The sequence below is a fragment of the Paenibacillus profundus genome, assembly GCF_021369635.1.
GTDB lineage: Bacteria > Bacillota > Bacilli > Paenibacillales > Paenibacillaceae > Paenibacillus_B > Paenibacillus_B profundus.
On the sequence record NZ_JAJNBZ010000041.1, the window covers coordinates 1 to 49,285 of the forward strand.

At 46.7% G+C, this 49,285-nt stretch carries 44 protein-coding genes and 2 pseudogenes; 19 read left to right on the forward strand and 27 right to left on the reverse strand.

Annotation, left to right across the window (positions count from 1 at the left end):
* Positions 1 to 135 precede the first annotated feature (135 nt).
* Together LQV63_RS27595 and LQV63_RS27600 are read left to right on the forward strand one after the other, a co-directional pair.
* Positions 136 to 1,200 carry an ABC transporter permease gene (locus LQV63_RS27595; protein WP_233699108.1) on the forward strand — a complete coding sequence of 355 codons (1,065 nt, stop codon included), beginning with the start codon at positions 136 to 138 and terminating at the stop codon, positions 1,198 to 1,200.
* A 2-nt stretch (positions 1,201 to 1,202) separates the two neighbouring features.
* On the forward strand, positions 1,203 to 1,541 hold the full coding sequence (locus LQV63_RS27600) for an ABC transporter permease (protein WP_233699109.1): 339 nt from the start codon (positions 1,203 to 1,205) through the stop codon (positions 1,539 to 1,541).
* Positions 1,542 to 1,846: 305 nt separating this feature from the next.
* Here LQV63_RS27600 and LQV63_RS27605 read toward each other — a convergent pair whose 3' ends face one another.
* The 4 genes from LQV63_RS27605 to LQV63_RS27620 form a co-directional block, all read right to left on the reverse strand.
* Positions 1,847 to 3,253, reverse strand: a complete 1,407-nt coding sequence (locus LQV63_RS27605) for an N-acyl-D-glucosamine 2-epimerase (protein ID WP_407672976.1) — start codon at positions 3,251 to 3,253, stop codon at positions 1,847 to 1,849.
* 417 nt (positions 3,254 to 3,670) lie between these two features.
* Positions 3,671 to 4,939: a stalk domain-containing protein gene (locus LQV63_RS27610; protein WP_233699111.1), complete on the reverse strand. Its 1,269-nt coding sequence runs from the start codon at positions 4,937 to 4,939 to the stop codon at positions 3,671 to 3,673.
* Positions 4,940 to 5,139: 200 nt separating this feature from the next.
* On the reverse strand, positions 5,140 to 5,976 hold the full coding sequence (locus LQV63_RS27615) for a Gfo/Idh/MocA family oxidoreductase (protein ID WP_233699112.1): 837 nt from the start codon (positions 5,974 to 5,976) through the stop codon (positions 5,140 to 5,142).
* Positions 5,973 to 7,052, reverse strand: a complete 1,080-nt coding sequence (locus LQV63_RS27620; RefSeq protein WP_233699113.1) for a Gfo/Idh/MocA family protein — start codon at positions 7,050 to 7,052, stop codon at positions 5,973 to 5,975. The genes LQV63_RS27615 and LQV63_RS27620 overlap by 4 nt, the downstream gene beginning before the upstream one ends.
* Positions 7,053 to 7,313: 261 nt before the next feature.
* On the opposite strand from LQV63_RS27620, the gene LQV63_RS27625 reads away from it, so the two are divergent.
* From LQV63_RS27625 to LQV63_RS27640, 4 genes are all read left to right on the forward strand, one after another.
* Positions 7,314 to 8,204 carry an NUDIX hydrolase gene (locus tag LQV63_RS27625; RefSeq protein WP_233699114.1) on the forward strand — a complete coding sequence of 297 codons (891 nt, stop codon included), beginning with the start codon at positions 7,314 to 7,316 and terminating at the stop codon, positions 8,202 to 8,204.
* Complete coding sequence (locus tag LQV63_RS27630) at positions 8,204 to 8,764, forward strand: NADAR family protein (protein ID WP_233699146.1); 561 nt, start codon at positions 8,204 to 8,206, stop codon at positions 8,762 to 8,764. The genes LQV63_RS27625 and LQV63_RS27630 overlap by 1 nt, the downstream gene beginning before the upstream one ends.
* A 1-nt stretch (position 8,765) precedes the next feature.
* On the forward strand, positions 8,766 to 9,620 hold the full coding sequence (locus LQV63_RS27635) for a TIGR02452 family protein (RefSeq protein WP_233699115.1): 855 nt from the start codon (positions 8,766 to 8,768) through the stop codon (positions 9,618 to 9,620).
* Between the two features lie 511 nt (positions 9,621 to 10,131).
* Entirely contained in the window at positions 10,132 to 10,473 is a 342-nt protein-coding gene (locus tag LQV63_RS27640; protein ID WP_233699116.1) for a zinc ribbon domain-containing protein YjdM, read from the forward strand.
* A 98-nt stretch (positions 10,474 to 10,571) separates the two neighbouring features.
* Here the strand turns inward: LQV63_RS27640 and LQV63_RS27645 are convergent, their stop codons facing one another.
* Together LQV63_RS27645 and LQV63_RS27650 are read right to left on the reverse strand one after the other, a co-directional pair.
* Positions 10,572 to 11,294 (reverse strand): Dph6-related ATP pyrophosphatase, encoded by a 723-nt coding sequence (locus tag LQV63_RS27645; protein WP_233699117.1) that lies wholly within the window; start codon positions 11,292 to 11,294, stop codon positions 10,572 to 10,574.
* Positions 11,295 to 11,420: 126 nt separating this feature from the next.
* The gene (locus tag LQV63_RS27650; RefSeq protein WP_233699118.1) at positions 11,421 to 11,927 is read right to left on the reverse strand and encodes a GNAT family N-acetyltransferase; all 507 of its coding nucleotides are present in this window, start codon (positions 11,925 to 11,927) and stop codon (positions 11,421 to 11,423) included.
* Positions 11,928 to 12,094: 167 nt separating this feature from the next.
* Between LQV63_RS27650 and LQV63_RS27655 the strand changes: the two genes are divergently transcribed.
* The 6 genes and pseudogenes from LQV63_RS27655 (at position 12,095) to LQV63_RS27680 (ending at position 19,049) form a co-directional block, all read left to right on the forward strand.
* A complete protein-coding gene (locus tag LQV63_RS27655) occupies positions 12,095 to 12,766 on the forward strand; it encodes a lysoplasmalogenase (RefSeq protein ID WP_233699119.1) in 672 nt (223 codons plus the stop codon).
* Positions 12,767 to 13,277: 511 nt separating this feature from the next.
* On the forward strand, positions 13,278 to 14,582 hold the full coding sequence (locus LQV63_RS27660; protein WP_233699120.1) for an NtaA/DmoA family FMN-dependent monooxygenase: 1,305 nt from the start codon (positions 13,278 to 13,280) through the stop codon (positions 14,580 to 14,582).
* Between the two features lie 59 nt (positions 14,583 to 14,641).
* A complete protein-coding gene (locus tag LQV63_RS27665; RefSeq protein ID WP_233699121.1) occupies positions 14,642 to 15,688 on the forward strand; it encodes an NAD(P)/FAD-dependent oxidoreductase in 1,047 nt (348 codons plus the stop codon).
* Positions 15,689 to 15,856: 168 nt separating this feature from the next.
* A complete protein-coding gene (locus LQV63_RS27670; protein WP_233699122.1) occupies positions 15,857 to 16,726 on the forward strand; it encodes an iron-siderophore ABC transporter substrate-binding protein in 870 nt (289 codons plus the stop codon).
* A gap of 552 nt (positions 16,727 to 17,278) precedes the next feature.
* A pseudogene (locus tag LQV63_RS27675) lies at positions 17,279 to 17,493 on the forward strand (iron-uptake system-binding protein); the annotation flags it as partial.
* A gap of 125 nt (positions 17,494 to 17,618) precedes the next feature.
* Positions 17,619 to 19,049 carry a DHA2 family efflux MFS transporter permease subunit gene (locus LQV63_RS27680; RefSeq protein ID WP_019423316.1) on the forward strand — a complete coding sequence of 477 codons (1,431 nt, stop codon included), beginning with the start codon at positions 17,619 to 17,621 and terminating at the stop codon, positions 19,047 to 19,049.
* Between the two features lie 341 nt (positions 19,050 to 19,390).
* On the opposite strand, the gene LQV63_RS27685 is transcribed toward LQV63_RS27680, so the two are convergent.
* Both LQV63_RS27685 and LQV63_RS27690 read right to left on the reverse strand, forming a co-directional pair.
* On the reverse strand, positions 19,391 to 20,233 hold the full coding sequence (locus LQV63_RS27685) for an aldo/keto reductase (protein WP_233699147.1): 843 nt from the start codon (positions 20,231 to 20,233) through the stop codon (positions 19,391 to 19,393).
* Between the two features lie 37 nt (positions 20,234 to 20,270).
* A complete protein-coding gene (locus LQV63_RS27690; RefSeq protein WP_233699123.1) occupies positions 20,271 to 21,506 on the reverse strand; it encodes an MFS transporter in 1,236 nt (411 codons plus the stop codon).
* A gap of 138 nt (positions 21,507 to 21,644) precedes the next feature.
* Between LQV63_RS27690 and LQV63_RS27695 the strand changes: the two are divergent.
* Positions 21,645 to 21,929 (forward strand): annotated as a pseudogene (locus tag LQV63_RS27695) (winged helix-turn-helix transcriptional regulator); the annotation flags it as partial.
* Positions 21,930 to 22,027: 98 nt separating this feature from the next.
* Complete coding sequence (locus LQV63_RS27700) at positions 22,028 to 22,768, forward strand: Bax inhibitor-1/YccA family protein (protein WP_233699124.1); 741 nt, start codon at positions 22,028 to 22,030, stop codon at positions 22,766 to 22,768.
* 107 nt (positions 22,769 to 22,875) lie between these two features.
* Here the strand turns inward: LQV63_RS27700 and LQV63_RS27705 are convergent, their stop codons facing one another.
* From LQV63_RS27705 to LQV63_RS27715, 3 genes are all read right to left on the reverse strand, one after another.
* Positions 22,876 to 23,883 (reverse strand): FecCD family ABC transporter permease, encoded by a 1,008-nt coding sequence (locus tag LQV63_RS27705; protein ID WP_233699125.1) that lies wholly within the window; start codon positions 23,881 to 23,883, stop codon positions 22,876 to 22,878.
* Positions 23,880 to 24,890 carry a FecCD family ABC transporter permease gene (locus tag LQV63_RS27710; RefSeq protein ID WP_233699126.1) on the reverse strand — a complete coding sequence of 337 codons (1,011 nt, stop codon included), beginning with the start codon at positions 24,888 to 24,890 and terminating at the stop codon, positions 23,880 to 23,882. Before LQV63_RS27710 ends, LQV63_RS27705 begins: the two co-directional genes overlap by 4 nt.
* Positions 24,891 to 24,964: 74 nt before the next feature.
* On the reverse strand, positions 24,965 to 25,888 hold the full coding sequence (locus LQV63_RS27715; RefSeq protein WP_233699127.1) for an iron-hydroxamate ABC transporter substrate-binding protein: 924 nt from the start codon (positions 25,886 to 25,888) through the stop codon (positions 24,965 to 24,967).
* 210 nt (positions 25,889 to 26,098) lie between these two features.
* Between LQV63_RS27715 and LQV63_RS27720 the strand changes: the two genes are divergently transcribed.
* Positions 26,099 to 27,154, forward strand: coding sequence for an NAD(P)/FAD-dependent oxidoreductase (locus tag LQV63_RS27720; RefSeq protein WP_233699128.1), 1,056 nt, complete (start codon positions 26,099 to 26,101; stop codon positions 27,152 to 27,154).
* A gap of 152 nt (positions 27,155 to 27,306) precedes the next feature.
* Here LQV63_RS27720 and LQV63_RS27725 read toward each other — a convergent pair whose 3' ends face one another.
* A complete protein-coding gene (locus tag LQV63_RS27725) occupies positions 27,307 to 27,891 on the reverse strand; it encodes an SUKH-3 domain-containing protein (RefSeq protein WP_233699129.1) in 585 nt (194 codons plus the stop codon).
* 210 nt (positions 27,892 to 28,101) lie between these two features.
* Positions 28,102 to 29,049: an alpha/beta hydrolase gene (locus tag LQV63_RS27730; protein WP_233699130.1), complete on the reverse strand. Its 948-nt coding sequence runs from the start codon at positions 29,047 to 29,049 to the stop codon at positions 28,102 to 28,104.
* A 330-nt stretch (positions 29,050 to 29,379) separates the two neighbouring features.
* Between LQV63_RS27730 and rlmN the strand changes: the two genes are divergently transcribed.
* Entirely contained in the window at positions 29,380 to 30,438 is a 1,059-nt protein-coding gene (gene rlmN / locus LQV63_RS27735; RefSeq protein WP_233699131.1) for a 23S rRNA (adenine(2503)-C(2))-methyltransferase RlmN, read from the forward strand.
* Between the two features lie 194 nt (positions 30,439 to 30,632).
* Here rlmN and LQV63_RS27740 read toward each other — a convergent pair whose 3' ends face one another.
* From LQV63_RS27740 to yedE, 9 genes are all read right to left on the reverse strand, one after another.
* Positions 30,633 to 31,289: an MFS transporter gene (locus tag LQV63_RS27740; RefSeq protein ID WP_407672975.1), complete on the reverse strand. Its 657-nt coding sequence runs from the start codon at positions 31,287 to 31,289 to the stop codon at positions 30,633 to 30,635.
* Positions 31,290 to 31,413: 124 nt separating this feature from the next.
* Positions 31,414 to 31,869 (reverse strand): MarR family winged helix-turn-helix transcriptional regulator, encoded by a 456-nt coding sequence (locus LQV63_RS27745; protein WP_233699132.1) that lies wholly within the window; start codon positions 31,867 to 31,869, stop codon positions 31,414 to 31,416.
* A gap of 65 nt (positions 31,870 to 31,934) precedes the next feature.
* The gene (locus LQV63_RS27750) at positions 31,935 to 33,026 is read right to left on the reverse strand and encodes a DNA alkylation repair protein (protein ID WP_233699133.1); all 1,092 of its coding nucleotides are present in this window, start codon (positions 33,024 to 33,026) and stop codon (positions 31,935 to 31,937) included.
* Between the two features lie 16 nt (positions 33,027 to 33,042).
* Positions 33,043 to 33,750 (reverse strand): 23S rRNA pseudouridine(2604) synthase RluF, encoded by a 708-nt coding sequence (rluF, locus tag LQV63_RS27755; RefSeq protein ID WP_233699134.1) that lies wholly within the window; start codon positions 33,748 to 33,750, stop codon positions 33,043 to 33,045.
* A gap of 87 nt (positions 33,751 to 33,837) precedes the next feature.
* A complete protein-coding gene (locus LQV63_RS27760; RefSeq protein WP_233699135.1) occupies positions 33,838 to 35,016 on the reverse strand; it encodes a HAMP domain-containing sensor histidine kinase in 1,179 nt (392 codons plus the stop codon).
* Positions 35,006 to 35,701, reverse strand: a complete 696-nt coding sequence (locus tag LQV63_RS27765) for a response regulator transcription factor (protein ID WP_233699136.1) — start codon at positions 35,699 to 35,701, stop codon at positions 35,006 to 35,008. The genes LQV63_RS27760 and LQV63_RS27765 overlap by 11 nt, the downstream gene beginning before the upstream one ends.
* A 122-nt stretch (positions 35,702 to 35,823) precedes the next feature.
* On the reverse strand, positions 35,824 to 36,360 hold the full coding sequence (locus tag LQV63_RS27770) for a hypothetical protein (protein WP_233699137.1): 537 nt from the start codon (positions 36,358 to 36,360) through the stop codon (positions 35,824 to 35,826).
* Positions 36,361 to 36,737: 377 nt separating this feature from the next.
* Positions 36,738 to 36,971, reverse strand: coding sequence for a sulfurtransferase-like selenium metabolism protein YedF (yedF, locus tag LQV63_RS27775; RefSeq protein ID WP_019423335.1), 234 nt, complete (start codon positions 36,969 to 36,971; stop codon positions 36,738 to 36,740).
* A complete protein-coding gene (gene yedE, locus LQV63_RS27780; RefSeq protein WP_233699138.1) occupies positions 36,961 to 38,169 on the reverse strand; it encodes a selenium metabolism membrane protein YedE/FdhT in 1,209 nt (402 codons plus the stop codon). The genes yedF and yedE overlap by 11 nt, the downstream gene beginning before the upstream one ends.
* 435 nt (positions 38,170 to 38,604) lie before the next feature.
* On the opposite strand from yedE, the gene LQV63_RS27785 reads away from it, so the two are divergent.
* On the forward strand, positions 38,605 to 39,312 hold the full coding sequence (locus LQV63_RS27785) for a DNA alkylation repair protein (RefSeq protein ID WP_233699139.1): 708 nt from the start codon (positions 38,605 to 38,607) through the stop codon (positions 39,310 to 39,312).
* Positions 39,313 to 39,432: 120 nt separating this feature from the next.
* Here the strand turns inward: LQV63_RS27785 and LQV63_RS27790 are convergent, their stop codons facing one another.
* Positions 39,433 to 40,572 (reverse strand): Fic family protein, encoded by a 1,140-nt coding sequence (locus LQV63_RS27790; RefSeq protein ID WP_233699140.1) that lies wholly within the window; start codon positions 40,570 to 40,572, stop codon positions 39,433 to 39,435.
* Positions 40,573 to 40,814: 242 nt separating this feature from the next.
* Between LQV63_RS27790 and LQV63_RS27795 the strand changes: the two genes are divergently transcribed.
* Complete coding sequence (locus tag LQV63_RS27795; protein ID WP_019423340.1) at positions 40,815 to 41,009, forward strand: helix-turn-helix transcriptional regulator; 195 nt, start codon at positions 40,815 to 40,817, stop codon at positions 41,007 to 41,009.
* A 98-nt stretch (positions 41,010 to 41,107) separates the two neighbouring features.
* On the opposite strand, the gene cydC is transcribed toward LQV63_RS27795, so the two are convergent.
* Genes cydC through LQV63_RS27815 form a run of 4 tightly spaced genes read right to left on the reverse strand, consistent with a single transcriptional unit; the run spans position 41,108 to position 46,998 of the window.
* The gene (gene cydC / locus LQV63_RS27800) at positions 41,108 to 42,871 is read right to left on the reverse strand and encodes a thiol reductant ABC exporter subunit CydC (RefSeq protein ID WP_233699141.1); all 1,764 of its coding nucleotides are present in this window, start codon (positions 42,869 to 42,871) and stop codon (positions 41,108 to 41,110) included.
* On the reverse strand, positions 42,868 to 44,595 hold the full coding sequence (gene cydD / locus LQV63_RS27805) for a thiol reductant ABC exporter subunit CydD (RefSeq protein ID WP_233699142.1): 1,728 nt from the start codon (positions 44,593 to 44,595) through the stop codon (positions 42,868 to 42,870). Before cydD ends, cydC begins: the two co-directional genes overlap by 4 nt.
* Positions 44,595 to 45,611, reverse strand: a complete 1,017-nt coding sequence (gene cydB, locus LQV63_RS27810) for a cytochrome d ubiquinol oxidase subunit II (RefSeq protein WP_233699143.1) — start codon at positions 45,609 to 45,611, stop codon at positions 44,595 to 44,597. Before cydB ends, cydD begins: the two co-directional genes overlap by 1 nt.
* Positions 45,595 to 46,998 (reverse strand): cytochrome ubiquinol oxidase subunit I, encoded by a 1,404-nt coding sequence (locus tag LQV63_RS27815; protein ID WP_233699144.1) that lies wholly within the window; start codon positions 46,996 to 46,998, stop codon positions 45,595 to 45,597. The genes cydB and LQV63_RS27815 overlap by 17 nt, the downstream gene beginning before the upstream one ends.
* A gap of 417 nt (positions 46,999 to 47,415) precedes the next feature.
* Here LQV63_RS27815 and pdxR point away from each other — a divergent pair, with 417 nt between their 5' ends.
* The gene (gene pdxR, locus LQV63_RS27820; protein ID WP_233699145.1) at positions 47,416 to 48,852 is read left to right on the forward strand and encodes a MocR-like pyridoxine biosynthesis transcription factor PdxR; all 1,437 of its coding nucleotides are present in this window, start codon (positions 47,416 to 47,418) and stop codon (positions 48,850 to 48,852) included.
* The last annotated feature ends 433 nt before the right edge of the window (positions 48,853 to 49,285 follow it).

Here is a 49,285-nt window from a genome sequence, read left to right on the forward strand (position 1 = left end):
TGTTCGACACTCTCACTTTACCAAACGAAGCGGTGTTTTTCTATTTTCGTCAAGTAGATAATCCAATCGTTCTCAAATCTATGCAGTACATGCTGTTAAGCTAATTTTGGCTCTGCGAAAGTTGAGTTAGATCTCTTGGACCAAATTGCTAAGAAGGGGAAACTCATTATTACGGTAATCCATTCCCAGAAGGTTGCCGATTCGGGCAGCAGAATCGTTAAAATTGAAGATGGCAGAGTGGTAGAAGATGTTAGACTAAAGGATGCTTACCGGTCCATTGAAAAAACAGAACAGACGAACCCCAAAAGTCTCAGCTTGTTCTCTTCCTTCAAACTTGCATTAAAGAATATGAAATTGAATGCAAAAAGAAATATATTAGTGTCTGTTGGAGGTTCCATAGGAATCATCAGTGTCATTCTGATGCTGTCTTTAGGCAGTGGAGTAACCAACTATATCAATGATGAAATAAACTCCAGCATGAACCCATTGATGATTGAGATTACCAAGCAGGCCGAAGATAACGAGAATGGTTCGGATCAATCCATGCCAATAATGTTAACACAGGAACCTTTTACACAAGAAAATATGGAGCAGATCAAAAATATTCTCAACGTAAGCAGCATTGAAAAAGCAACAGCTTATAATATGAAAAGCAACGCGGTATTAGGTGACAAACGGTCTGCTATTATACAGTTCTCTACAATAACAAATTCCATTAAAGAGGATAATATAGAGGCTGGAAAGCTACCGGCGGACAATGAAATTCTTATCACATCGACTCTTGCGAAAGCATTAAGCAGCAACGAACAATACCAATCGGTAATCGGTAAAGAAATTAGTGTGTATGTGAATGATATTGGTCATGATAACAAGCCTGTAATTGTGGAAGCAAAATTGAAAGTATCAGGCGTGTATAATGCCGGTAACATGGGGCCGCAAGGCATGACCGCTGCTTATGTACCCTATGAAACGCTGGAGGCAGCCTTTGCCAAGCAGGAATTGACATTACGTCCAACACAAATAAATGCTTTTGCTGATAAACAAGAGCATGTGGAAGGTATAAAAGAAACATTAAAAGATGATGGATATGCCGATTCGCAAACAGCCGCGATGCTGGAACAAGTGACAACTTATTTAGATATGGCTACCGTAATTCTTGCCGGAATATCGGGAATATCTCTTATGTATCAGGGATCATGATATTGGTTGTTTTATATATAAGTGTGGTTGAGCGTACAAAGGAAATCGGAATATTACGTGCTATTGGAGCCCGGAAGAAAGATGTAAAAAGAATCTTTTTCTCCGAGTCTGCTTTGCTGGGGTTATTCAGCGGTTTGATCGCTGTTACGGCTGGTATTTTAATAAGTGGAGTTGGAAATAGTATCTTATCAAAAAGCTTTGGCGCAGAGCTTATCAATCTAACAGGTCAATACATGGTCTTTGGGATAGCCGTAAGTATGATAGTAAGCATAATAGCAGGGCTTATGCCTTCGTCCAAAGCTGCAAAGTTGGATCCTATGGAATCTTTAAGATTTGAATAATTTGTTAAAACAAATTAGTGAGCATGTAACCTTAAAGTTCCCGGCAGCCTGATGGATCCTTTCGGCTCCACTTTCTTCATGGTCATGTTGGTGCTCGTCTGAGACCAGGTTTTGTGCTTCATTTCAAAGATATTTTGGAACACCTTGTTTTTGTCCCTATGGACAAGGTCGTATGCTTAGCCCGAGCAAAGTGGCGCGCGCAATGTCGTAAGCGGCGGGGAGTGTAGGTTTGACGCTTTCTTATCGCGCATAACAATCAGCATCGGCTGCCTCTCGGGATGATCCAGGAGGCAGCCGATTGTGGGTTAGCGGTTCTTCCTGCCTACCGTCACAATGGTAATGCTTTTGATTACATTTGCAGGCTGTTCCTTGTTATACAGCCAGTAGGACGGCGTATCGGTTACATGTTGAATCCGCAGGCAAAATTCCTTCTGCGGGAGCTGATTCGATTGGATCACCAGCATATTGCCGTCCACGGTTATATAATCGGGAGGAATAGGTATCGCACCCTTCTTGGTTAAGATGTTCAGACTGCCGGGGAGCTTGGCGGATGCCTCATCAATCCGCTTCTGGAATGAAATCACTACCTTATCGTGCTGCGGCCGGGTGATCGCGGTCGGAGCGGGCGCTTCCTCGTACATATATTTTCCAAGATGATATTCATAGGCCGTCCAGGTGTCAAACCCCATGCTCAATGCCACTTGGCCAAATGTGTTATACCAATTGCGGTCCTTCACCATCGTGAGATTCGAACCGATATCGGCCTGCACGCCAAGCGGAATATCCGGGTGAACGGCGCGTATCTCATCGATGAAGTTCTGGTAGCTTCGAATATACTGCGGCGGAAGCTTGTTTTGGGGCTTCATCCAATCTGGCCAGTGTGTCTGCAGAAAGTGAATGTCAGGCCGGACGGCCGATATCATCTCTGCGGCATCGAGACCCTGCATCTCGCGCAGTTTATTTACAGAGTCAGCACCGGCGTCTATTGCAAGCGACCAGGTCGCGACGAGAATATTACATCTGGCGTCGCGCACCCCGCCCCTCCCGTTAATCAGCTCATTCAGGAAGCTATTTACTGCATCGACCCGGAACTCGACCCAATCTTTATATAACGCTTTATTCGTCAGGTAATAGTCAGGATGGCGCGGATTTGTGAAATTTGGGATGCGGGGATGACCGTATTGCTGCTGGAACGCCGCTTGGGCAAGCGGACCGACATCGCCGTACACGCCGCTATGAATGCCATCCCATTCCGGAAAATAGGGCTCCGCAACTTCGATGCCGTCGAATGGGTAATCCCTCACCAATTGGGCCAGCTTCAGCTTCTTCCATTGCACATAATTCTCACTATGTGGAGAGAAGCGGTAATACCCGTCATTCACTGGCTTCAGCAGCTTCATCTGCCAACTCGGCCAATCCGCAGGGAAGCCTTCAACAGAGTAAGATCCATTTCCGAGGACAAGCGCCCAGACAGGCAGCCCCCTCTTCTGGAAAGCCTCAATGAGTTCACGATTGACAATATTCTCGTTGACGACAAAATAGTGGACGGAAGTGTACCCGTTCTGAACAATCTCATCAGCGATGCTCGCTGCCGAGCGATTCTGATAATAGGCGAATGACGGATCCACCTGAATCGTAGGTCCTGACAGAGCGGATGCTTTACATTTACCGGGACCTGTTCGCGGATACCCTTGATTCTCGGCATGCATCATTCTTGCAGAGGGCAGTGTATGTATGCCAGAGGCGCCGGACATACGAAGTTTGCGAGACTTGAACATAACCGCTACCTCCTATAATGCTTATTCAACCCTGATGACAGTGTGAACTATTGGTCATTCCGTGGAGACAATTTCTCCGGCGCGATGGATGCCGTTACAGGGTATCCTGCAAACTTATGTCCGTATCACATCCCGGTTTTCTAACCGTCAGAGGCTCGATCAATGAAAAAGGGGAGTTTTTGGGCATGTCGGTTTCGGAACCATCGGCATCATGAATCCTGACTCGACTTTTTTCGAAATAAAAATAATCTATTTACAGGTTGGGGCTGTTTCACAGTAGTTAAAGACTACTTATGGAACAGCCCCTCTTGTAAGTATGTGTTCAAAAAGGCCGGTTTTCAGCAACCTCTATTATGACTTCAACGGCACTACATTCTGCTCGATCTGCTTCATCGCCTCTTCCCCAATGAGCCCCAATCTCCAGATTGCCGTGCCCTTCAACTGATAGCGCTTGGCAAGCCCAATGACACTTGATATGGACTTGCTGTTCTCGCTGCCCATCGACAAACCTAATAGAAGCTTATGTTTTGGAACTTCTTTCAATGCGAGCTTAATCGCTTCGTTCACTTTATCGAGCGGTTCCGGCGCTTTTTCACCCGCGTAGGCATACGCCATAATCATAATATCGTCCGCTACAGAAGCAAGCGTCTTATAATCATACCCCTGATAAGCGCCGTTCAGCGGATGCAGCGCCAGCGTCAACTTCAAATTGGCGGCTCTCGCTTTATCCGCAAGCTGAGTGACAAAGAAGTTGTAATCCTGCTTCGCCTTCGCCTTGTCTCCGGATAATCCCAATCCTTCAAAATCAAGCACAATGCCTGAAAAGTTCTTATCCTGTGCGAGTTGAATGATATCTTCTATCGCCTTATCCCGAAGTGTCTCATCTTCCAGCATTTTCGTCAGCTCGCCTTTGCTATCCGAGGAGAACACCATCAGGTAAGGAGTTGTTCCCGCCTGCTTCGCTTCGGCAACAATAGATTCCGGCGTAATATCTCCCGCTGGCTGCGGCCAATAGAAGTCCTTGCCTTCTGTCGTAATCGTCCCGTCTTCCTGAAGGCGAACCCATCCGAATGCGGTCGCATCGAACTGCGGAATAAGATTCCGCTCTTTAAACGACGAAATAGCATAGAACGCCATATTATACATCTTCTTCGGCGGTGATTGGATAGAGACAACTTTCGCAGCCGAATTCCAGGACACTTGTGCTCCGAATTGTCTGCTGAAAAAGCTGAGTGGAATATACGTTGTACCTGCTTTGACGAAAGGCGCCATTGAGAGTTGGACAGATTGGCCATTAACCTTCGCCGTCTTCTGGTTCAACTGCAGAACAACGACCTTCTTCTCTTGAACAGCCGTCTGATTCGCCGTTACGGTCTGATTCTTTGGATTCCACAGCACTTCTATATTCAGCGCTTCAGCGATTCCGCGGAACGGAACCATCGTATTGCCTTGCACAATGATTGGCTCTGCTGAGAATTCGAGCGGATATTCATCCAGCATAATCTTCGTTTTTTCAGTCGTATTCGGCTTGCCTGCCGCTTCCGCTGTCTGTTGCGGGAATAACAGTGTAATCGTCAACAACATTGCTAATATAGAGCATACATAATGCCGCTTACTCAATAAAACTACCCTCTTTCTTTCGTGCATAGATTCGAACCGAATCTATTACTCTCTTATCGATATCTATTTTACTTATATAAAAGGCAATATTCTACAGGAATGATCTACATGATGATAGAATAAAAAGATACAAATACTTCCACAGAAAGAGGGTGGATCCATGGAATTATCCGAATGCCAGTTGCGATCGAACTGGAACGCTATGGCAGCTCTACCCATTCATACGGCTGCTTAACCGCTTTTAGACCATATTCGATAATCGTAATGATGGCGATCGTTTGAGCGGAAGGAACTGATATGCGCCCGGTCTCGAAGAAGGCAACAAGGTCATGAATGAACAGATTGAAAAAATTCGATTCCGGCCTCAGAATGCTGCAACTACTCGAATCATACTTTACTGCCATCGTAAACGGACACTCGTCGCCCAGATGATGAATCATCGCTTGCCGTCCATCCTTGAATTCGATCAGCAGGGCTGGAGCTGTCTTCGTTCCGATGAACATGACTCGCTTCGCATCTGCCCCCATCAGCGATACGATCGGTTCGATCTGATGGATCGAGTAGTTCTCGAACGCGCCGGGACCCCAACTGGAGATGGCCTCAATGCCATTGCGCTCCGCGTCGCCATATTCGGTCGCGAATCGCAGGGCTGACGAGGAATATAGCGGCGTGCTATGCTGCGCAGCCCGCTCGAACAGGCGAAGCGCGGCTGCTCGGTCAGGGGCAAATGTCTTATCGATGTAAGTCCGCTTGCCCGATGCCAGCGGCAGATAAGCGAGCGCCTCATGATGCTCCGGGTGATCGGGTGAAAGCACGATCAAATAATCGCTCTTTTCCACGACCTCTTCAATCGTGTTCAATAGCGTAATGCCATGACGCGCGCACCACGCCGTGTTGCTCAATCCCTGCTCGGCATCCCTCATGCCGTATGCATAAGTGACTTCCATACTTCCGCCGGATGCGTTTCGAATCCATTCCGGGTATTTGTTCGCATGCCATTCATCCAGATAATAATCGATAAAGCCTATTTTCTTCATGCTGGCGCTCCCTCTTTCACGAAAGAGATCTCTGTTCTTTGCTCTGAAGATTGATAGATGGCCTGAATGATTTTGGCTGTCAGGATGACGGTATCAATGTGTGACGGCAATTTTTCCCCCGACTTAACGCAGGAGAGGAAGCTGTCGATCTCGTTCTGGAATTGCTCGGTCTTCGTAAACTTCGGCTTGCTTTCCAGCAATGCGCCATGCTTGGCGCTGTAAATGGTGAAATCCGCCCCGTACTGCAGCCGAATTCCCGCTTTGTCTCCCAGAAAGTCAATGTACATCTCGTCGACTCCGATATTTTGCGCCCAGGCTCCATTTACCGTAATCGAAGGCCCTGCCGTTCGAATCATGGCTGTAACGAAATCATCGACATCGTACGTACCCTCATAGTTGGGCGGCCCCGCCCACATATTGATATAGGAGTAATCCTTCATATCCTTGCCCAGCTTGGAGTACGTCTGTCCCGTAACCGTCTTCGGATCCGGGTCGCCTGCGCAGTACATCACGATGTCGAGAAAGTGCACGCCCCAATCAATGAGCGCGCCGCCGCCTGCGACAGCCTTGTTCGTAAAGTCTCCCCCTAGTCCTGGAATCGAACGATGCGAGCGGAAGCTGACGTATACGTGGTACAGATCGCCCAGCTCTCCATCTTCGATCATCTTTTTAATGATGTTTACACCCGTATTAAAGCGATTTACGACGCCGATGTTCAGCGTCTTCCCGGTCTCATGCTGCACCTTCTGCATCTCAAGCGCTTCCTCATACGTTCTGGCAGCCGGCTTCTCGCAGAGCACATGCTTGCCGGCACGCATACATTCGATAGCGATCAAGGCGTGGCAATTGTTCGGCGTACATATTGAGACGGCTTCTACTTCCGGATCTTCCAGAATGATGCGGTAATCTTCAATTGCCTCCCCGCAACCGTACTGGTCGACCGCTTTCTCTGCTCTTTCCTTGCGGATATCGCAGAAATACTTGATCTCGGCTTCTGGATTGGCCAGATAAGCAGGAATGTGGGCGCTGTTGGCAATCGTCCCGCAGCCGATGATGGCTACAATCGTCTTACTCATATCGAATCCCTCCCATTTTTTAAATCCTTTTGAGGCTGAGGCGTAATCCACTTGGAAATGAAGTGCAACAAGTACTTATATGGTATCATGTATGCGCTTTATTTTATTTCAGTTTCGTGTGCAAAAGTAGGATTATCGTCCGATTGTCGTTCCCCTATTTGAAACGCTTGTTTGCGAACATGTTGACAAATTGCCCGAAATCGCATATTTTGATAGTAACAAATAGATAATAACAAATGGTTACGAACAGGTGGTGGTGTAATGTCAATAAGGGACCGTAATGGGCTTACCGAGCAAGAGTTTCTTGAACAATATACCGCAGGAGATTACGAACGTCCGTCTGTGGCAACAGATATGGTCATTTTTACGGTTACCGATACCGAGGAAAGTAATTACCGCAAGCTTCCGAAGAAGGAACTGCGGGTGTTGCTTATTCGACGCGGCGGGCATCCCTTCCTTGGAAGCTGGGCGCTGCCGGGCGGATTCGTCCGTCCTGTGGAGACGACGGAGCAGGCGGCACAGAGGGAACTGCAGGAGGAAACGGGAGTGGACAACGTCTACTTGGAGCAGCTGTATACATTTAGCGAGCCGGGGCGGGATCCGCGGACTTGGGTCATGAGCTGTTCCTATATGGCGCTGATCGATAGCTCTAAGGTGCATATCGAGGCCGGAGATGATGCAGATGAAGCCTCTTGGTTCAGTGTCTCCTATCGTCTCATGAGGGAGCAGAAGGAATTGCTGGAGGACGGAATAATCAAGACGAAGCAGTACGAGCTAAAGCTAACGGGGGGGCAGGAAACATTAACCGCCGTGGTGGAGCGCAAAATGACGTCTGCGGAAGCATCGTCTGCAGTGGAATATGTCATTCTCTCCAATGAGGGGTTGGCCTTCGACCATGCCAAGATTATCAGCTATGCCATCGAACGCCTGCGGGGGAAAGTGGAGTATACCGACATCGCTCTGCATTTGATGCCTAAGTTGTTTACACTGACGGAATTGCAGCAGGTATACGAAGTTATTATGGACAAGGAACTGCTGAAGGCGGCTTTCCGCCGTAAAGCGGCCCCGCTTGTCGAAGAGACGGATCATTACACGGAGAATGCCGGGCACCGCCCGTCGCGGCTATACCGGAGGAATCGCGAGGGGATATGATGGTTTACAATATTGAAGACTTGCAGAAAGCGTATCAAGCGGGAAAGAAATATAAGTTTTTATTTTTCTGGGGACATACGCCTCCCGCTGACGGGAGCGTCAATCAGAGCTGCTTCAGTCAATGGTGGAAGTGCCAATTTACCGTAGACGGGAACACATATAGCTGCACCGAACAGTACATGATGGCGGAAAAGGCGCGGCTGTTCCACGATGACGAGATGCTTGCGGAAATTATGAATGCGAAGCATCCGAAACAAATGAAAGCCTTTGGACGGGCGGTTAAACACTTTAACAACGACGTATGGAATAGCAACTGCTATGACATTGTGAAGCGGGGCAACTTGGCGAAATTCTCGCAGAATCCGGAGCTCTGGGCGTTTATGAGATCAACGAAACAGCGGATTCTGGTGGAAGCGAGCCCCGCTGATCGGATGTGGGGTATTGGAATGGTGAAGGAGAATTCCGCTGCGGACAATCCAATGAAATGGCGAGGGAGAAATCTGCTGGGCTTTGCGCTGACTGAGGTGCGGGACCAGCTGCTAGAGAAAGAAGGGGAGTAACATGAACCGAAAGGAGCTTGCGCAGGATACGCTTCGCTATATCCGGCAGGGATATTATGAATGGAATGGGCAAAAGGTGGACTTCTCGGCTCTACAGCAATATTCGGAGGACAACAGCATTCTTATTGCGCCTGAACAGGGTATGGAATTGGTAAAGAGCTGTAAGCTGCCGCCAAATGGGAACCAGGCACAACAACGCGCAGCCAACGAGGCCACCGTTAAAGCGATTCTGGATGCCGCCCAAGCGGGGATTCGCGGCGTCGGGGTGCTTAACTTTGCAAGCGCGAAAAATCCGGGCGGCGGATTTCTAAACGGTGCGATGGCACAGGAGGAAAGTCTCGCCGCTTCAAGCGGCCTGTACGGAGCGCAGCTGCGCAACGAGGCCTATTATGTGGCTAATCGCGCCTGCCGCTCCATGATGTATACCGATTATGCCATCTATTCGCCGAATGTTGTATTTTTCCGAAATGAACGGTTTCAGCTTCTGGAGCAGCCGGTGACTGCTTCGGTTCTGACCTTGCCCGCCGTCAACTATGGCCAAGTGCTGTTGAAGGGTGAAGACAGCGAGAAGGCGAAGCGCGTGATGAAGGATCGCATGCGTATGGCGCTGGCGATCTTTGCGGATAGAGGAGATAAATACTTGGTGCTCGGTGCGTATGGCTGCGGCGTATTCCGCAACAATCCGGTTGATGTGGCAGAATGGTGGCAACAACTGTTGGAGGTCGAGGGCTACGGCACGCTGTTTGATGAAATTGTATTTGCTGTGTTGGATAGTTCCCGAAGCGGTTCATGCATCCGAGCCTTTGAAGACGTCTTTAGACCCGTTAAGTTGAGAAGTATCATAAATGACGGCTAAATCTGGTGCAGACTTTTATATCTGACAAATAGGTAAGCGTCTGATTACAGGCGCTTTTTTTGATGCCTAAATGAATATTCGGGTATTTACAGGAAACACTTGTGCACGGTTTTTTCGACGATAAGCCGAGCAAGGGGCCATTTGTACGGAAAACCATAAAATTCATGGATGGAACTTTCATGACGGTATTTGAGTTGATCGAAACGAAGACGGGGAAGAAAAAGAAATACCAGTATGATTAGGAATACCGGTGAGGAAAATTGTGGAAGCGGAATAACGAACCCCATAGCCATAAACAGCATCAAACCGTAACTGACATTGGAGGTCAGGTTTTGAACTCCAGGAATGGGGCACAGTTCCAAACCAATTATCATATTAAGTGGATTCATCGATTAATAACAAATATATAGTAAGACGAAGGTTTGCCAATATGAGAAGACTATGACAGTATATAAGCATATAAGGAACTCTTATATTAAAACGGACAATCACGAATGGAGAAAATGAAACTATGTCTAATTTACCAAATTGCCCAAACTGTAATTCAGAATACACTTACGAAGATAGAGGTCTTTTTGTTTGCCCGGAATGCGGCCATGAGTGGTCTTTGGAATTACAAACCGAGAACAGTGAAGATAACAAGATCATCAAAGACGCAAATGGAAATATCTTAAACGACGGTGATTCTGTAACCGTAATCAAAGATCTGAAAGTAAAAGGAAGTTCATCGGTCGTAAAAATAGGCACAAAAGTAAAAAATATACGTTTGATTGATGGAGATCACGATATTGATTGCAAAATTGACGGTTTTGGAGCCATGAAATTAAAGTCTGAATTTGTTAAGAAGATATAAATGCGGTATTAATGAAACAGAACGAATCTGTATTGGAAGCCCTCTGGCATGGAGGGCTTGTTCTATATCTTGCTTTGAGATCCTGAGCTGTGACTAGATTATTCCCCTTGATGAGAACTCCCGCAATTGCTGTTTCGTTCTAGTTCCAAAGGCAAAAAAGCATATGTTCCATTCTTAATGATCTCACATCTGCGAACGGGAATAGGATGTTTGAAAATGGGCCCATCGATTACTGTGGTATGGAACTCTCCACCTTCTCCGCATGGGTCAATACCGCGATCTTCAAGCTCCTTCACATATTCATGGGTTAACATTCGCCCTAAATCGTCTTCCCTCATTCCTAATGATAAATTTACGGTGACAAGGATCGTTACAAATCCTAGATTGATGAACTCTTGGACAACTTCAAGATGATTCATTTCCCATAGAGGCATCCCAAGCTTTAATCCGGCATTTTTCGTAACCCTGTCATGCCAACAACCATGAGCAGGCACATCCAAATCTCCAGTTACTAATACTTCTGCTCCCTGATTCTTAGCTTGTTCTAGAAGGCCCATAAAGATTGTTTCATAATCTGTCCAACTCGCAGCTGCAGTATATACAGGCAATCCTATCGATTCAGCTTGAGCGCGTATTAGCTCTGGAGGCATTCCATGGGATCGGGAACGTTTCCCTTCTTCCTCCAACATCACGATTAGTCCAACTGCTTCTCCAACCTTCATTGCTTTATATAGAGCTAACACACTATCCTTTCCTCCACTAAAAGAAGCAATGAATTTATGCCCGCTAGCTCCATTTTTCCAATCTATTATTTCTGTCATTCATCTCTTTCCCCTCTGTTGTTTATGGCTTTTGCACGATGCCTGTGGGCTAGATCTAATGGTTTCATTCTATCACTAAAAAGATCGAAGCAATATGCGCAGTATCATCATTGAAAACGAATAAAGCTAACCGTTCCCCAGATCCAGGTGTAAGATGAGCAATTCACCTTTACGGCCGTCTGCACGAAGGCCTTTATCTTCAAAACCACATTTTTTATATATGTATTGCGCTTGCGCATTCGAATGATTTACGGCCAATATAATCTCATTTTTATTCGGAAAATGTTTTCGAACAAAGGTTGGCAGCAGCAACAGTGATTTTTGGGAAACCCCCTTTCCCTGCATGGATGAATCGACTGAATAGGCTCTTAGCAGAATGGCGTCTTGGTTGTCACTATAGTTCTTAACTCCTTCCCATCCATGAAGCACAAAGAAACCAACTGGAGTATTATCACTCAAGATTAGAATGGGGTGCCGATCATTTTCTTGTTCACAGGTTGCTATAGCCTCCAGCGGCAGTGCCGTAAGGTTTTTTTGTTCCTCTGACAAGTGATATTTTTCAAGTTGTGATCGATAGATTGGTTGGTAGAAATCGAGGCTTACGATATCTTTCTGAACGGTCTGAGACAACATGAATGTCCACCCTTCTTGTTTCGATAATCATTGAAAGAAGCTTGTCTGAAAGGAATTTGCAGCGGGCACAAAGAATAGGATAGTACAAATACGTTTACAAAAAACGGAAGATGCATGAAATTGGAGTGTTTTTGCTAAAAACAATGAAATGAAAGGAGCGATTCCTTTTGATCAAGTATGGGCTGCCCGCACTCATCGTTGTCATGAGTATCCTCTACATTTTCATTATTCCTGGCGAGCCGCAAGCGGCCAAACTGCTGTTTAAATTAATTCCGATGTGGCTGATTATCGCTTATGGATGCCTTCAAATGCCCTCCAATAGAAAGAGTTGTCATTGGGTTATCTGGATCGGGTTATTTTTCTGCATGCTGGGCGACGGGCTGCTGGTCTGGTTTGTCGTTGGCCTGTCCGCATTCCTCATCGGGCATCTGTTTTATTTGATCGGTTTTATTGGCAGATGGCGCTATTCAAAAATGCGCTTCAGTGCGATCGTTCCGATCCTATTATATGCTGCGTTCATGAGTTGGCAGCTCATTCAAGCGTTGATTCGTGACGGCGATGCTTCCTTAATCGCACCTATTCTCGTCTATATTATCATCATCTCCTTGATGACTTGGTCGGCCATCATGACCGGCAACAAGCTGGCGGCTGCCGGAAGCATTTTGTTTGCGGCATCGGATTCCATTTTATCCTGGAACATGTTTGTGTCTGAAGTCGCCTTCGCGGAACCGTTAATTATGATAACATATTACGCCGCCCAATTTTTCATTGCTTCCAGCCTGAGGACAATTGCACACGACAAGAGCAGCATTATAATTAATTCGGTTCACCGCGTCTGAGGGTTAGGCCTTAACCAGATCGCAATCGCCATCTTCTCTAAATTCAGAGTTTTAAGAAGTTCACATGCTCTTTCCATCCGATGTTGGATAACAAAGTCGATTGGACGAGAGCATTCAAACAACCTCTTTCGTAACTTCCCTTTTCATTAAACTAAATCTTTTATCTCCATCAATATTAGACATTCCACATAAATTAATCCAGCAACTTATGCTCCCAACAGCACAGGAAATTTTCCTATCCGCGATATTGCTGTTAGTGTCGGCTACGGTAATCCGCTATATTTCAGCAGAGCGAAGAACAAAACGCGGATAGATTTGATAATAGTGTATGTTGCATTTGTTATTTGTGTATTTGCATTTAGAGGAGTCCTTGCTACACTACTAGATGAGAATGATTATCGTTATTATTTGGTTTGATAATGAACAATATTCGTTCTTATAAATGTGCATCCGATTAGTGATTTCTGAGCGGATGACCATTTTATCATACCGGAAAGGGCGGTAGCTGCAAGTGAATGCAAATAGGCAATTATGCATCGGATTTTCTTTATCGGCAACCTGGATGAAAGGACACAGCTGGAGGCGTCCGGATAGCGGCGTGGAGAAGATGGAGTCGATTGATTATTATATTGAATTGGCCAAACTGGCGGAGAAGGCAAAGCTCGATTTTCTGTTCAGGGCAGATTATCTTTATATTAGTCCGCAAATGCTAGGTGATTCTGCTAATTTTGGCAGTCCTGACCCTACGGTCATGTTTGCGGCGATTGCTCGTGAGACGGATCGGATCGGACTGGTAACGACGGTTTCCACGACCTTCAATCCGCCGTATGTTGTAGCCAGGCAGCTTCAGTCTTTGCACTGGCTTAGCAGTGGACGTACCGGTTGGAACATTGTAACTTCGATTGAAGGAGCGGAAAATTTCAGTGATTCGCCTATGCCTTCTCCGCAAGAAAGGTATGCGAGAGCAAGGGAATTTACTGATGTAGTGCGCGAGCTTTGGGCAAGTTTCCCGCGTGAAGCGATCCTAATTGATCGGGAGTCAGGCAAATTTTCTGATCCGGATCAAGTTTCCTCCATCAATCATTCAGGTGAGTTCTTCAGTGTCAAGGGACCGCTCACTCTACCCGCCCATAAATCAGGAACCATTCCTTTATTTCAAGCAGGCGCATCGGATATTGGACGAGATTTCGCTTCTTCAGTATCGGATGCCATTTTTGCGGCGATGCCTGATCTTGAGTCGGGGGTGGAGTTACGGAGCGATCTGAGGAGAAGAGCGGAGGAGCATGGACGTCATCCGAACTCGATCAAGGTTTTGCCGGGACTATATTTTTTCTTGGCCGATACTCGCGAGGAAGCACAGGCATTGTTCGAGGCTGCGAACGCACACTTCAGTATCGAACGTAGACATGCAGCGCTTAAATCTGTGTTGGACCTTGATTTAAGCAATTTTGAATTGAATGATCGCGTGACCGCCGATATGCTTCCCGATCCGAATCAACCAGTCCGCAGCCGAACGCATGCTGAACTGCTTCGGAGATATATTATAAACTATCAGCCTACAGTAGCAGAGGTTTTGTCAAGGCCGGAGGTCTTAGGGTCTGCACACTGGGTTTCGGTTGGAACAGTTGAAGACGTGCTGAACGATATTATGGAACGGTTCGAAGCAGGCGCGATCGACGGTTTTATCGCTCTTCCGGGCGGGTCGGAACAATCGATGGAGTTATTTTTTGAAAAGCTGATGCCGCAGCTGGTAGAACAGGGCTTGTTCAGAGGCGAATATACAGGCTCGACCTTGAAAGAGCATTTAGGCATTTAACATCTGGTATGTAGAATATGCTAATCAGCTGTATCCATATAAAGTGAGGAGACTGTACGATGCATGATAAGGAATTGTTTGATGTCACGATTGTAGGTGGCGGGCCTGCAGGGTTGTTCGCCGCATTCTATAGCGGTTTGCGTGAAATGAAAACGAAAATCATAGAATTTCAGCCTTTTCTGGGCGGTAAGGTGCATGTCTATCCGGAGAAGATGATCTGGGATGTGGGGGGATTAACACCTGTTCCCGGCTCGCAATTGATCGAACAAATGGTTGCTCAAGGATTGACGTTCCAGCCAGAGGTTGTACATGGGGAAAAGGTTGTATCCATATCCCAAGATGAAGAAGATTGTTTCGTTTTGCATACCGCTTCCGGCCAGACACATCGTTCAAAGACGGTAATTTTAGCTGTTGGCGGAGGAATTCTAAAACCGATTAAACTGGATATCGAAGGCGCAGAGCGATTCGAAGTCACTAACTTGCATTATACCGTAAAATCGCTTTCACGTTTTAAAGAGAAAACGGTTTTAATTTCAGGTGGCGGAAATTCAGCCATTGACTGGGCCAATGAATTGGAGCCGGTAGCCGAGCGCGTTTATTTAACGTATCGGAAAGATACATTAAAAGGCCATGAGGCTGAAATATCACGCCTTGAGAACAGCTCTATTGAGTGCATGCTAAACACATCGATCGAAAAACTGATCGCGGCAGCGGATCACGAAAAAATTGAAACCGTTGTGCTGAAAGGAAACGATGACGGAACGACATTTGAGCTGGCAGTAGACGAGGTTATTATTAATCACGGTTATGAACGCGACAAAGATTTGCTGGCCAACAGCGAGGTTAAAATCGAGCTGAAGGATTATTGGATCGCAGGCTCATCAATGAGCGAGACATCAGTGCCAGGCATTTATGCAGCAGGGGATATTTTACACCATGAAGGAAAGCTGCATCTGATTGCGGGAGCATTCCAGGATGCAGCGAATGCTGTGAATAAAGCTAAGCAATATATCTCGCCTGATGCCAATGCGTATGGGATGGTATCCTCGCATAATGACCTGTTCTCACCAAAAAACCGTGAACTGATGAAGCATTTGTATACCTAAAATTGAAATTGTGTTGGAGGAAGCGACATGAATAGATGGATTTGCTTGGTTGTCCCGCTTGTAATACTGATCGGAGCGCTGACCGGATGTTCCGGAACGTCCGCAGGGAACAAGCCTTCGACAAACGCTGCCAATGTGCATGAAAATGGGCAGCCAAGCGGGGCAAGTATGCCTGAAGCGGGCATGCCCGAGAAGGGCGTATGGCCAAGAACGATAACGGACGCCGCCGGTAATAAGATAGTATTTAAGGAACGGCCGGAGCGTATAGCAGTGCTCCATCCCTTGTATTTGGATTATTTTTTCGCGTTGGACACGCCTCCAATTGCCTCGGGCAACGCAGCGAATGCGATGAAGGAATTCGCCACTTTGCAGCCTTATGCCGAAACGGCCGAGATAGCAGATTTGGGCAGCGGAAGGGACTTGAATATGGAAGCGATCATTGCTGCAAATCCTGATGTGATCGTAACCTTCAAAGGCCATATTGATGCGAATTATGATGAGTTAAGCAAGATTGCTCCTGTTATCCAAATCGACTACAGTGATTCTTGGGAAAAGACAACGATGATTTGCGCCCAGATTATCGGCAAAGAGGAATTGGCGGAGCAGCTTATCAATGAAACCAAAGAAGTTATTGAGAAAACGAAAGAGCAGTTGGGTGATCTGAAAAATAAAAGCTTCGCCTTACTGAGGGTTGACGGCAAAGCCAATTTTACTGCTCAAGGGACTAAAAACACAATGTACTATAACGAAACAGCGGGATTTGGGCTGATGAAGCCAGATAGATATCCTGAAGACAATGCAATGCTTTCCCTGGAGGCTTTGGCGGAAATGAATCCGGATTACATTATTATCCAGCATGATCTTAACGTTGCAAAGGCAGCAGTCCAAGAAAAAGAGGCTTTAGCTGTGTGGAACTCACTGAAGGCCGTGAAAAACAATCATGTTCTATTTTTCGATAATTCCCTCAATACAGGAAGCGTCCTGGCTATCCGCCTGGCTGCAGAGAATTTTATGGGATTGGAGAGAGATAATAAATAAAAAACGGAGCAATGAAAGCCGCCAAGTAGGCGGCTTATTTGTCAAGTGACACAAAAGTGTCTACATTGTGGGGAGAATGTTGCGGCATTGATCGGTAGACTGGGTTCACACAGATCGTTCAACTGCCAGCTCGATTATGAAAATAAGCGGGGATCAATTCTTTGGATCAATGAGAAATTCTGCTCTTACTCTTAATCCAGCCGTTGCTAAGAGGCAAACTGAAACCATGGATATAAAATCATATATATTGAGTTTCTGATTGATGTATTCCATTGAAGAAGGCAAGTGCAAATATGGGCTAGGCTATATTCGAGTCCTGATTATCAGCTAAATAATCACTCAGCAAGTCTGGATTAGATAATTATACATATAGCATTCGTGATTGGTGCATTTGCATTTGTTTCAGTCCTTGCTACATTATATATTGATAATGAGAATCACTATTAATGGCCTAGCCGTAAAACTATTTTTATCATGTAGGAAAGGCGGGATATCGTATGCAAGCTCCGGGAAAATTTTACAAATAAAGTAATTGTGAATTGAACGCGATAGTATCTCGGTGAAAAGTATAACGTTCCACAAAAAGCAGAAAAAATTGTGATTACTGGGGCTATGGAAGCGATGGAAGATGCGGTAATGCTTGACGTTCATCCAGTAGGTGAGATAACGATAGGGGTACAATTCCCAGAAATGTTTGTTTCGTAACGGGCGAGTCGGAATCAATTGGTGGGAAACACCAACCGAACTTTGAGAAAATATTGCAATTGTAACCAGACGTTATTTAGGTTCAACCAAGTTCCAAAAAGAAGTGCTGAAGAAGTTGCAATTAAAGATTAATCTGCCCGGACTAACGACAAGCTTATAACAAAATAAAATTTAAGGTGGATTATTCATGTCATCAACAGCAGAAACACAGCAAACAAAAGTGATTAAAACTACTCCAATATTAATTTCTTTCTTAATTGCTGGTTTCATTGGATTGTTCAGTGAAACGGCTTTAAACATGGCTCTCGGGGATTTAATACAAGTATTTTCTATTAGTTCTTCCACGGTTCAATGGCTGACAACAGGTTATTTATTAACCTTGGGGATATTAGTTCCTGTCTCGGGTCTCTTACTTCAATGGTTTAGTACACGTCAAATATTTATTGTGTCATTGATTTTTTCAATTATTGGAACACTAGTCGCAGCTCTTGCACCAAGCTTCGAAGTATTAATGTTTTCTCGAGTGATTCAGGCTATAGGTACGGGATTATTGCTACCCCTGATGTTTAATTCGATCTTATTGATTTTTCCCATCAATAAGAGAGGTGCAACAATGGGACTAATAGGGTTAGTCATTATGTTTGCACCCGCAGTTGGACCCTCAATCTCAGGATTAATTCTTGAAAAACTGACTTGGCATTGGATTTTCTGGGTTTGTTTACCGTTTCTAATTCTTGCGTTGGTATCGGGTATATTGTATATGCAGAATGTTTCGACCATAACTAAACCCAAAATTGATATATTATCTATTATCCTATCTTCGATTGGTTTTGGCGGAATCGTCTATGGCTTTAGCAGCGCGGGTGAGAATGGCTGGGGAAGCACAATTGTGATTACGATGATTATTATAGGCCTTGCTGCACTTACCTTGTTTTCTTTGCGACAATTAAAAATGGATAAACCGATGCTTGATTTACGTGTATTAAAATATCCAATGTTTACTCTAGGTTTATTGGCCGTATTTATTTGCTTCACGGTAATAATGTCCACGATGATTTTGTTGCCATTATATTTGCAAACAGGGCTAGCATTGACTGCATTTACCGCGGGGCTTGTTTTGTTGCCAGGTGGTGTGCTGAATGGATTAATGTCCCCGATCACAGGTCGTATCTTTGACAAATTCGGACCAAGAGGACTTGTTATACCTGGATTTGCGATCATGCTTATCATGTTATGGATCATGTCAAACGTCACCATTGAAACGCCGGTTAGTATGGTGATTGTGATGCACTCCATTCTATTTATAGGTGTATCGATGGTTTTGATGCCTGCTCAGACAAATGGACTAAATCAATTACCGAAAAATCTTTATCCAGATGGTACTGCTTTAATGAATACATTACAGCAAATGTCGGGAGCAATTGGCACTGCAGTTGCGATTACGATTATGTCCGCTTCTCAGAAAAGATATATGAACAATATGACTGATCTATCTGACCCTTCTTCAATTGGAGCTTCATTAACAGCGGGAGTACAGGACTCCTTTATATTCACTCTAATTATAGCTATGGTTGGTTTAATTATTTCCTTCTTCATCAAATCTTCTCGCGTTAAATAGGGCTTACTGAATAATTTAAAACTCTTATTTTACGGCTCAAACAAAAACCAGTGGTTGACATCATAATGCGAGGATAAAATAGAAAAACATCTGCAAATTCTGTATTGTTGTAAGTCCTAACCGAACAACAAAAGGATATGACAGATGCGACTCCAGTATATTAGTCGGACAGGTGCAGAAGTAGAAGTAGGGCGATCAAAAACTAATTTGCTTTCTGAGGTAGAGGATTATCAAACAAACGTTTTACAGTCAGCATGGTGAACCTTACTATAAATAACTGCTAATAGATAAGACGCCACTCCCTTTTTCATTGAAAGGAATGGCGTCTATTTCACATTTTATTAAAAATCAAAGTTGTCCGGATCGGGACCGACTCGAAGATCTTGATTCAAATCATCAATCTGGTCCATATCTTCTTGGGTTAGCTCAAAATCGAACAGGGCCGCGTTTTCGATAATGCGATGTTCCTTCGTAGATTTCGGTATGGTGATAACGCCATGCTGCAAATCCCAACGCAGGATGACTTGCGCAACGGACTTTCCATACTTGGCCGCGATCTCCTTCAGCATCGGATTATCCAACAGCCCGCCTTGCATTAATGGCGACCAGGCTTCCAACTGAATGCCCTGCTCCTTGCTGAATCGGAGCAATTCTTTTTGAGTTAGACAAGGGTGGAATTCCACTTGGTTGATCATAGGTTTAATGTTAGCGTCCTTCATCAGGTCTTCAAGATGGTGGATTTGAAAATTGCTTACCCCAATGGCCTTGACCCGTCCTTCTTGATATAGGGTCTCCAAAGCTCTCCACGCCTCTTTGTATTTGCCCTGTACAGGCCAATGAACCAGGTATAAATCAAGGTATTCCAAGCCCAATTTTTCTAAACTTGCTTCATAGGCGGCCAGTGTGGATTCGTATCCCAAATCGGCATTCCACACTTTTGAAGTTATGAAAAGGTCCTCTCTGGAGATATTGGTCTCCAGCATAGCCTCGCGAATCCCCTGACCGACACTTGTCTCATTCTCATAAATAGCAGCGGTATCGATACTGCGATACCCGTGTGCAATGGCTGATTTCACAGCCTGTACCAGTTCCGGCCCTTCTTCCACTTTGAACACGCCTAGCCCGATCCAAGGCATGTTCATGCCGTTGTGCAACGTTACTGTATCTTGAAGATTTTTAGACATCATATAATAGCCTCCTGAATTATGTTTTTGAATGCGGTTAAGCGCACTCTAAGCCAGGGTTCACTGTATTTGTTTCGCTGGTGGTTTGGGCGGGCGCATCTTTCCTTTCCAGGACACGCGCCCAGCCTGTCAGCAATACGGCTCCCATCACCATTAATCCTCCTACCCATGTGGTATGAATCAGCCCGATCGTATCCGTAACGACACCGCCCAAGTAGGCCCCGATCGCAATTCCTGCGTTAAACGCGGCAATGTTGACAGCAGAAGCCACATCTTTCGCTTGCGGCGCGAAACGTTCAGCCAGCATGACGACATATACTTGCAAGCCGGGCACATTCATAAATGCAAACAGCCCCATAAGGAAGATGGTTATCAAACCGGCTGTTTTAAAAGGTGCGGTGAACGTTAACAGGAAGAGCACGATGGACTGTATAAAAAACATATAGAACAAGGCAGTAACAGGTTTTCGGTTAGCGGCTTTGCCTCCGATAACATTGCCGATGGCAATGGCAACTCCATATATAAGCAGAATGATTGCTGCCGTTTTTTCCTCGAATCCGGTTATATCGTGAAGCAGCGGGGATAAATAGGTAAAGACGACAAAGGTCCCGCCGTATCCCAAGGCAGTGATGGCAAATGCAAGCAGCAATCGTCTGTTCGTGACAAGTTTAAGTTGATCGCGAAGCGGCGTTTTCGTTCCTTTTCGTAAATGGGAAGAAACTAAGGTCATGTTGGCTATGAAAGCCAGAATGCCGATTGCAACGATCACGAGAAAGGCTGCTCGCCAACCGAATTGTTGTCCAATTAAGGTGCCCAAGGGAACCCCGGTTACGGTCGCGACAGTAAGTCCAGAGAACATAATCGCGATAGCGCTGGCTCTGCGGTTCTCAGGCACGAGATCGGCCGCAATGGTAGAGGCAATCGACATGAATACGCCATGTGACAACGCGGAGATTACGCGCGCCGCTAACAGCACGACAATTCCACTGGCAGCGGCAGCCAGCATATTGCCTGCAATAAAAACAACCATAATCCAAAGCAGCAACGATTTACGTGAGATATTAGAGGTCAAGGACGTTAGAACGGGAGCCCCGAAAGTTACCCCTAACGCATATAAAGTAACGGTTAAACCTGATGTTGTGACAGATATATTTAAGTCTTCAGCAATGAGGGGGAGCAGTCCCACGCTGATAAACTCGGTTGTGCCAATCGCAAAGGCACTAATTGCTAGCGCCAGCAGCGCCAAAGTGCTCCGCTTATTCTCCAATGTCATTCGCCCCACTCCTACAATATTGTAATGTCCGGCCGGTAAATGCTATTATCAATCATTAGGATGAAATTGAATAGTACGTACTTTGAAGTGATATAGGTACTTAAAAGTTCCTATAAACTCATTTGGAGGGAAAAGGCTGTGATTAAAAAGAAATATAATATTTCAGTAGAAGCAACTTTGGAAGTTATTGGCGGGAAGTGGAAGTGTGTAATCCTGTGTCATTTGACTTACGGGAAGAAAAGAACAAGTGAATTAAAACGCCTTATGCCCGGAATTACGCAAAAAATGTTAACGCAGCAGCTAAGAGAATTAGAGCAGGACGGCATCGTGAATCGAATTATCTATAATCAAGTGCCTCCGAAAGTGGAGTACGAGCTTAGCGAATACGGGTGGAGCTTGAAATCGATCATGGATTCCCTATGCGCTTGATTAATTAAAACCGATAATTTTAACCAACCTGTAATTTATATAAATATGAACATATGATAATATAAACAAAACAACGATTAGGAGGTCATTTTTTGATAGGTCGCAGCGGGAATCCGACATTGAATGACAATACTTTTGAACAGAGTGGATTTAACTCCGCACAGGAGCCCATGACGATCGGCGGGACGGTCAACAAAGCGTTTATGACGCTAGCCTTGCTCGTAGCAGCCGCTATTGTCTCGTGGACCATGTACTTTAACGGGTACAGCGTGGTATCTTACGCCTATGGCGGGGCGATTGTCGGATTCATTCTGGCATTAATCATCAGCTTTAAGCCGACAGCGGCTCCGTATTTGGTTCCGATTTATGCCATTGCGGAAGGGTTATTTCTCGGTGCTCTCTCGGCAAACTTTGAATCGCTGTACTATGGAATTACGATGCAGGCGGCCTTGCTGACGATGTGCGTATTCATCGGTATGCTTGTTGCTTATAAAACCGGAATGATCAAGGCGACGGAGAACTTCAAGCTCGGCGTGTTTGCTGCCACGGCTGGCATTGCCCTTGTTTACCTTCTAAGCTTTGTTTTAGGATTTTTCGGTGTAACGGTTCCTTATCTGCACGAAAACAGCTTAATCGGTATTGGTATTTCAGTTGTCATTGTCATTATCGCCGCGCTGAATTTCGTTCTTGATTTTGATTTCATTGAAAATGGCGCACAGCAGGGAGCTCCTAAATATATGGAATGGTATGGAGCGTTTGGCCTTATGGTCACTCTGGTGTGGCTGTATATTGAGATCATCCGTCTTCTTGCCAAGCTGCGGAGCCGAGACTAAGCCATATAATCGTAAGACCATCCCCTGAAGGAGATGGTCTATTTGCTATGCACATTCCGTTGACCTCTCCTACTCAAACAAGAGAAGGAAGGTCTTCAGTTATGCCGCTACTTTTTCAACAACAAATAGACGAAGTATGGGGCGCCAATTAATGCAACCACAATACCCGCTGGAATTCCGTCAGGGTCCAGCACATTGCGTCCAATCGTATCTGCGAACAATAACAACCATCCGCCAATCAGAATCGCGATCGGGATAAATAATTGATGTCTGGGTCCGACCAGCGCTTTGGCAATATGCGGAGCCATGAGTCCAATAAAAGCGATTCCTCCCGTGGCGGAAACGGCGGAAGCCGCCAGCGCAACTGCGGTCAACAGAAGCGTAATCCGCTCCTTGTCAACCGACACGCCAACGCCGATAACCACATGCTCGCTGAGCGCAAGCAGATTCATGCGATGCGCCTTGTACATGGTGAAAGGGATCAGCACGGCCAGCCACGGCAGGATCGCCCATATAAACGGCCAGTCCGTCCCCCATATATTGCCCGCCAGCCACTTGGCTATAAAATCTACTTTCGAACGCTCAGCCGATGAAATGAGAACAATCATGGTCCCGGACAGCGCCATGGAGAATCCCACCCCGGTGAGCACCAGCCGTACAGGCTGCAGGCCAACCGTTCTGTTGTACGAGAACACGTAAATCATACAAGTCGTAAGCAGCGCGCCCGCAAACGCTACAAGAGGCAGCATATATGCAAATGAGCCTGCGTCTATCGGGAAAAACAAGAAGAAAACAGCAATCGCCACGCCTGCCCCGGAATTGACGCCCAGTATACCGGGTTCAGCCAAGTCATTGCGCGTGATGCCCTGCAAGATAGCGCCAGATAGGGCGAGTGCCATCCCAGCCAACAGCGTGATGATGATTCGAGGCAGACGAACGGAGAACAGAACAAATTCTTCTTTGAACGTTCCTTGCCCGAACAGAGTTGGAAGTAGCCGATCATACGACAGAGAGGAGTACCCCAATCCCATCCCGATCACGACTGTCAGTGCAATAAGCATGAGCAAAGCACCCACGATGAGCCGTTGTTTTTTCAATAAGGCAGATGGAATCATGAGAATGCTTTGCCTCCTTTATGAACGATGAACAGGAAGAAAGGCAAGCCCAGCATCGCCACAATGGCCGCCACAGGCGTTTCATACGGGGCATTGATCATTCGGCCGAGAGTGTCGGCCAGCAGCATAAAAGCAGCCCCTGCAAGCGCAGACATCGGCAAAATAAAGCGATAATCTGTCCCGACCATGGCACGCACGATATGAGGCACCATCAAGCCGATGAATGCCATATTCCCAACCAGCGCGACAGAAGCGCCGGCGAGCAGAATAATGACAATGAACAGGATCGTTTTCACTAGAATGGTCTGCTGGCCCAATCCAACGGCAACCTCTTCATTTAAGCTCAGAATGGTGTGCTGTCTCGCTAGCACAAGAGCAATCACGATACCGGTGATGATAAAAGGCGCAATGACCTGAAGCTGGCTCCATGAAGTGCCAATGACTCCGCCTGCCGTCCACATGGACACATCTTTCGAAATCTTGAAATAGAGCCCGATTCCTTCCGCGATGGCGTACAGGAATGCCGAAACCGCAGCGCCAGCTAATACAATGCGAAGCGGGGATAAGCCGCCCTTTTTCATGGCTCCGATACCGAATACCATGCTGGCTCCGACAGCTGCTCCGATAGAGCAAGCGATCGTAATATGGAAGTAGTTCGCCGATGGAATCAACGCAATCGTTAGGGCGAGCGCTGCATTAGCCCCGGCAGTCAAGCCAAGCAAGCCGGGATCGGCAAGCGGGTTCCTCGTCATTCCTTGCATGATTGCGCCAGATACGGACAGCCCAGCGCCAACCATAATGGCGCCGATTTCGCGCGGCAGGCGAATTTCACGGAGCAGGGAAATGTTGTCGCTGGTGGCGCGGGAAGTCAGTGCCAGCCATACTTCTCTCACCGTGGTGTCAGCAGCCCCAAATACCATGGCAACAACAAACGCAGCTATAAATACAACAATGCCTGCCATCAGTTTATATGCAAATGGGATGAAACGTCGCTTCTCTTTCGTCATAGTCCCTCTTCTTTTCCGTTATAGAATACAGGAAAAGGAATTCTTAGATCTAAGAATTCCTCCTCCCATTACTGTTACTGGCCCAGAAAGCTTTTGATAAAGAAGTCCAATTGGAAATCCAACGTGACCGGGTCGTTAAAGTAGAACTCTTTCGCATTGACTTCGAACACGCGGTTGTTTTTCACCGCAGGAATATTCGTGTACGTATTGGTTTTCTGGAAAGAATTGTCCGTATCTTTGTTTTTGCTGAAAATCAAATAGTCACCGGCGAACTGTGGAAGAACTTCTAGCGATAGAGCGTAGTAGCCATCTTTCAGCGCCATTTCCTTCACTTTGTCAGGCATCTTCAGCTTCATTTCCTGGTACAAAATTTCGGTGCCGCGGCCCCAGTTATCGCCGAACACATAAATCTGCTTGTCAAAGTTCTCGATGACGGACACGGTTGTGCTTTCGCCGATTTTGGCTTTAATATCTTTTCCGGCTTGCCCAGCGCGTTTTTTGAAATCATCGATCCACGCTTGCGCTTCTTTTTCCTTGTTCAACAGCTTCCCGATTTCCAAGTGCTGCGTCAGGTAGTCTACTTTTCCGTAGGTGAACGTTACCGTAGGCGCAAGTTGCTTCAATTTATCCACGTTCTTGATGGAGGACAAACCGATAATTAGGTCAGGCTGCAGCTCTATGATTTTTTCCAAGTTTTCATCCGATACTTCGGCCACATCTTTTAATTTATCTTGGAAACGTGGATTCATCTTGGACCAAGAGTCTACACCGGCAAGATTGACGTTCAGCGCCATGACGTTGCCGGCAAAGGAAGACAGTACGACAACGCGCTGCGGATCGGCAGGCACTTCAACGGGGCCATTTTCCGACTGATATGTGATCGTGCCTGATGTGCTGTCCTTGGCCGCGGAGTTGTCCTTGTTATCTGCTGGCCCGCTGCTGCATGCGCTAATCATAAGCACGAAAATGAGCATGAAAGGAATAAATAGCTTTTTCATGTGGGTATGCTCCTTTTACTGAATGGTGTGTGGCACACATTGGTTTATAGTTTCAAAGGTAAATGATAATGATTATCAACCTCGATTTCATTCCATATAATAAAGATCTCTTTTTCTCGTGTCAATAGTTTTCTTGTTGTAAAAAATGAGGAAAACGCTTATATTGATAATGATAATCATTAACAATATAAATCCAAGGAGTGAACACGATTGGATCAGGAACAACTATTTGATGTCACGATCATTGGTGGAGGTCCGGCAGGGCTGTTCTCCGCCTTCTATAGTGGACTACGGGAAATGAAAACGAAGCTGATTGAGTACCAGCCTCGTCTGGGCGGTAAAGTTCATGTCTATCCTGAGAAAATGATCTGGGACGTGGGCGGTCTGACCCCCATAACCGGAGCCCAATTAATTGAACAGATTACCGCACAGGGGTTAACGTTTGACCCGGAAGTCGTGTTGAATGAAAAGGTGGAGTCGATCGCGCGGAACGAGGAAGGCATATTTGTGCTGCACGCGGCTTCGGGCCGGAAGCATTATTCAAAGACAGTCGTCGTTGCGGTTGGAGGCGGGATATTAAATCCGCAGAAATTGGACATCGAGGGCGCGGAACGATTTGAAGTGTCCAACTTGAATTATACGGTGAAGTCTCTGCAGAAATTCAAGGATAAGACGGTTGTGATTTCCGGCGGGGGCAATTCGGCCATTGATTGGGCGAATGAGTTGGAGCCGGTTGCCAAGCAGGTGTATTTGACCTATCGCAAGGATAAGGAATCCCTATCCGGTCATGAAGCGACAATCACGCAACTAATGAATAGCTCTATCGTGTGCCACTTCAATTCATCCATTACGAAGCTGATAGCCTCAGACAATCACGAAGTTATTGAACGTGTAGAGCTGACGAATCAAGCTACTGGCGAGGTAACGGCGTTGACGATTGACGAAGTGATTATTAACCATGGCTATGAACGAGATTCGAGCCTAATCGGGAACAGCGAATTGAAGATCGAGCAGGTGGATGACTTTTACGTGGCAGGGAATGCAAGCAGCGAATCGTCCATTCCCGGTCTGTATGCGGCGGGCGATATTTTGCATCATGACGGGAAGCTGCACTTGATCGCAGGCGCCTTCCAGGATGCGGCCAACGCAGTGAACAAGGCGAAGCAATTTATTCAGCCGGATGCCAATGGCTACGGAATGGTGTCCTCCCATAATGATTTGTTCAAAGAGCGCAACCGCCAACTCGTGAAACAAATGATAAAATGATGGCAAGACGAAAGCGAGACGCTCCCATGTCCCCGTTCTGGGCTTGTGGAGCGTCTCGCTTGTTGTCGTTATTTATTTTTATTTTGCAAGTATAATATGAGTTCAGTTCGTCTGTTCAGCTCAAGCCTGATCAGGATATGGGGCACAAACAGTTACGAAAAAGGATTTTGACGTTTGACGGGAAATAGTTTATTGCCCCATAACGTTGGAAGCAAAACTTCGTTTTTCTCATACAAAGATGAGATTACGATATCATGATTCTCCAACTCATGCTCCATGCTCTGGACTAGTGTGTCAAAGACACGGACAACGTTCTCATAGTCATGTTTAAAATACAGCTTCCCAGAGCGTCCAATAGCTGCAACGGCAGGATAGTAATATCCTGATTCCCCCAAGCAGAAGCAGTCCTCCTGTGCAAAAGTCAAAATTTCTTGATAGTCCTCGGGATATGAAATTTCTTCAAGTGCGTTTGGAAGAAAATTAAACGTGTAATCATACCATGAATCAGCACACTGGCTGTCGGGTATGTCATGATGGTATTTAAAAAAAACCATATCGTCTATGCCCGAGAACTCTTGAAGAAACTTCTTCGCACTGTCGAAGAGATCCGTGCCCTCTTCTCTGCAGCGTAACTCAAAGCATGAAATATCAACGTGTCTGCCCTCATACCAGCCTGCTTTTTTCAGCAACAATACCATTTGTTCTTGTCTGGTGAGTTCCTTTTCACCCTGCTTCATCCAATCATTCCTACCTTATAAAATAAAAAACAAACTACAAAAGCGAAGATTTCACAGCTATATTTTCAGGAAGTCCAAGAAACTCGTGCATGAATAGCTTGTTGTATTATCAATCGTATCGTTTAAACCATGTACTGCCCTTTGTAGAGGGAGATGCTTGTAACAAAAAATCGGCCCTTGGACCGATCTCAAAGTTTATTTATTGCTCATTTACTTCACATACATTCCGATAAATTGGGCTACCTCACGGTCATATCCTTCCGGATCGGTTTGTCTGGCCATACCGTGACCCGCGCCGGGCACGATAAACATTTTTTTCTGCGCAGGACCGTTCTCGTACAATTCGTAAACCATTTCGGTCGGCACGAACAAATCCGCGCCGCCGTGAATAAACAGCATCGGCGTTTTCGATTTTTTTATTTGCTCCAAGGCCGAAGCTTCTCCGAAAGAGTACCCCGCCCGAATTTTGGTCAGCAGACTGGTCGTTTGGACGATCGGAAAAGACGGGAGATGATACATTCGTTGCAGCTGGTAAGTCAGCTCATCTGTAACCGATGTATACCCGCAATCCTCCACGATCGCCTTGACGTTAGGAGGCAGATCCTCACCGCTGGTCATCATGACCGTCGCTCCTCCCATGGACACGCCATGAAGGACGATTTGCGCTTGGCCGCTTGTATGTTCGATGACTTTGTCGATCCATTTGACATAATCCTTGCGTTCCGGCCAACCGAATCCGATATAATTCCCTTCGCTCTTCCCATGTCCGCGGGCGTCCGGGAGAAGTACGTTATAGCCTAGCACATCCCTGTACATTTGAGCCAAATGGCCCATCTGTTCGGCATGTCCGGAGTATCCGTGGGCGATAATTACGGTTTTGTCCGTCTGTTGAGCGGCTGCCAGATAGTAGGCGTGCAGCTTAAGCCCATCGTTGGAAGTCATGCTCCATTCCGTAAAAGCTTGTTTACCCCACCACTCTTCATTGTCATCGAACGGATTCGCGACGCTCGCGCTAACCGCCAGATCGGGATTGCCTTTCAAGAAGCTCTTTTCGGCGCGTGCAATGGCGACGTGGTAGAAATAAAAGCTAGCAGACGTGATGATAATCAATAGCAGTGCTAGAATGGTAATGGACACGATCAACACTCTTTTTTTCAATAATATCCTCTCCCTTCATGTAGGTGCGTGCTTCTATGGCTGTTAAGGAAAGAATATGCCAGTTTGTTACCTAACGTTATCAAGATTATAGTTTCCACCGCTGGACAACAACTGTCCTTTTTATCCTATTATACCGTATTTTTTTGCAGCGTGACCAGTTCCCGGGACTCGCCGCATCCAGATGCATATTGCAATGAGGCAAAGGAACATGACTGTTTCCTCCCCCTTGTATATATTTAATAAGTAGGACAATAATAAACAGATTGTGTGCTGCGCCAGCTTTAGTATAATAGGGCAGAGTGATAAAGTTTGTGAAATGAGGATATCGGAATGAATAAGGAATCCATTTATGGATTAACAATGGAGCAACTGACGGCATGGTTGGCTCAATATGGGCATAAAAAGTTTCGGGCAGCGCAAGTCTGGGATTGGCTTTATAGAAAGCGGGTAACGAATTTCTCGGAAATGAGCGATGTCAATCAAGATTGCATCGAATTATTGGCTGAGCATTTTGCCATCAGGACGATGGACGAGCACGTGAAGCAAGAATCGGCGGATGGAACGATTAAGTTCCTGTTCAAGTTGCAGGATGGCAATCTGATTGAAACGGTATTGATGAGACATAAATACGGACTATCCGTATGTGTCACCACGCAAGTTGGCTGCAATATCGGGTGCAGCTTCTGCGCAAGCGGGCTGTTGGCGAAGAGCCGGGATTTAACCAGCGGCGAAATCGTGGAGCAGATTATGCAGGTCCAATTGCATCTGGATGAAGCGAAGCAAGACGAAAAAGTGAGCCATGTTGTGGTGATGGGCATTGGAGAGCCGTTCGATAACTTCAATAACTTGGTAGACTTTCTCAATGTTATCAAGGATCACAAAGGATTGGCCATTGGTCCAAGACGCATTACGGTATCGACGAGCGGCCTTGCGGATAAGATTTACGAATTTACCGATATGAATCTGCAGGTCAATCTGGCGATTTCCTTGCATGCGCCCAATAACGAGCTCCGCACGCGAATCATGAAGATAAACCGAGCCATTCCAATCGAGAAGTTAATGCAGGCCATTCAATACTACTTGGACAAGACGAAGCGCAGAGTGACGCTTGAATATATACTGCTTAAGGATGTGAATGACCGCAAGGAACATGCCCTTGAGCTTGTTGATCTGATTCGGGATATGCGGGATCTCGCAAGCGTTAATTTAATTCCATATAACCCTGTGGATGAACACAGTCAATATCAGAGAAGCGAGCCGCAATCGGTGCGGGAATTCTATGACATATTGAAGCAGCATGGCATCAATAGCAGTGTCCGCCTTGAACATGGCACGGATATCGATGCCGCCTGCGGCCAGCTAAGAAGCAAACAGATCCGGGTATCATAAACGGGATGGCACGTTGGAAAGAAGCATCAGAGGATTTTTCAAATCTTTGATGCTTCTTTTGCTCTGTTTTTCTCGCGGTTACTGTCTCTTAATCTGAGCCCCATACATTCCAATGAAGCTTAATAGGAAGAGGTTTACGTGCTGTTTTAACTGGATAATATCCAATGGATGAGACAAAAGGTGCGGTCAAACCATCAATTAAAAAAGCTTGCCTTATCTTTTCCGCAGCTCTTGCCTCTACGCGCTTGCAAGCGAATGCCGCACCCCAATATGACCATAGCGCCTATGCAAATGAATACGTTGGCTTCAAAAACTGTCTTAAATGCTTGAAACAGAGGTGCCTGTCCTTGTCCAATCCCTCCATTCATGACCCCGAGCCCCAGAGCAGCGCCTAACACCATGCCAGCGTTACGGGTTAACGCAATCATTCCCCCGATAGAGCCCGCCTGTTCCGTTGGAGCATGCTGCATAATAAAGCTGTTATTCGGGGACGCAATGAGCCCCATTCCCAGTCCGATCACCGCAAGCGCGGAAACAATCCATACCGTCGGCAACTGCCCAGAATAAAGAGCAAAAAAGGAAATTCCACTTCCCATCACGGATATATTGGGTGAGAATGCGACCAGTATGGAGCTGACGCTGAAACATACATATCCGAGATTATGAATAAGCCGATAACCATATCTATCGCCCAGTTTGCCCATCACTGGAAGCAACGAGGCGATAACGAGCAGGTAGCCGGTCGTAACCCACTGCACAGTGCTCAGGTTGGATTGAAATGTTTTCACAAAGTGAGGCAAGACACATTCACGATACCCGCCGTAAAATGGGATATAAATGCCCCCATGCATATGGCCATCATCATGAACATCCGATGGGTGCTTGTAAAAGCTTGATGGTCCAGTTTTGATGGGCTCATAATCAACACCAGCTTCTCTTTATAGTATAGTTACTAAACTAAATACTCAAAAAAAATTATTGCTGCAAAAAAACGTTTAATTTTTCTATGCATCTCTCGAATATCTCGATCTCCTGCTCGCTGAGCTGAGAACGAAGCTGATCGTAGAAGCGGCGGTGCACCTCTTCGTGGGCGGCATTAGCCTCCCTACCTGTTTCGGTAAGTGAAATCACGATCGCCCTCGAATCATTCGGATGCGGTGAACGTGTGACAAGTTCTTTTGCTTCCAGGCGTGCGATAAGCTGTGTGACCGCACCTTTTGTTATTCCGAGGCGACCCGCGAGCTCGCTCATGAGAACGCCTCCCTCGAAACCGATGGCCTCGACCGTATGAATCTCACTAGGCGTTAAAGGTCCAGCTGTGCCAAAGGAATGAGGTTGGCGTTCGAGCCGTCGCAGCTGCATAATCAGTCGTCCCAGATTGCGGCTGCCGCTATGGTTATTGTCAGATTGGGTATACATTTTTTTATCCATGCATTTAGTATAGTTCCTAAACTTAATGGTTGTCAATTACATTGGAGGCTCTGCTGCCGGGCGAACTATCTTTGCGAAGCCTTCAATTGAAGATAAGCTTCGGCCATTTCCCGCCCATTGATCGCAATAAATATACGATGCTGCCCCTCATAGTGAGTTCTCGTTGAAAGGTCTTTAAAGGAATGCGTTCTGTGAAACGCCACCTCACCGTTTTTATAAGTGTTCTCGGTAATCTTAAATAGTTTTCTGGAGGTCGTGCCGTTTGCTTTGACAAAATTAATCCCATATTCGATACGCAGCTTATGGATATCTGGCGACGGATTAACCAATACAAACTCGAACGCAAGCGTGTCGCCAATGGACAGCTGATCATTCGACAATAACAGATTCTTGATTTGAACGTCCGGCTCGGTATTGAATCCAAATAAACTTAGCACTTCAGGATCTGCTTTTCTTAATAGGGTTCTGCAGCCGTGTTTAATAATCCAGTCCGTATGGGGATGCTGTCCTTTCCATTCTGAGCCTATCTTTTTCACCAAGCCGGGGTGATCCTTGGAAATGTCGTTTAAGTTATTGGCGACGCTTTTGCGGACATATTCACTTTCATCCTCTTTCAAGAGAGACAAAATAGGCAATATTGGGGCCGGATTATCTTTAAACATTTTCAGAGGGGCGGCCCAAGGAAGTCTGGGACGGCAGCCTTCACTAGCTAATCTGCGCACATGATGATCTTCGTCCCGGGCCCATTCCTCCATGATGGACATCATCTTGATCGGATCGGCTTCAATAAAAGGACGAACCGCAAATTCCGAACTAGATGATGCAGTGAACTGCTTCAGTGCAGAGATCGATACGTCCCAATGGGCAAGGCCATATTCCTCTACAAAATCAGGGAAAAATAAATACTCAAACCCTCTGCATTGCGGAGTTATTTTCATTAAAAGCTCTATTGCTTCTGGATAAGAAGGAGGCAGAGTTGCAGACAACGCATGTGTAATGTGTCGAAACCTTTGTTTTAACTCTCTATTTCCCCACTCTTGATCGAATATCAAGTTCATAAACAGCCGGTCATCGAATTCTGGATGTGCTTGTTTTACAATCGCGCAGAAATGCTGGAAAAAGGATGGATTGTACATTTCTTTGAGTGCTTCAGCCATGGTTTGTTTAGCTCCTTTAAGGTTGCTTTGGCTTGTAGTTGAGATCTTTAAACAATTGATTCTGTTCTTCTTTGGTCAGGTCCCGCCAATGGCCCACGGGCAGACCTTGCAAGTGAATGTTCATGATCCGGATTCGCTGCAGACGGCGCACCTCATAGCCGAGGGCGGAGCACATGCGGCGAATTTGGCGATTTAGTCCTTGGGTGAGCGTGATTTTAAAAACAAAATTGGTCATCTTGGTAATTTTACAAGGAAGAGTCTTCGTGCCTAAAATTTCCACACCTGCAGCCATTGAGTCCAAAAACCAAGGAGTGAGCTTCTTGTCGACAGTTACGATATATTCTTTTTCATGCTTGTTTTCGGAGCGCAAAATTTTGTTGACGATGTCGCCGTCGTTCGTCAGCAGGATTAAGCCTTCCGAGTCTTTATCCAGTCGCCCTATATGAAAAATCCGCAGCGGATGATTGACGAAATCAACAATGTTCCCCTTCACATGGCGTTCCGTTGTGCTGGTAATGCCTACTGGCTTATTGAGCACAATATAGACATGTTTTTGTTCCGCTATAATGGGTTTGTTGTCAACGCGAACATCGTCCCCTGGTTCTACTTGACTCCCTAACTCGGCTACGATTCCATTGATTGTCACTCTTCGAGCGGCTATCCATTTGTCGGCTTCTCGTCTGGACGTTATGCCGGATTCGCTAATGTATTTATTTATTCGCACCCTATACACACCTTTGATTGTAATATTTATGTCTGGACGATATTAATGTACCAAGTTTTTATATATGAAATCAATGTATAAGGCGGTTTACTTGTGTTGACTTGGAAATAAGACATCAAATGTCGTACCAACGCCTGGCTCGCTTTGCACGGCAATAGTGCCATTGTGTTTTTCAATAATTGTTTTCACGATGGAAAGCCCTAATCCGGAACCGCCGATGTCGCGTGAGCGTGATTTATCAATACGATAGAAAGGTTCAAATATATGCGGGAGCTCTTCATTCGGAATACCTATGCCTGTATCGGAAATGTGGATGATCGTATTATATCCGCGCAGTGAAACGGCTATTTGAACTTTGCCGCCGTGCTTATTGTATTTCACCGCGTTTTCTAGCAGATTGAACAAGGCCCTATATACAAGAGTCTGATTGCCAAATATAGCATGACTACATTCCCCTACTACTTGTATTTGGATATTTTTTTGCCGGGTCATCGGTTCTAATTCCTGCGCAATATGTTGGAGCGTGTCGGATAGAGCAATCTTATCCGCAAACTTCGCCTTTTCCTCCGAAGTCAGCTTCAATAAGTCATCCACGACATCGATCAGCCGTTGCGTGCTTAATTCCGTAATGTCCACATTTTCTTTATAGTCTTCGATAGAAGGGGATTTGTCCAATTTCAGCACTTGAATTCCCGCTTTTATGGTCGTAAGCGGTGTTTTAAGCTCGTGGGCCGCATTGGCGGCGAATCTTTTCTGTCTGGCGAAGGACTCATCCAGTCTGTTCAGCATCGTATTGAAGGAGCCGGCCAGGCTGCCGATTTCATCCTTTGTCTGAATATGGTCAATGCGATGGGATAAATTATGCTCGTTGATGTTTTTAATCGTTTTGCTGAGTTGATTAACTGGCTTTAGAGCTCTGCCCGAGATTACATAGGTTGCAGCCATCCCCAGGATAATGATGATAAACATATAGATGACACTGGTATCGACAAACTGGTCTTTGGCCTTGATAGCTCTTACTTCGACTGATATATTACTTAGTTTTTCCTCATTCGCAGCTGGTCGAATCCAGGCTTCATGGTCTGGCGTTATGCTGGAATTCAGTGGAACCATCTTGGTTGTGGTGACTGCTTGTAGAACGTTGGGCCGCACAAATTTTCTTTCCGCATTATGGATGGAAATCAGGGTTAAACAAACGGCGGTAAGAATGACAATACACCCGGTAAGCAACGTCAATCGCATACGTAAAGATAGTTTATTCAACATCGTGCTCCCCCGCAGTATCTGATATAAAATATCCCTGACCTCTTATATTTCTTATTACGTCTTTTTCCCCCAGCACTTCGGCAAGCTTTTTCTTCAACGAATAAATATGAAATTTGAGCGAATTGGAAAATAAGTCCGTATCGCTGTCCCATGTATGTTCGATGAGCTGCTCGGCGCTGATTACGCTGTTCTTGTTCAGCATGAGATATTGGAGCAGGGAGTATTCCTTTTTGGTCAATTCAACAAGCCGATCGTTGGCATGCACACACTTTTGGGCCGTATCGATGCTTATAGGGCCGCAAGTCAGAACGGTATCCTGCTGTACGAAGGAGCGCCGCAGCAAATTGCGGATTCTCGCTTCCAGTTCTTTAAAGTCAAAGGGTTTAATCAGGTAATCATTTGCGCCGGAATCCAGTCCGGTAATGCGGTCCTCAATTTCGGAGCGGGCCGATAGAATCAATATATTGATTTCTTTGTTCTCGTCCCGAATTTTTTTAAGAACCTCCAAGCCGTCTAATTTAGGCAAATTTAAATCTAGAACCATTAAATCATACTGATTGACTTCGTGCAGCTCGATGGCTTCTTCGCCGTCCATCGCCCTGTCCACCGCATAGCCGCATTTTTTAAGTCCTTTGGCTATGATGTTCGAGAGTATGGATTCGTCCTCGACTAATAATAGCTTCATTGTGCTTTCACTCCTTGTGTGCCACAAACATGGCCAAGCAGCCATGCTTTCTGGCTGCTTGGCTGCTGCATCATACAGTTGCAAGAAGATGATTTTCTTGAATGAAATGGCTTATATAAGCTTTACTTGTTTTCTACAATTTCTTTTTTTAGTAAAACTTGACCGTCTTTCAGTTTCAATTGCTGAGCGGCATTCTGGTCAGCGGGAGAAGTATGAATTTCAGCTTTTATGTTTACAGTTTTCACGTTGCCCTGCGCTTCCGCTTCAATGATTTGTTGCTCAAGACTAAGATCTGCAATCGTTTGGTTCAATTTCTTTTCCGTTTGTTGATCAAGTTTGAGGCTTGCAATCACTTCGCGCAATTTTTTCTCGGATAGTTGATCAGCTTTGAGGTTCGCGACCATTTCGGTTGCTTTCTTTTCTATTTGTTGATCAAGCTTAAGATTTTTAATCTTTTCGGTTATTTGTTTCTTTACTTGAACTTGTTCCTTATTGGCCAGTTGGTGAGTGGCCTTAATTGCATCCAATGATTCCATTTTAATGACTTTGGAATCCACCTTTTCCATGGGAACCCCAGTTGCTGCAAAAGCGCTAAGCGGTAGTGCGGCCACCATTGCGGCAACCATTAATCCTGTTTTTAACATCGTAACCTTTTTCATCGTAATTCCTCCTGTAGTTAGCTTTAATTGTTTTGGTGCATGACTTGCAACTGTGACTTCAGTTTACAGGGAGGACGGTTAGATAAAGGTTAGTTTTTAAGGGTATAGAAATTATTTTTTCTTTCATTTTAACCTTATTTTATCATATTTTAAAATTACTGATAGAATAGCCGTTCACGATACGCCGCCAAGTCCTTTTCTCCACTCTCCCACTCATTCAGAAGCCGCATTACGGTATAAATGCAGTTGGAGACGATTGTTTTTGCTGACCGAAGGGGAGAGTGAGTGGAAGCTGGTTGGGGAGCCTTCTTGTTGAATCCGCAATAAGAAAAAAGGATTAGGTCGCGAATTTCGCGTGCCTAATCCTTTGAGTGTTTTTACGCCTGAATATAAAATATTAAATCCTGCCCGTTTTTGACAGGTTCCTGTGCGAGCGTATAGCCGTGCTTGACGACTTCTTCCGGCACGTTGCGGAAGGCCGCCGGACAGTCGGCAATGACCTGCAGCAGCTGCCCCTTCTTCATGTCGCGCAATGTTTCCAGCGTATAAATAACCGGGTATGGACAAGGTTCCCCTCTAAGGTCCAACGTGAAATCAACTTCAACTGACATTTTTATAGTCCCCTTTCTTGAATCCAACGCCAAAGCGATAGTTTTTTTGCCAGTATACGGCGATGGCATATCCGATTCCTAACAGGATCAGCGTCACCGCCAGCGCGCCGGCAGGCCCCATTATCGTGAGCAAATTGATTTTGGCTCCGCTCTGTACGAGAACGTTATAGACTCCGAGATGATCCCACGCATAGGCGAGGGCCGTGGCACCGATGATGTTGCCGATAAATACGGGCAAGAAGACGATTTGCCCTTCCATCAGCCGGTACATCATGCCTGTCTCGCAGCCGCCGGCCAGTACGATGCCGATGCCGAACAGCACGCCGCCGACAAATGTGCTTGGCGCGGCAATTTTGGTAATCGGGTCCAAGCCGTAAATCAAGATGATGAGCAGTGTCGCCACGGAACTAATGGCCATGCCGACCGTGATTGCTTTCGTCATGGTGGCCCGGCCGCTAATCCACAGATCGCGGAACGCAGATGTAAAGCAAATTTGCCCTCTTTCAATCAAAATGCCGAATGCGGCCCCGAATAGAGCAGCTACTCCCAACATCGTGCGGCCCGAGATGAAAAAGTAAACGATAAGGCCCGTATACAATAACGCAATGATGGCCCCTACGTAAGGTTGAATTTTTCTTGTTTTGGCAGCGCTTTGCGCCATATTGCCTTTTTGCAGGACAGGCTTGCCCTTCCACCATCTTGTATTTACGATTTTAACGCCCGCATAAGTACCGATTGCGGTGGCGATCATAAATATCCAAGAATGAAATGAAAATTGAGGCACGCCAGTGAAAAAGGCAGCCAGATTGCAGCCTAGAGCCAAACGGGCGCCAACACCCGCGATGAATCCGCCAATCAGCCCTTGCAGCAAGCGGCGCTTTTGTTTCGGAACTCTTATTTTGAAATTATTGCTGATCAAAATCATAATCAAGGCGCCAATGAACATGCCCCACACGATCCAGCCGTCTGTTCGGCTGAATGTGGTTCCGTCCATATGAATCAAGCCATAATAGTCCCAATCGGAAATATCCACGCCGAAAAGCTGTAAAACGTGACCTCCCAAACGAGTGAATTCGCCGGTTACGGCCCATACGGTTCCGGTAATTCCGAAATATAGAGCACTCAGAACGCCTGCAATCCCCATCGCGGCATAGGGGCTCCAATAATTGGTGAACAGTTTCCCTAACATGTGTTTCATTTTTCTTACCCCTTCAATCCTTTTCAAAATGCATTCCTTGATCTGTTTGTATGCGGCAAAACACTCCTTATGTATACGCCAAGTGAAAATGCCATCCTCCATTTTACTACAATCAGCATGTGTGTGGGGAAATTCTCTTAAAAGGACTTAACTCTCGATCAGGACAAGGGGAGAGAGCGAGCGGTTGAATAAATAACGATGTAACCTTTTTCGATAATTCGGGATCTAATGTATGAAAATATGAATGGAAGAAGAGAGATGTATACGGATGGTTGCACAGAAAGGGGACTATACACCAAACCGAAATCATTGACGGTCAAACCGTATATCATGAGAACGGTGGAGAATAATAAACGCGAAAAAGAGTATATCCCCGAACTTGAGTTTACGATACCGGTGCCGTAATGTTATAGGATAGTGAAAGGGGTGCGGGTGATGACCTTGGAAGAAGTGATGCGCAGGCTGGAAGCGTTGGGTTCGGAGCAGACCAAGCAGACTTTTATCCGTCACGGAGCGATAGAGCCCCTATACGGTGTGAAGATTGGCGACCTGAAAAAGCTGGTTAAAGATGTGAAGAAGGATCAAAATCTTGCACGGGCTCTATACGACACTGGAAATAGCGATGCCATGTATTTGGCAGGTCTGTCCGTAAATCCGAGAACGATGACGAAAGAAACGCTTCAAGACTGGGCGAACAAGGCGAACTGGTCGATGCACACAGAAACTACGGTAGCCGGAGTAGCCGCAGAGAGCCCTTTTGCTCTGGAGCTGGCAAGGGAATGGATGGATTCAAGCGATGAGCTGATTGCCACCTGCGGCTGGAGCACATACGGCAACTACATATCAATCACCCCGGACGAACAATTGGATATCGATGAAATACGCCGTCTGCTGCGGCAAATCGAGACAACGATTCATACGGAAAGAAACCGAGTGCGCTATAAAATGAATGCTTTTGTTATTGCAACAGGCGCCTATATCCGGGCTTTGCATGACGAGGCGATACGAGTCGCCGATGCTATCGGGAAGGTGCATGTCAACGTGGGGCCTACCGCATGTAAAGTGCCCGAGGCGAGAGCCTATATCGAAAAGATTGATGCACGCGGGAAGATCGGTGTGAAGAAAAAGACCTGTATTTGTTAAGGAGCCAAGCTCTATCCAAGACGAGTCTGTTTCCGTATTTGGGACGAACCAGAACAAGAGGCACTCCTTCTAGGAATGCCTCATTTTCAAAAGCAATTCTGTTCGTACCGCCCCTGTATATTAATCCACAATTGAAATGATATATTCTCCGCGATTTTCCCCGGGTATAATAACCCCTAAATCTTTGAGTTTCGATATATTTTTTGCAATGCTTGATGGTGAAGCATCCAATGTCTCATCAAACAGTTGTCTGTGGAATATCTCGCCGTCTTCCATCCTGGCTATTAACTCAAACATCGTTTTTGCATGGCCTTTACCAAGCAGCTCTCTAATATGCTTAATTCTATCGTAACGTTGCAGTTCTTTTAGCACCTTAGTAAGCGATGCAATGACACACTCGAGATAGAACACGATGAATGGTTTTAGGTTCCCTTGAGTAGCAGTCATAAGTGTATCATAGTAATCCTCTATTCTTTTATCAAAGTATTCTTCCACACTGAAGGCATCCTTGATCGTGGATAGGTCATTATGAATTAAGCCAACCAATGTAGAAAATGCTCTAGCTGTTCTTCCGTTTCCATCTGGAAAGGGGTGGACATACCCTATTAAATGATGGGTAATTCCGGAAATAATAAGAGGATGCACCTTTTTTTCAGAAACTACGTTGGTCTCGTAGGGATTCGACAATCCTGTCACACTCGTAAAAAGCCAAGAGAAATATGCCCGCATAAGAAGGGGAATTTCATTACATGCTGGAGGTTGATAACTAACTTGCCCGTCACTATCTTGAAGAGCAACAGGAATACTCCTGTATCCATCAGGATAGCCAGTTAAGTTTTGCATGAGTGTCTGTTGAATTTTCTTGAGTACAGGTTCATCCATATCTGAAAAATCTTTGTTGGGATCTAAACTATAAATATATTCATAAGTTTCAAATACGTTTTTTACTTCCAGTTGGGCCTTTTGTTTTATGGTTAGCGGATTCTTTTTATAGCTTTGATAAACTTGCTCGACCTCTTTGAACTCCAACTTATTTTGTTCTATTTTTGTTGTAAAGTGCGCTGTTCTGACTAAAGAATTTCGTAAAATGGTGGGCTCTAAAGGATGGCTTTTTAAGCCAAGCCTGGCTAGTGCGCCTATATTTCTCTCCGCCTCTAATATTAGTTGTTGTATATCGTAATCAAAGAGATTTAGATTAGGACGAAAGACCATTTTATCTTCCTCATATATAAAGTGCTCATAAGAAAAATTATAAGTCATTTTTACACCGCCTATTACACTTAAAAGTTCAGCAGAATCAAGGGTTGCCATTACATTTTATTATATTGAATTACACTTATTATGTACATAAAATAATACTATTAAACCAACTATATGGGCATATGACAAAAAGACATCATGGCACTTGGGCATGCATTGGCCAATAAGGCTAGTAAAGCGGCAGCTGCAGAAGATTTAGATGAATAAGAGAAATGGATAGAGGCAGGTGAGGTGATTCGGGGATGAAAAATATAAGATTAAAGCTGGCTAGGGTGGAAAAAGACTTGTCGCAGGAAGAACTGGCCCAGCTTGTGGGAGTGTCGAGACAGACTATAGGATTAATCGAGCTTGGCAAATATAATCCCAGCTTGAGCTTATGCGTTGCGATTTGCAAGGCGCTGTCGAAGACGTTGAATGATTTGTTTTGGGAGGAATAAGCGGCGGGTTTCATGAATTGAACATGGAGCGGAAGATATAATTAAGGCCATCCTATGAAGGGATGGCCTGTTCTGATCACGCCGTAAATAAGTGAGCTCTATACTTGCGATAAGGATGGGACTGCATCAAGAGCATACAGCTCGCGGTAGCGCGCACTTTGCTCCATCAGCTGCGTATGTGAACCGGACATAGCGACTCCACCGTTTTCCAGGAAGATTACTTCGTCCATCTGCTCCACACCGGCTAAATGGTGTGTAATCCATAGCAACGTTTTGCCTTGAACGGCTTGAAACACGGTCGATAACAGCACGTTCTCCGTCCGCGGATCCAAGCCGACCGTCGGTTCATCCAGCACGATGATCGGATTGTCCTGCAGCAGGATGCGCGCGAGAGCTATGCGCTGGCGCTCCCCGCCGGAGAAGCGTTGTCCCATCTCATGGGTCCGTGTATGGTAGCCGTCTGGCAGAGAGTCGATTAATGGATGCAGCTGGGCCTGTGCAGCCGCAGCCTGAACCTGCTGCTCTGAGGCGTCAGGACGCCCCAGACGGATATTGTTGGCCACCGTCGTGTCGAACAAGTGTGGATTCTGATTCAGCACGGAGACCACCTGCGTTAGGTGATGTTCCAGCTCATGAATCTCCGTTCCGTTCGCTGTGATTGTGCCCTGCTCAGGCTGTATAGCTCCTTGGATCAACTTCAGCAGAGTCGACTTTCCTGCGCCGCTGCGGCCGATTATAGCGACTTTTTTCCCTGGGGGAATATCAAGCGAGATGTCTTGCAAGATCCGGTCCTCACTACCCGGATAACGAAAGGACACATGATTGAGCCGCAGGTGAACCTGCCGCCAAGCTGTCGCCACGCTCTGTGTCTGCCGATCCGTTATGTCTGCAAGCCCGCTCTCCGATTCGGGATCGTTCCCGACTTCCGCAATGCGCCGCAGCGAGTCTTGATACTTCGGTATTTTCTCTACAGCCTCCGACATTGGAGCGAAAGCGTTCATGATAGTTAGCGAAGACAACACAAACGCTGCAATGACCGTTACGGAAAAGTGTTCCGCCGCCGACTGGTGTCCGGTCCATATGATCATCGATACGACGGCTGCGCCTGTCACGCACTGAATGATCAACTCTCGCCATCTCGCCCAGGCATGCACACGTCGTTCCACCTGCGTGAGCTCATTTTCGCTCGTTTCATACGCTTGGATAAATTCAGTCTTTCTCCCGCTCACTAGCCAATCGTTAATACCGAGCACCGCGTCGGTCAGCTTGCGGTATAGACGGTTGCGTCCACGAGTTAAGCGAACGTGCTTCTTGCGAGTCACGGACAGGGAGACGAGGGGCAGCGCAAACAGGAGCATCGCAGCGTATAGCGCCATAAATATAGCGAACTGCCAATGAAACATGCCTAATGTCAGAATGAACAAGCCATACATAACCATAGAGACGATGCTTGGAAATATCGTGCGCAAGTATACGTCCTGCAGATGTTCGATATCGTCGGACAGCACGCCGAGAATGTCGCCTGTCCGGTAGCGCGAACGTATGAACAGCGCTTGCGGCTCCAATATGTGATATAGGCGCACTCGCATGGCCGAGAGAATCCGCAGCACGGTATCATGTCCGATAAGCCGCTCCAAGTAACGAAAGACCGCTTGACCGATGCTGATGGCACGTACGGCTACGATCGGAACAAAGAGCAGCAAAATATTTTCGGGGCGCAGGGCCGCTTTTGAAATTAAATAACCGGAGATGAACAAAAGCAGCGCAGCGGATAAGACGCCTAGGGTGCCTAACGCGGCGGCAAGCGTTAACCGCCAACGATGCTGCCGTAAATAAGGGCGAAGCCATCCCTCTTTTCTCATCGTATCCCCTCCTTCTGCGACCGAATCAGTTCATAATAGACGCCCTTCTGCCGGATAAGGGATTCATGGGTGCCAATCTCGGCTACCCGTCCTTGATCGAGAACGATAATTTGATCCATGTGCAGCATCCAATGCAGCCGATGCGTAGCCAGGAAGACCAGCTTGTCTTCAAATAACCGGAGCATCGTCTGCTTCAGCTCATATTCGGTTTCGATATCCAGATGGGCCGTAGGTTCATCTAATAAGACGACAGGACGGTCGCTCAAGAAAGCGCGGGCAAGGGCCACACGCTGTTCCTGCCCCCCGCTGAGGGTGCGACCCCCGTTGCCTATTGTTTCTTCATACTGATGGGGCAGTGAGGCTGCCAACTCTGCAAGACCTGCCGCAGCTGCAGCTCGTGTGACCGCATCCATGCTGGCATCTGGCACGTAGAATCGGATGTTTTCCGCCAAGGTGTCGTTGAAAATATACGGATGTTGAGGAATGTAGGTCGTCTGCTTATGCCATTGCTCCATCACGAGTGATTGGAGTTCAGGCTCATTCCAATGAATTCGGCCATTGGATGGGTGCAGAAACCCTCCCAACACATCGATTAAGGTGGATTTTCCGGCGCCGCTTTCGCCTACGATTCCGACCTTCATTGTGCCTTTAATCTCAAAGGATACATTATGCAGCGAATAGGCAGCTTCCTGCTGGTGCCTAACATCAACACCGTGCAAAGACAGGCTGCTATCCGGTCCCCAGGACGATGAACGGTCCAGTTCAGCCGCTGCTTGTACCGTATCGTAATTCAGTATCGCTTGAATGTTGTCCGCAGCAGTCCTTCCGTTCAGCGTCGCATGGTAATCCGAGCCGACTTCACGTACGGGCAGAAAGTACTCCGGCGCCAAGATAAGCACAGTCAGGGCCGGAGCTAACGCCATGCTTCCTTCCACGAGCCGCAAGCCGAGTCCCACCGCCACACAGGCGACGGATAAGCTGGTGAAAAAGTCGAGCGCAAAGCTCGATAGAAAAGCTACGCGCAGGGTGCGGACCGTCGCCGAGCGGTACTGGTCGCTGACGCGGGCGATCGAGACTTGATGCCGTCGGCTGTGTCCCAGAAATTTCAGGGTCTCCAGCCCGCGCAGCGTGTCCACGAAATGATTCGATAATATACGGTACGAGTGCCACTGCTTATCCATCTGTTTCTGGGCGGCAAGGCCTAACAGAATCATGAATATAATAATAATCGGTACGGTCACAACCAGAATGACGCCCGAGATGGCATCTTGGAAAAAAACATACCCAGCGATAACGAGCGGCAACACAGCGGTGCTCACCATGCGTGGCGGATAAAGCTCCAAAAAGATGCGCAGCTGAGCGATCCCTTCAAGTGCCAAGGTGACCAGCTTGCCCGTTCCTTCGGATCTGGCAAAGCTCGGACCCAGCTCGAACAGCTTATCCAGCAACCGCCTTCTCGTCTCGGCGCCAGTCTTCTCTGCAAAACGGTAAGACACCTTTTGCCGCACCCATGTGAGCACGCCTCGGCTGAGAAAGGCGAGCAAGAAGCAAGCAAGGTCCAGATACAAATCCTCCACAGGCGTCCCGTGAAATAAATCAGAAATAATATGGGCCAACAAGGTTGCCTGGAACAGAATACATATACTTTGCAATAATGAAATGCAGCTTAGCGTCACATAGAGCGCTTGTATCCCTTTGTATTGAGGCATTCTGCTTTTCTTCATCAATACTCCAGATGTTCTTTATCATCAATTCGTTTGCGGAACACATAATAGCTCCAAATTTGATAGCCCAATACGAACGGAAGAATCGTCAATGAAATATACGTCATCACTTTTAACGAATACGCTCCGGAAGCTGCATTGTAAATCGTCAAGTGAAAGTCGGGACTGATCGAGCTGACCATCACCCGCGGGAACAAGCCGATGAACATGCTGACAACGGACAGGATGATGACCGCGCCCGTCATGGCAAACGCCCAACCGTCGCGTTTTTTCTTGATAAATAGGCCTGCCAGGACAAGCGCTGCGCCTGCGAGAACCGGCAATGCGATCCATTGCGCCCCATGTACGGTGTAAATGTCGGTGCTGAAATAGGTCATTACCGCAAATATGAGCAGGACGGCCGCAACGGCAGGACCTATGTCACGGGCAGCCTTCCGTGCCCGATCCCGCAGCACGCCGTTGGTGCGCAGCGTGATAAACACGAGGCCGTGCAGGATGCATAGCAGAACGACGGCCACTCCCCCGGCGAGAGCGTAGCCGTTCAGCAGGTCGAATACGCTGCCGATCATCTCCTTATGGCTGTCAATCGGCACGCCGCGGATGAGATTCGCGAACACGACTCCGAACAAGAAAGGCGGAAGCAGGCTTCCAATGAAAATGGCGGCATCCCATGTCTTTTTCCAGATTCCGTGATCCATCTTCCCTCTGAATTCAAAGGCAACGCCGCGAGCGATAAGCGCTAGCAGCAGCACGACAAACGGAATGTAAAAGCCGCTGAATAAGGTGGCGTACCATTCCGGAAAAGCGGCGAACATGGCGCCGCCAGCCGTAATGAGCCATACTTCGTTCGCATCCCAATAAGGGCCGATTGTATTGATGAGGATACGGCGCTCTTGGTCGCTCTTGCCTAGAAACCGCGATACGATACCTACGCCGAAATCAAAGCCCTCAAGGAAGAAAAAACCGACAAATAGAACAGAAACGAGAATAAACCATAACTCATTTAGCGAGAGCATGTGCTTCCTCCTTATCAAACGGATCGTGCGAAATGGAATCTTCAACCTCTTCCTGCTCCGCGTCTTTGCGAATCACTTTCACGAACAGACATGCATCGATAATGGCCAGAATCGCATAAATGCTCGTAAAGGCAATAATCGAGAAGAGCAACTCACCTGCGGATACCGTAGGCGAAATGGCATCTTCGGTCCGCATCACTCCGAATACGACCCAAGGCTGGCGTCCCATCTCGGCCATCAGCCACCCCGCCGAATTGGCCAGAAACGGGAATGCAATCGCGCCTACCATCAGCTTCAAAAACCACGGCCGTTGTTCAAGCTTCCGTGTGCGGGCCAGCACGATGCCGTAGATGCCAAGCAAACACATGAGGCCGCCGGCTATAACCATGGTGCGGAAGCTCCAGAAGGTCATTTTTACCGAGGGAATGTAGTCACCCGGCCCGTATTTTTGTTCGTACTGCACCTGAATCTGGTTCATGCCGTCTAGACTGCCGCTGAACTTGTTAAACGATAAAATGCTCAGCATATAGGGAATTTTGATTTCGGAAGAATTTTCTTTTTTCACCGTATCGATATTGGCATAGAGGGTGAACGGCGCAGGATCCTCGCTCGTGTTCCACAATGCTTCAGCCGCAGCCATCTTCATTGGCTGCGATGCAAGGAGGTGCTGACCTTGCTGATGTCCGATAATCGCAACGAGCAGAGCGGATATCATGGCGACCATAATCGATACATGGAACGATTTTTTGAACATTTCGAGATTTTGCCGCTTCAGCAGCTTCCATGCGCTGACGCCAGCCATAAAGAACGCACCGGTAGCGAAGGCGGCAAATAAGGTGTGCGGAAATTGCAGCCACAGCTGCGGATTGGTGATAATCGCAAAGAAATCGCTCATTTCCGCCCTTCCGTTCTGGAATACATAGCCGACTGGCGCATGCATGAAGGAATTGGCCGTCAGTATCCAAAAGGCTGACAAGACGGTACCTATCGATACAAGCCAAATGCATGCGAGGTGAACGCGCTTCGATAAGCGGTCCCAGCCGAACACCCACAAGCCAATGAACGTGGACTCCATAAAAAAGGCAAGCAAGCCTTCAATCGCCAGCGAAGGTCCGAATACGTCCCCGACGAAGCGGGAATAGTTCGACCAGTTCATGCCGAACTGGAACTCCTGCAAGATGCCGGTTACGACACCGACTGCAAAATTGATCAGGAACAATTTACTCCAAAATTTAGCGGTTTGTTTATATATTTCTTTGCCTTTCACAACGTAGAGCGTCTCCAATATCGCGATTAAGAACGCTAGCCCAATCGTCATCGGAACGAAGATGTAATGGAATAGCGTAGTGGACGCAAATTGAATGCGCGCGAGAATAACCTGATCCATAATGGCCTCCTTTAGCTGAATGCTGTTCTGTGTGTTTTTAAGGCCCTTCGGCGCCTCATTATGTGAATGGGTTCACGTAATGGTGTGAATGACGATGCGCCGCTTGTACATGATATGAACGTCACTATACGTAACCTTAACCGTCATTTTTCATTACATTGCCTAGGCGCAGCTCGGTTCGGCACTGCCGTTAAACCGAATTTTTACACAGCGAATCGCTTCAGCATTATCATAGAGCAGAGTGGATGCCATGTCGCCATCCATTTATGTAGAGGTCAATCATCCATGTTCAACACACTGACACATAGTTGACAAGGTTTCGATGAAATCGGCCTGCGCCGACTAATTTAGTGAGATGTTATACTTAAGTCGTGTGATAAAAATCACAGACTAAGTAAATATAAGAGGTGGATTTCTATGTGGCAACCGGATCGTTCTAGCAAACAAGCGCTATATCAGCAGATTGCCGCATATATGGAGCGCAGAATTTTTTATGGGGAGTTTCCGCCCGGCAGCATTCTCCCTTCGGAGCGTAAATTCGCCGAACAAATAAACGTAAATCGGAGTACCGTCGTTCAAGCCTATGAAGAATTGCGAGCATCGGGAATTATCGAAAGCATGGTAGGAAGCGGTACGCGGGTAAGCAAATATAAATGGGGGGCTCCCAAGCAAACACCGGATTGGCTTCAGTATTTAGAAGGCGGCACCGTCGTGCAGCCGAACCAATCCTTCTTGCGGACCATCCGGGAAGAACTCGATACGGGACGTCTGCTCATCGACTTCGCAAGCGGCGAGCTGTCTCCCGACTTATCTCCAAATGAAGCCATTCGGCTGCTCTTGAGCGAGCATTCATTACATGAGGATTTGGGCTATGACAATCCGCAAGGCTATGTTCCGCTGCGGCAAGCGCTGGTCTCTTATTTGCAGCAGTATCGCGGCATCCGGGCAACGGAATCCTCGATCCTTATCACCTCGGGATCTCATCAGTCACTGTATTTGATTACCCAGCGGTTATTAAGTCCGGGCGATGCTGTGGCGATCGAAGATCCGTCCTATTACTATTCATTGCCTATGTTTCATTCGGCAGGCCTTCGCTTGTTCCGTCTGCCTGTTGACGAAAAGGGTGTCTGTCCCGAGGGAATTCTATCGTTGTACCGGGAACATAACATACGTATGATCTTTGTGAATCCGAATTACCATAATCCCACTGGCCGCGTGCTTGATCCGTCACGCCGGGAGAGGCTGCTCGATGTGTGCGGACATTTGGGAATTCCCGTAGTGGAGGATGATCCGTTCAGCTTGACTTCATTCGCGGGCAATCCGCCGCCATCGCTCAAATCGATTGATGTCAACAGCACCGTGCTCTACATCGGTTCGCTCTCCAAAACAGTGGCGTCGGGCTTGCGTATCGGTTGGATGGTCGCCCCGCAATCGGTTGTGAACCGGCTTACGGACGAGAGACAGCAGATGGATTTCGGACTTAGCGTGCTGCCGCAGCGCATTGCTGCGCAATTACTGTCCTCGGACCATTTTGACCGGCATTTGCAACGGCTGCGGCAGGAACTGTCGCATAAGCGGAATCTGCTCATTGATGCCTTGCAGCGCGAGCTGCCTGGTGAGGTATCCTATACGCTGCCGCAAGGCGGGCTGCATCTGTGGTGCAAAATAAAGCGGCCCGTCGACGATGGCAGACTGCTGGAGGAAGGCATGAAGCGGGGAGTCGTCTTTGTTCCGGGAAGCGTGTACGGTTCGGAATCGGGCTATGTTCGCTTTACATATGCGCGGCCGCAGCCTGATGAGATCGGCCCGGGCATATCCAAATTCGCGCAAGCGTTGCGCGCTGTAGTTAAATGAGTAGCTTGGAAGCCTATGGGTTCATACGACTCCATAGGCTTTTTTTGTACGCTGCCTCATCAAGCATCCACAAGCACGCCGGGACGATGAATTCCTTTGCAGCGATCATTCTGGCATGGAATCGCTCCCTCTTGGCCCCTCACCTCATATTTAAAGAAAAAGCAGGACGAAAGGCTGCTTCGTATCCTCCGCGTCTCATTTTTCATTGGATTTTATGCAGTAGAAACATCTTACAAATCCCTTTGCAGCAGGTTTCATTGGAATTCATCCAATGTTTTGGACTCGTTTCGCCGCAGTCGATGAAAAACAACCAAATCCACTGCACTAAATAAAGTCAACATGCCACTTGGCCGCTCAATCTGTACATTCCACTGTACATTAGAGAGTGTCTATTCAATTCATGCTAAAGTGTATCTATTTTCCTTTTTGTGGA

Excerpts from the sequence above, each read along its gene's own strand:
- LQV63_RS27605 (WP_407672976.1), bottom strand. The coding sequence starts at position 3,253 with ATGATGCATGCCGAGAATCAAGGGTATCCGCGAACAGGTCCCGGTAAA.
- LQV63_RS27615 (WP_233699112.1), bottom strand. The coding sequence starts at position 5,976 with ATGAAGAAAATAGGCTTTATCGATTATTATCTGGATGAATGGCATGCG.
- LQV63_RS27620 (WP_233699113.1), bottom strand. The coding sequence starts at position 7,052 with ATGAGTAAGACGATTGTAGCCATCATCGGCTGCGGGACGATTGCCAAC.
- LQV63_RS27625 (WP_233699114.1), top strand. The coding sequence starts at position 7,314 with ATGTCAATAAGGGACCGTAATGGGCTTACCGAGCAAGAGTTTCTTGAA.
- LQV63_RS27630 (WP_233699146.1), top strand. The coding sequence starts at position 8,204 with ATGGTTTACAATATTGAAGACTTGCAGAAAGCGTATCAAGCGGGAAAG.
- LQV63_RS27635 (WP_233699115.1), top strand. The coding sequence starts at position 8,766 with ATGAACCGAAAGGAGCTTGCGCAGGATACGCTTCGCTATATCCGGCAG.
- LQV63_RS27640 (WP_233699116.1), top strand. The coding sequence starts at position 10,132 with ATGTCTAATTTACCAAATTGCCCAAACTGTAATTCAGAATACACTTAC.
- LQV63_RS27645 (WP_233699117.1), bottom strand. The coding sequence starts at position 11,294 with ATGACAGAAATAATAGATTGGAAAAATGGAGCTAGCGGGCATAAATTC.
- LQV63_RS27650 (WP_233699118.1), bottom strand. The coding sequence starts at position 11,927 with ATGTTGTCTCAGACCGTTCAGAAAGATATCGTAAGCCTCGATTTCTAC.
- LQV63_RS27665 (WP_233699121.1), top strand. The coding sequence starts at position 14,642 with ATGCATGATAAGGAATTGTTTGATGTCACGATTGTAGGTGGCGGGCCT.
- LQV63_RS27670 (WP_233699122.1), top strand. The coding sequence starts at position 15,857 with ATGCCTGAAGCGGGCATGCCCGAGAAGGGCGTATGGCCAAGAACGATA.
- LQV63_RS27680 (WP_019423316.1), top strand. The coding sequence starts at position 17,619 with ATGTCATCAACAGCAGAAACACAGCAAACAAAAGTGATTAAAACTACT.
- LQV63_RS27685 (WP_233699147.1), bottom strand. The coding sequence starts at position 20,233 with ATGTCTAAAAATCTTCAAGATACAGTAACGTTGCACAACGGCATGAAC.
- LQV63_RS27690 (WP_233699123.1), bottom strand. The coding sequence starts at position 21,506 with ATGACATTGGAGAATAAGCGGAGCACTTTGGCGCTGCTGGCGCTAGCA.
- LQV63_RS27705 (WP_233699125.1), bottom strand. The coding sequence starts at position 23,883 with ATGATTCCATCTGCCTTATTGAAAAAACAACGGCTCATCGTGGGTGCT.
- LQV63_RS27710 (WP_233699126.1), bottom strand. The coding sequence starts at position 24,890 with ATGACGAAAGAGAAGCGACGTTTCATCCCATTTGCATATAAACTGATG.
- LQV63_RS27715 (WP_233699127.1), bottom strand. The coding sequence starts at position 25,888 with ATGAAAAAGCTATTTATTCCTTTCATGCTCATTTTCGTGCTTATGATT.
- LQV63_RS27725 (WP_233699129.1), bottom strand. The coding sequence starts at position 27,891 with ATGAAGCAGGGTGAAAAGGAACTCACCAGACAAGAACAAATGGTATTG.
- rlmN (WP_233699131.1), top strand. The coding sequence starts at position 29,380 with ATGAATAAGGAATCCATTTATGGATTAACAATGGAGCAACTGACGGCA.
- LQV63_RS27740 (WP_407672975.1), bottom strand. The coding sequence starts at position 31,289 with ATGCATGGGGGCATTTATATCCCATTTTACGGCGGGTATCGTGAATGT.
- LQV63_RS27745 (WP_233699132.1), bottom strand. The coding sequence starts at position 31,869 with ATGGATAAAAAAATGTATACCCAATCTGACAATAACCATAGCGGCAGC.
- LQV63_RS27750 (WP_233699133.1), bottom strand. The coding sequence starts at position 33,026 with ATGGCTGAAGCACTCAAAGAAATGTACAATCCATCCTTTTTCCAGCAT.
- LQV63_RS27760 (WP_233699135.1), bottom strand. The coding sequence starts at position 35,016 with ATGTTGAATAAACTATCTTTACGTATGCGATTGACGTTGCTTACCGGG.
- LQV63_RS27765 (WP_233699136.1), bottom strand. The coding sequence starts at position 35,701 with ATGAAGCTATTATTAGTCGAGGACGAATCCATACTCTCGAACATCATA.
- LQV63_RS27770 (WP_233699137.1), bottom strand. The coding sequence starts at position 36,360 with ATGAAAAAGGTTACGATGTTAAAAACAGGATTAATGGTTGCCGCAATG.
- yedF (WP_019423335.1), bottom strand. The coding sequence starts at position 36,971 with ATGTCAGTTGAAGTTGATTTCACGTTGGACCTTAGAGGGGAACCTTGT.
- yedE (WP_233699138.1), bottom strand. The coding sequence starts at position 38,169 with ATGAAACACATGTTAGGGAAACTGTTCACCAATTATTGGAGCCCCTAT.
- LQV63_RS27785 (WP_233699139.1), top strand. The coding sequence starts at position 38,605 with ATGACCTTGGAAGAAGTGATGCGCAGGCTGGAAGCGTTGGGTTCGGAG.
- LQV63_RS27790 (WP_233699140.1), bottom strand. The coding sequence starts at position 40,572 with ATGACTTATAATTTTTCTTATGAGCACTTTATATATGAGGAAGATAAA.
- LQV63_RS27795 (WP_019423340.1), top strand. The coding sequence starts at position 40,815 with ATGAAAAATATAAGATTAAAGCTGGCTAGGGTGGAAAAAGACTTGTCG.
- cydC (WP_233699141.1), bottom strand. The coding sequence starts at position 42,871 with ATGAGAAAAGAGGGATGGCTTCGCCCTTATTTACGGCAGCATCGTTGG.
- cydD (WP_233699142.1), bottom strand. The coding sequence starts at position 44,595 with ATGAAGAAAAGCAGAATGCCTCAATACAAAGGGATACAAGCGCTCTAT.
- cydB (WP_233699143.1), bottom strand. The coding sequence starts at position 45,611 with ATGCTCTCGCTAAATGAGTTATGGTTTATTCTCGTTTCTGTTCTATTT.
- LQV63_RS27815 (WP_233699144.1), bottom strand. The coding sequence starts at position 46,998 with ATGGATCAGGTTATTCTCGCGCGCATTCAATTTGCGTCCACTACGCTA.
- pdxR (WP_233699145.1), top strand. The coding sequence starts at position 47,416 with ATGTGGCAACCGGATCGTTCTAGCAAACAAGCGCTATATCAGCAGATT.